The sequence below is a fragment of the Aquisalibacillus elongatus genome, from assembly GCF_003843875.1.
Taxonomy (GTDB): domain Bacteria; phylum Bacillota; class Bacilli; order Bacillales; family Alkalibacillaceae; genus Aquisalibacillus; species Aquisalibacillus elongatus.
This window is the reverse complement of the sequence record NZ_RKRF01000007.1, coordinates 692058-749728: the sequence shown is the minus strand read 5'-3', so window position 1 is coordinate 749728 and position 57671 is coordinate 692058. Positions and strand designations below refer to the sequence as shown.

Annotated in this window: 61 protein-coding genes and 1 pseudogene (2 of these 62 cut by a window edge); 60 read left to right on the top strand and 2 right to left on the bottom strand. The window is 36.9% G+C overall.

Annotated features, from left to right (window positions below; genetic code table 11):
• Nucleotides 1–1517, top strand: partial view of a DAK2 domain-containing protein gene (locus tag EDC24_RS04540; RefSeq protein ID WP_211342335.1) — the 3' portion only. Its footprint begins 157 nt before the window's first position; only the last 1517 of its 1674 coding nucleotides appear in the window; its start codon lies beyond the left edge, outside the window; the stop codon is at nucleotides 1515–1517.
• 166 nt (nucleotides 1518–1683) lie between these two features.
• Here the strand turns inward: EDC24_RS04540 and EDC24_RS04535 are convergent, their stop codons facing one another.
• Nucleotides 1684–2949: an NCS2 family permease gene (locus EDC24_RS04535; RefSeq protein WP_124220106.1), complete on the bottom strand. Its 1266-nt coding sequence runs from the start codon at nucleotides 2947–2949 to the stop codon at nucleotides 1684–1686.
• Between the two features lie 167 nt (nucleotides 2950–3116).
• Between EDC24_RS04535 and sdaAB the strand changes: the two genes are divergently transcribed.
• The 9 genes from sdaAB (at nucleotide 3117) to rnc (ending at nucleotide 11106) form a co-directional block, all read left to right on the top strand.
• Nucleotides 3117–3779 (top strand): L-serine ammonia-lyase, iron-sulfur-dependent subunit beta, encoded by a 663-nt coding sequence (gene sdaAB / locus EDC24_RS04530; protein WP_124220104.1) that lies wholly within the window; start codon nucleotides 3117–3119, stop codon nucleotides 3777–3779.
• Between the two features lie 16 nt (nucleotides 3780–3795).
• Complete coding sequence (gene sdaAA, locus EDC24_RS04525) at nucleotides 3796–4674, top strand: L-serine ammonia-lyase, iron-sulfur-dependent, subunit alpha (protein WP_124220103.1); 879 nt, start codon at nucleotides 3796–3798, stop codon at nucleotides 4672–4674.
• A gap of 33 nt (nucleotides 4675–4707) precedes the next feature.
• Nucleotides 4708–6744, top strand: coding sequence for an ATP-dependent DNA helicase RecG (recG, locus tag EDC24_RS04520; protein WP_124220101.1), 2037 nt, complete (start codon nucleotides 4708–4710; stop codon nucleotides 6742–6744).
• A 73-nt stretch (nucleotides 6745–6817) separates the two neighbouring features.
• The gene (gene fapR, locus EDC24_RS04515) at nucleotides 6818–7384 is read left to right on the top strand and encodes a transcription factor FapR (protein ID WP_124220100.1); all 567 of its coding nucleotides are present in this window, start codon (nucleotides 6818–6820) and stop codon (nucleotides 7382–7384) included.
• A gap of 2 nt (nucleotides 7385–7386) precedes the next feature.
• Nucleotides 7387–8385 carry a phosphate acyltransferase PlsX gene (gene plsX, locus EDC24_RS04510; protein WP_124220098.1) on the top strand — a complete coding sequence of 333 codons (999 nt, stop codon included), beginning with the start codon at nucleotides 7387–7389 and terminating at the stop codon, nucleotides 8383–8385.
• Between the two features lie 2 nt (nucleotides 8386–8387).
• Nucleotides 8388–9329 carry an ACP S-malonyltransferase gene (gene fabD, locus EDC24_RS04505; protein ID WP_124220096.1) on the top strand — a complete coding sequence of 314 codons (942 nt, stop codon included), beginning with the start codon at nucleotides 8388–8390 and terminating at the stop codon, nucleotides 9327–9329.
• 1 nt (nucleotide 9330) lies between these two features.
• On the top strand, nucleotides 9331–10071 hold the full coding sequence (fabG, locus tag EDC24_RS04500) for a 3-oxoacyl-[acyl-carrier-protein] reductase (RefSeq protein WP_124220095.1): 741 nt from the start codon (nucleotides 9331–9333) through the stop codon (nucleotides 10069–10071).
• 40 nt (nucleotides 10072–10111) lie between these two features.
• Complete coding sequence (gene acpP / locus EDC24_RS04495; RefSeq protein ID WP_124220093.1) at nucleotides 10112–10345, top strand: acyl carrier protein; 234 nt, start codon at nucleotides 10112–10114, stop codon at nucleotides 10343–10345.
• 83 nt (nucleotides 10346–10428) lie between these two features.
• Entirely contained in the window at nucleotides 10429–11106 is a 678-nt protein-coding gene (rnc, locus tag EDC24_RS04490) for a ribonuclease III (protein WP_124220092.1), read from the top strand.
• Nucleotides 11107–11357: 251 nt separating this feature from the next.
• Here the strand turns inward: rnc and EDC24_RS04485 are convergent, their stop codons facing one another.
• Complete coding sequence (locus tag EDC24_RS04485; protein WP_124220090.1) at nucleotides 11358–11582, bottom strand: DUF1128 domain-containing protein; 225 nt, start codon at nucleotides 11580–11582, stop codon at nucleotides 11358–11360.
• Nucleotides 11583–11693: 111 nt separating this feature from the next.
• On the opposite strand from EDC24_RS04485, the gene smc reads away from it, so the two are divergent.
• The 50 genes and pseudogenes from smc to EDC24_RS04235 form a co-directional block, all read left to right on the top strand.
• Nucleotides 11694–15263 (top strand): chromosome segregation protein SMC, encoded by a 3570-nt coding sequence (gene smc, locus EDC24_RS04480; RefSeq protein ID WP_124220089.1) that lies wholly within the window; start codon nucleotides 11694–11696, stop codon nucleotides 15261–15263.
• A 16-nt stretch (nucleotides 15264–15279) separates the two neighbouring features.
• The gene (gene ftsY, locus EDC24_RS04475; RefSeq protein ID WP_124220087.1) at nucleotides 15280–16278 is read left to right on the top strand and encodes a signal recognition particle-docking protein FtsY; all 999 of its coding nucleotides are present in this window, start codon (nucleotides 15280–15282) and stop codon (nucleotides 16276–16278) included.
• Between the two features lie 29 nt (nucleotides 16279–16307).
• On the top strand, nucleotides 16308–16634 hold the full coding sequence (locus EDC24_RS04470) for a putative DNA-binding protein (protein ID WP_124220086.1): 327 nt from the start codon (nucleotides 16308–16310) through the stop codon (nucleotides 16632–16634).
• A gap of 12 nt (nucleotides 16635–16646) precedes the next feature.
• The gene (gene ffh / locus EDC24_RS04465; protein ID WP_124220084.1) at nucleotides 16647–17990 is read left to right on the top strand and encodes a signal recognition particle protein; all 1344 of its coding nucleotides are present in this window, start codon (nucleotides 16647–16649) and stop codon (nucleotides 17988–17990) included.
• Between the two features lie 78 nt (nucleotides 17991–18068).
• A complete protein-coding gene (rpsP, locus tag EDC24_RS04460) occupies nucleotides 18069–18338 on the top strand; it encodes a 30S ribosomal protein S16 (protein WP_124220082.1) in 270 nt (89 codons plus the stop codon).
• A 17-nt stretch (nucleotides 18339–18355) separates the two neighbouring features.
• Complete coding sequence (locus EDC24_RS04455; protein WP_124220080.1) at nucleotides 18356–18583, top strand: KH domain-containing protein; 228 nt, start codon at nucleotides 18356–18358, stop codon at nucleotides 18581–18583.
• A 70-nt stretch (nucleotides 18584–18653) separates the two neighbouring features.
• Nucleotides 18654–19040 (top strand): YlqD family protein, encoded by a 387-nt coding sequence (locus tag EDC24_RS04450; protein ID WP_124220079.1) that lies wholly within the window; start codon nucleotides 18654–18656, stop codon nucleotides 19038–19040.
• Between the two features lie 9 nt (nucleotides 19041–19049).
• A complete protein-coding gene (rimM, locus tag EDC24_RS04445; RefSeq protein WP_245997963.1) occupies nucleotides 19050–19571 on the top strand; it encodes a ribosome maturation factor RimM in 522 nt (173 codons plus the stop codon).
• A complete protein-coding gene (gene trmD, locus EDC24_RS04440) occupies nucleotides 19571–20320 on the top strand; it encodes a tRNA (guanosine(37)-N1)-methyltransferase TrmD (RefSeq protein ID WP_124220075.1) in 750 nt (249 codons plus the stop codon). The genes rimM and trmD overlap by 1 nt, the downstream gene beginning before the upstream one ends.
• A 99-nt stretch (nucleotides 20321–20419) precedes the next feature.
• Nucleotides 20420–20764 carry a 50S ribosomal protein L19 gene (gene rplS, locus EDC24_RS04435; protein WP_124220073.1) on the top strand — a complete coding sequence of 115 codons (345 nt, stop codon included), beginning with the start codon at nucleotides 20420–20422 and terminating at the stop codon, nucleotides 20762–20764.
• Between the two features lie 262 nt (nucleotides 20765–21026).
• Complete coding sequence (gene ylqF / locus EDC24_RS04430; RefSeq protein ID WP_124220071.1) at nucleotides 21027–21872, top strand: ribosome biogenesis GTPase YlqF; 846 nt, start codon at nucleotides 21027–21029, stop codon at nucleotides 21870–21872.
• A gap of 44 nt (nucleotides 21873–21916) precedes the next feature.
• A complete protein-coding gene (locus tag EDC24_RS04425; protein ID WP_124220069.1) occupies nucleotides 21917–22687 on the top strand; it encodes a ribonuclease HII in 771 nt (256 codons plus the stop codon).
• Nucleotides 22688–22702: 15 nt separating this feature from the next.
• A complete protein-coding gene (locus EDC24_RS04420) occupies nucleotides 22703–24532 on the top strand; it encodes a hypothetical protein (protein ID WP_124220068.1) in 1830 nt (609 codons plus the stop codon).
• Entirely contained in the window at nucleotides 24529–24804 is a 276-nt protein-coding gene (locus tag EDC24_RS04415) for an EscU/YscU/HrcU family type III secretion system export apparatus switch protein (protein WP_124220066.1), read from the top strand. The genes EDC24_RS04420 and EDC24_RS04415 overlap by 4 nt, the downstream gene beginning before the upstream one ends.
• 125 nt (nucleotides 24805–24929) lie before the next feature.
• Nucleotides 24930–26090 carry an ADP-forming succinate--CoA ligase subunit beta gene (gene sucC / locus EDC24_RS04410; protein WP_124220065.1) on the top strand — a complete coding sequence of 387 codons (1161 nt, stop codon included), beginning with the start codon at nucleotides 24930–24932 and terminating at the stop codon, nucleotides 26088–26090.
• 16 nt (nucleotides 26091–26106) lie between these two features.
• On the top strand, nucleotides 26107–27009 hold the full coding sequence (gene sucD, locus EDC24_RS04405) for a succinate--CoA ligase subunit alpha (RefSeq protein WP_124220063.1): 903 nt from the start codon (nucleotides 26107–26109) through the stop codon (nucleotides 27007–27009).
• A 70-nt stretch (nucleotides 27010–27079) separates the two neighbouring features.
• On the top strand, nucleotides 27080–28006 hold the full coding sequence (gene dprA, locus EDC24_RS04400; RefSeq protein ID WP_170158460.1) for a DNA-processing protein DprA: 927 nt from the start codon (nucleotides 27080–27082) through the stop codon (nucleotides 28004–28006).
• A gap of 80 nt (nucleotides 28007–28086) precedes the next feature.
• Nucleotides 28087–30207, top strand: a complete 2121-nt coding sequence (topA, locus tag EDC24_RS04395) for a type I DNA topoisomerase (RefSeq protein ID WP_124220059.1) — start codon at nucleotides 28087–28089, stop codon at nucleotides 30205–30207.
• 307 nt (nucleotides 30208–30514) lie between these two features.
• Nucleotides 30515–31414 carry a tyrosine recombinase XerC gene (xerC, locus tag EDC24_RS04390; RefSeq protein ID WP_124220057.1) on the top strand — a complete coding sequence of 300 codons (900 nt, stop codon included), beginning with the start codon at nucleotides 30515–30517 and terminating at the stop codon, nucleotides 31412–31414.
• A gap of 17 nt (nucleotides 31415–31431) precedes the next feature.
• Entirely contained in the window at nucleotides 31432–31989 is a 558-nt protein-coding gene (gene hslV, locus EDC24_RS04385) for an ATP-dependent protease subunit HslV (RefSeq protein WP_124220055.1), read from the top strand.
• Between the two features lie 2 nt (nucleotides 31990–31991).
• Nucleotides 31992–33386 carry an ATP-dependent protease ATPase subunit HslU gene (gene hslU, locus EDC24_RS04380; protein WP_124220053.1) on the top strand — a complete coding sequence of 465 codons (1395 nt, stop codon included), beginning with the start codon at nucleotides 31992–31994 and terminating at the stop codon, nucleotides 33384–33386.
• Nucleotides 33387–33418: 32 nt separating this feature from the next.
• Nucleotides 33419–34198, top strand: coding sequence for a GTP-sensing pleiotropic transcriptional regulator CodY (gene codY, locus EDC24_RS04375; protein ID WP_124220051.1), 780 nt, complete (start codon nucleotides 33419–33421; stop codon nucleotides 34196–34198).
• A gap of 253 nt (nucleotides 34199–34451) precedes the next feature.
• On the top strand, nucleotides 34452–34841 hold the full coding sequence (flgB, locus tag EDC24_RS04370; protein WP_124220049.1) for a flagellar basal body rod protein FlgB: 390 nt from the start codon (nucleotides 34452–34454) through the stop codon (nucleotides 34839–34841).
• 2 nt (nucleotides 34842–34843) lie between these two features.
• Nucleotides 34844–35299 (top strand): flagellar basal body rod protein FlgC, encoded by a 456-nt coding sequence (flgC, locus tag EDC24_RS04365; protein WP_124220047.1) that lies wholly within the window; start codon nucleotides 34844–34846, stop codon nucleotides 35297–35299.
• A gap of 11 nt (nucleotides 35300–35310) precedes the next feature.
• Entirely contained in the window at nucleotides 35311–35622 is a 312-nt protein-coding gene (gene fliE, locus EDC24_RS04360) for a flagellar hook-basal body complex protein FliE (RefSeq protein ID WP_124220046.1), read from the top strand.
• Nucleotides 35623–35655: 33 nt separating this feature from the next.
• Nucleotides 35656–37254, top strand: a complete 1599-nt coding sequence (gene fliF, locus EDC24_RS04355) for a flagellar basal-body MS-ring/collar protein FliF (RefSeq protein WP_124220044.1) — start codon at nucleotides 35656–35658, stop codon at nucleotides 37252–37254.
• Nucleotides 37255–37266: 12 nt separating this feature from the next.
• Entirely contained in the window at nucleotides 37267–38280 is a 1014-nt protein-coding gene (gene fliG / locus EDC24_RS04350) for a flagellar motor switch protein FliG (RefSeq protein WP_124220042.1), read from the top strand.
• Complete coding sequence (gene fliH / locus EDC24_RS04345; protein WP_170158459.1) at nucleotides 38273–39031, top strand: flagellar assembly protein FliH; 759 nt, start codon at nucleotides 38273–38275, stop codon at nucleotides 39029–39031. Before fliG ends, fliH begins: the two co-directional genes overlap by 8 nt.
• A 3-nt stretch (nucleotides 39032–39034) precedes the next feature.
• On the top strand, nucleotides 39035–40348 hold the full coding sequence (gene fliI, locus EDC24_RS04340; RefSeq protein WP_124220039.1) for a flagellar protein export ATPase FliI: 1314 nt from the start codon (nucleotides 39035–39037) through the stop codon (nucleotides 40346–40348).
• The gene (gene fliJ / locus EDC24_RS04335; protein ID WP_124220037.1) at nucleotides 40345–40788 is read left to right on the top strand and encodes a flagellar export protein FliJ; all 444 of its coding nucleotides are present in this window, start codon (nucleotides 40345–40347) and stop codon (nucleotides 40786–40788) included. The genes fliI and fliJ overlap by 4 nt, the downstream gene beginning before the upstream one ends.
• Nucleotides 40781–41365, top strand: coding sequence for a MotE family protein (locus EDC24_RS04330; RefSeq protein ID WP_170158458.1), 585 nt, complete (start codon nucleotides 40781–40783; stop codon nucleotides 41363–41365). Before fliJ ends, EDC24_RS04330 begins: the two co-directional genes overlap by 8 nt.
• Before the next feature lie 33 nt (nucleotides 41366–41398).
• A complete protein-coding gene (locus EDC24_RS04325) occupies nucleotides 41399–42715 on the top strand; it encodes a flagellar hook-length control protein FliK (protein ID WP_124220034.1) in 1317 nt (438 codons plus the stop codon).
• A gap of 2 nt (nucleotides 42716–42717) precedes the next feature.
• Nucleotides 42718–43173: a flagellar hook assembly protein FlgD gene (gene flgD, locus EDC24_RS04320; protein ID WP_245997980.1), complete on the top strand. Its 456-nt coding sequence runs from the start codon at nucleotides 42718–42720 to the stop codon at nucleotides 43171–43173.
• Nucleotides 43163–43537 (top strand): TIGR02530 family flagellar biosynthesis protein, encoded by a 375-nt coding sequence (locus EDC24_RS04315; protein ID WP_124220030.1) that lies wholly within the window; start codon nucleotides 43163–43165, stop codon nucleotides 43535–43537. Before flgD ends, EDC24_RS04315 begins: the two co-directional genes overlap by 11 nt.
• Nucleotides 43538–43612: 75 nt before the next feature.
• Nucleotides 43613–44527: a flagellar basal body rod protein FlgG gene (gene flgG, locus EDC24_RS04310; RefSeq protein ID WP_124220029.1), complete on the top strand. Its 915-nt coding sequence runs from the start codon at nucleotides 43613–43615 to the stop codon at nucleotides 44525–44527.
• A gap of 44 nt (nucleotides 44528–44571) precedes the next feature.
• Complete coding sequence (locus EDC24_RS04305) at nucleotides 44572–44799, top strand: flagellar FlbD family protein (RefSeq protein WP_124220027.1); 228 nt, start codon at nucleotides 44572–44574, stop codon at nucleotides 44797–44799.
• Nucleotides 44783–45205 carry a flagellar basal body-associated FliL family protein gene (locus tag EDC24_RS04300; RefSeq protein ID WP_124220026.1) on the top strand — a complete coding sequence of 141 codons (423 nt, stop codon included), beginning with the start codon at nucleotides 44783–44785 and terminating at the stop codon, nucleotides 45203–45205. Before EDC24_RS04305 ends, EDC24_RS04300 begins: the two co-directional genes overlap by 17 nt.
• A gap of 31 nt (nucleotides 45206–45236) precedes the next feature.
• Nucleotides 45237–46229, top strand: a pseudogene (fliM, locus tag EDC24_RS04295) (flagellar motor switch protein FliM).
• Nucleotides 46222–47394, top strand: a complete 1173-nt coding sequence (gene fliY / locus EDC24_RS04290) for a flagellar motor switch phosphatase FliY (RefSeq protein ID WP_124220024.1) — start codon at nucleotides 46222–46224, stop codon at nucleotides 47392–47394. The pseudogene fliM and the gene fliY overlap by 8 nt, the downstream one beginning before the upstream one ends.
• A 16-nt stretch (nucleotides 47395–47410) precedes the next feature.
• Nucleotides 47411–47773 carry a response regulator gene (locus EDC24_RS04285; RefSeq protein WP_124220022.1) on the top strand — a complete coding sequence of 121 codons (363 nt, stop codon included), beginning with the start codon at nucleotides 47411–47413 and terminating at the stop codon, nucleotides 47771–47773.
• A 22-nt stretch (nucleotides 47774–47795) separates the two neighbouring features.
• Nucleotides 47796–48449, top strand: coding sequence for a flagellar biosynthetic protein FliO (locus tag EDC24_RS04280; protein WP_124220021.1), 654 nt, complete (start codon nucleotides 47796–47798; stop codon nucleotides 48447–48449).
• Entirely contained in the window at nucleotides 48442–49110 is a 669-nt protein-coding gene (gene fliP / locus EDC24_RS04275) for a flagellar type III secretion system pore protein FliP (RefSeq protein WP_124220019.1), read from the top strand. The genes EDC24_RS04280 and fliP overlap by 8 nt, the downstream gene beginning before the upstream one ends.
• 15 nt (nucleotides 49111–49125) lie before the next feature.
• Nucleotides 49126–49395, top strand: a complete 270-nt coding sequence (gene fliQ / locus EDC24_RS04270) for a flagellar biosynthesis protein FliQ (protein ID WP_124220018.1) — start codon at nucleotides 49126–49128, stop codon at nucleotides 49393–49395.
• 1 nt (nucleotide 49396) lies between these two features.
• Nucleotides 49397–50176, top strand: coding sequence for a flagellar biosynthetic protein FliR (gene fliR, locus EDC24_RS04265; RefSeq protein WP_124220016.1), 780 nt, complete (start codon nucleotides 49397–49399; stop codon nucleotides 50174–50176).
• Nucleotide 50177: 1 nt separating this feature from the next.
• Nucleotides 50178–51260: a flagellar biosynthesis protein FlhB gene (flhB, locus tag EDC24_RS04260; protein WP_124220014.1), complete on the top strand. Its 1083-nt coding sequence runs from the start codon at nucleotides 50178–50180 to the stop codon at nucleotides 51258–51260.
• A 24-nt stretch (nucleotides 51261–51284) separates the two neighbouring features.
• Complete coding sequence (flhA, locus tag EDC24_RS04255) at nucleotides 51285–53321, top strand: flagellar biosynthesis protein FlhA (protein WP_124220013.1); 2037 nt, start codon at nucleotides 51285–51287, stop codon at nucleotides 53319–53321.
• Nucleotides 53318–54454, top strand: coding sequence for a flagellar biosynthesis GTPase FlhF (gene flhF / locus EDC24_RS04250; protein WP_124220011.1), 1137 nt, complete (start codon nucleotides 53318–53320; stop codon nucleotides 54452–54454). The genes flhA and flhF overlap by 4 nt, the downstream gene beginning before the upstream one ends.
• Nucleotides 54448–55332, top strand: a complete 885-nt coding sequence (locus EDC24_RS04245) for a MinD/ParA family protein (protein WP_124220009.1) — start codon at nucleotides 54448–54450, stop codon at nucleotides 55330–55332. The genes flhF and EDC24_RS04245 overlap by 7 nt, the downstream gene beginning before the upstream one ends.
• A gap of 2 nt (nucleotides 55333–55334) precedes the next feature.
• Nucleotides 55335–56372, top strand: coding sequence for a protein-glutamate methylesterase/protein-glutamine glutaminase (locus EDC24_RS04240; protein ID WP_124220008.1), 1038 nt, complete (start codon nucleotides 55335–55337; stop codon nucleotides 56370–56372).
• Between the two features lie 13 nt (nucleotides 56373–56385).
• Nucleotides 56386–57671: the 5' portion of a chemotaxis protein CheA gene (locus tag EDC24_RS04235; protein ID WP_124220006.1), read on the top strand. It continues 736 nt past the right edge of the window; only the first 1286 of its 2022 coding nucleotides appear in the window; its start codon is at nucleotides 56386–56388; the stop codon falls past the right edge of the window.

The window sequence follows — 57671 nt, the reverse complement described above, 5'->3', positions numbered from 1 at the left end:
GTGCAGAAGAAGTAAAAAAAGTAAAAGCCAATCATGTAGGTGAAGTTTCTAACGCTTTAGCTAAAGGATTGTTAATGGGTGCTAGAGGTAACTCAGGGGTTATCTTATCGCAATTATTCCGTGGTTTTTCTAAAAATGTCCAAGAGAAAGAATCTCTAGAAATTAATGATTTGGCTGAAGCATTACAATCAGGTGTTGATACAGCTTATAAGGCGGTTATGAAGCCTGTTGAAGGAACTATTTTGACAGTAGCTAAAGATGCAGCAAAAGCTGGGGAGCAAGCTGCAAAGCAAACTGAATCTGTTACTGAGTTTTTTGAAATCGTTCTTGAAGAGGCTAAGAAGTCATTAGATCATACGCCAGAACTACTTCCGGTTCTTAAAGAAGTAGGTGTTGTTGATAGTGGTGGACAAGGCCTTGTGACAGTATATGAAGGTTTTATTGCTTCTTTAAAGGGTGAAGAATTACCTGAACAAAGTGCACAACCATCTTTAGATGAAATGGTTAATGCTGAGCATCATAAAATGCACCAAGATTTCATGAAGACAGAAGATATTGAGTTTGGTTATTGTACAGAATTTATGGTGAAGTTTGAAAATGAAAAGACGAACGAAAACCCATTTGATGAAGATCAGTATCGTGAAGAGCTAAGTGAACATGGGGATTCATTATTAGTCGTTTCTGACGATGAAGTCGTAAAAGTCCATATTCATACCGAGTACCCAGGTGAAGTTATGACCATTGGGCAGAGGTATGGTAGTTTAATAAACATAAAAATTGAAAACATGCGTGAGCAGCATTCTGCGATTGTTGATGAGGACCGCCCAGCGGCTGAGCCTAAGCAAGAAAAGAAACGTTCTCATATGGCTGTTGTGACCGTTGCGATGGGTGAAGGGATTAAAACGATGTTTGAAAGCCTAAATGCAGATATTGTTATTGAAGGCGGTCAGACGATGAATCCAAGTACTCAAGATATTGTTGAGGCAGTTAATCAAGCGAATGCAGATCATGTGTTAGTGCTACCAAATAACAAAAATATCATTATGGCAGCAGAGCAGGCAGAAGACTTAGTCGACTGTGAGTTAAAAGTTGTACCAACAAAAACTGTGCCACAAGGTATGACAGCTATGTTGTCTTATAATCCAGAAGTTGATTTGTCAGAGAACCATCAACTAATGACAGAATCACTAGACCTTGTTAAAACTGGTCAAGTGACGTATGCGGTAAGAGATACACAAATTGATGGTAAGACGATCGAAGAAGGTAACTTTATGGGTATTCTTGATGGCAGCATTCAGTCAGTTGATACTGATAAAATGAAAACCATCTTTGAATTATTGAAGCAAATGATTGATGATGAAGAGGATGAGATCTTAACGATTTTACAAGGTGAAGATGGAACAAGTGAAGAAGTTGAGCAAATTGAAGCATTTGTAGAAGAAAATTTTGACGAGCTTGAAGTAGAAGTCATAGAAGGAAAACAACCGATCTATTCATTCATTTTCTCAGTGGAATAATATATATCTAATACACTAAAAAAAGTTCAGTTTAGAGCCTTTTCGCTTTAAACTGAACTTTTTTATTAATGACTCTATATGTTCCGTTGTTGTTATTGTGATTCACTTTCGGTGGACGCTTTCCGCGGGCACGGCGCGAGCTTCTCAAAGCTTCATCAATACCAACTTATATCAATGCTTTTATGAAAAATTCCATTAAGAATAAGCTTGAAATAATGATTAATATTGGTGAAAGTTGATCTTTTTGATGGGTTGCAATTTTGATGATTGGATAAGCAATAAATCCAAATGCCATTCCATCAGCAATGCTATAAGTGAACGGAATCATAAACATGATTAAAAACGTTGGGAATGCTTCCGTTAGGTCATCAATTTTAATATATTTAATGTTCTGCATCATGAGAACACCAACAATAATTAGAATTGGGCTAATGGCCATCGATGGAATCATCGATATATACGGAATAAAGAAAAATGTTAGCAAAAACAAAATACCTGCTACAATACTCGCTATTCCTGTTCGGGCATTTGAAGCAACCACTGCAGCTGTCTCTGCTGCTGGAACTGTTGGTGATGTTCCGAAAAAACCACTTAATAATGCAGAAGTAGCACTACTGCGGTTAGTTTTCTTAAAAGCATCGGATTTATTGAGCATATTTAACTGTCCATGAATTAACCCCATACTTTCAAAAATTAGTACAATTGATAGAGGTAAGACAGCTATCCAAAATGCTAACTGACCAATATGGCCAAACTCAGGTAAGACGAATAAATCCGTAATACCATCAACCGTTAAAGTAGCTCCTCTTTCCGTATTTAATACACCGAATAAAGAAGCGAACCAAGTTCCTAGAATCATTGTTATTAAGAAATTAGCTGGAACATTTTTAACAAATAGTAAGATTCCAACCGTTAACGATAACAAACTGACAATCACATTGGGTGAAGAAAAATCGCCAAGCGTGATAATCGAATAATCACCACTTACAATCAATCCGCCATTTTCTAAACCGATTAGGACTAAAAATAACCCTAATCCAATTGTAATTCCGTGTTTTAACGAATCGGGCACTGCCTGTTTAAAGCTTTCACCTAAAGGTGTTATAGCAGTTATTAGGAAAATAATGCTCGATACAACAACCACTCCTAGCCCTTCGGCGTAAGAGAAATTATACTGTTGAACGATTGAAAAAGTAAAAAGAACGTTTACCCCCATACCGGGAATAATAATGATCGGCACCTTCGCCCAAACACCTACAAGTACACTTCCGATAAAGCTAGCTAGAATTGTCGCAATCATCGCTTGTTCACGGTCAATACCTGCCTCAGCTAGGATAGAGCTGTTAACAGCGACAATATAAACGGTTGTTAAATACCCAATGATTCCCGCTATAACCTCGGTTGGCCATTGTTGGTTATTTAATTGTTTCATTTAAACTCCTTCTTCTGTTGTTAGCCCTCGCCCGCCCGGGTAGTTACCCAAAGCATATTATAACGGTAAATACAAACGAAGTTCAAATAAGTTTTGCTAATACTTGTTGGCTTTTAGTCTAATTCCATTTAAAATAGTAGTAGAATGTTAATAAGGTGGTGTATTAGATGAAATTCAGATCGGTCTTTGATATTATCGGTCCCGTTATGATTGGTCCATCTAGTTCGCACACAGCTGGAGCTGCTAGAATAGGGAAAATGGCTAGGCAGTTGTTTGGACGCCAACCGGAATGGGCTAAGATATATTTATATGGTTCGTTTGCTAAGACGTATAAAGGCCATGGGACGGATGTTGCTATCATTGGTGGATTATTAGATTATGATACATTTGATGATCGAATAAAAGATGCATTTCGTTATGCTGAAGAATGCGGAATGAAAGTAGAATTTATAGAAGAAGAAGGTTCCTCAGAACATCCGAATACAGCTCGTATTCATATAGGAGATCAAGAGGGTGAATTTGAGCTCGTAGGTATATCAATCGGTGGAGGAAAAGCTGAAATTACGGAGCTAAATGGTTTCGAATTACGTTTATCAGGTGGGTCACCTGCGATTTTAGTCATGCACAATGATCGTTATGGTGCAATTGCATCGGTTACTAAAGTATTAGCAGAAAAAGAGATTAATATTGGTCATATGGAAGTTGTCCGAAAAGAACAAGGCAAAGATGCCATGATGGTCATTGAAACCGATCAGCCGATCCCGGATGAAGTCATGCAGCAACTTGGGACATGTGATCATATTTTACAAGTGGTCACAATAGCTGATTAAGAAGGGAAGTGGGAATGTGTTTCGTAGTGTTAGTGACTTAATTAAAATAACTGAAGAGAGAAATATACCGATTTCAGAAGTAATGATTGAGCAAGAAATTGAAGAAAGCGGAAAGACTCGAGAACAGATATTTGCCGAGATGGAACGAAACTTAGATGTTATGGAAGATGCCGTTGAAGAAGGCTTACAAGGTGTGAAATCTAAGTCTGGATTAACGGGTGGCGATGCTGTATTAATCCAAAAATATCGCGAAGAAAAGCAACCGCTTTCAGGTGATTTAATGTTAGAAGTTGTTAGTAAAGCTGTTTCAACAAATGAAGTGAACGCTGCGATGGGGACAATTTGTGCGACACCTACAGCTGGAAGTGCTGGTTGTGTTCCTGGTGTTTTATTCGGTATAAAAGATCGCCTTAACCCTACTCGTGAACAAATGGTACGCTTTCTTTTTACTGCAGGCGCGTTTGGTCAGGTTATTGCGAATAACGCTTCAATCTCAGGTGCTGCTGGTGGTTGCCAGGCTGAAGTTGGCTCTGCAGCAGGAATGGCGAGTGCAGCGGCTGTTGAGATGGCTGGAGGAACACCTGAGCAATCGGCACAAGCCATGGCGATTACGCTTAAGAATATGTTAGGTCTAGTTTGCGACCCAGTAGCAGGACTCGTTGAAGTTCCGTGTGTTAAACGTAATGCGATGGGTTCATCACAAGCAATTGTGTCTGCTGATTTAGCATTAGCGGGTGTTACAAGCCGTATTCCTTGCGATGAAGTTATTGGTGCAATGTATCAAATTGGTGAGAAAATGTCATCAACCTTAAAAGAAACAGCAGAAGGTGGTTTAGCTGCAACACCTACTGGAAAAGCATTGGCGGCCAAAATCTTTGGCTCTGCCGCAGAGTAATATCCGAAAAAAGAATGAAAATGAGTGATTGTTTTGATAAAAGAACCAGTCGATCATATTCCAAGTGTCGGGGAGAAAACGAAAGAACAACTAGAGATGTTAGGGATTACGAAAGTGGGAGATTTGCTCTTCCACTTTCCTTTTCGTTATGACTTTTTTGAAGTAAAACCGCTAACTGAACTAAACCATGAAGAAATAGCAACCATACAAGGTGAAATTGTTTCCGAACCTAATTTAAGTTTCTTCGGACGTAAAAAGTCTCGATTAACGGTTACAATCCAAGTAGGCGTTGTAGCAATAAAAGCCGTATTTTTTAATCAATCGTTTTTAAAGGATCAATTAATACGCGGAGAAACGGTTACCCTAACTGGTAAATGGGACATGCATCGTTTGCAAATAACAGTTCAAAAATTTCACCCTAAATCGTTCAGCGAAGAACAAACGATTCAGCCTGTCTATCATACAAAGGGAAACTTGACGACAAATCAAATTAAAAAGCTCGTATCTTACGCTCTTAAATCATCGGTGGATGAGATTGAAGAGATGTTGGCTGATAAGTATTTAACAGAATATAAATTACCAAATAGACCACAGGCCGTTAGAGAATTACATCAACCGACATCCAAAACAACTTTAAAACACGCTAGACGTCGATTTATATTTGAAGAACTTTTTATTTTTCAGCTTAAAATGCAATGGATTAAAGAACATCATAAAAAGCAAACGCAAGGTATGCCCAAAACATTTGATGAATCTAAAATCGATGAGTTTATCAAAGGTTTATCTTTCGAATTAACCGATAGTCAGAATCGAGTCTTAAATGAAATTCTTAGCGATTTAAAAAGCGTAAACCGTATGAACCGATTGCTACAAGGGGATGTTGGGTCAGGAAAAACTGTTGTTGCTGCGATAGCCTTGTATGTCGCTTGCTTATCAGGTCAACAGGGGGCTCTAATGGTGCCTACTGAAATTTTGGCCGAGCAGCACGAAGAATCATTAAAAGAAATATTTGATGGCATTTTAAACATTGAATTACTAACCGGTTCAATAAAAGGTAAGAAACGTGAAGAACGTTTGGAGCGAATCAAAAAAGGTGATGTTGACCTTGTAGTCGGCACACACGCCCTAATACAAGATGATACAGTTTTTAATCGACTTGGGTTAGTCATCGTGGATGAACAGCACCGTTTTGGCGTTAATCAACGAAAAGCATTGCGCGATAAAGGGTTAAATCCAGATGTGTTATTTATGACTGCTACACCAATTCCAAGAACGCTATCTATTACAGCGTTTGGAGATATGGATGTATCTGTTATTGATGAAATGCCTAAAGGAAGGCAGCCAGTTGAGACATACTGGGTTAAGGAAAACATGATTGAGAGAGTTCATCAATTCATCATTAAAGAAGTTCAAGCAGGTCATCAAGCATATATCATTTGTCCTTTAATTGAAGAATCAGACGAGCTTGATATCCAAAACGCGGTTGATGTATATGAAGAATTACAAGATGTGTTGCCAAACGATATTCAAGTTGGTTTGATGCACGGAAGATTAAGTACTGATGAAAAAGATGACGTCATGCGTGAATTTGCGTCTAACGACATTCAAGTCCTCGTCTCAACAACTGTTGTTGAAGTTGGCGTAAATGTACCAAATGCGACGCTTATGGTGATCTATGATGCGGAGCGTTTTGGTTTAGCTCAATTACACCAGTTGAGAGGTCGAGTGGGGCGCGGTAGTGATCAAAGCTATTGTATTTTATTAGCTGACCCTAAAGGTGATACAGGAAAAGAACGGATGCGAGTCATGACTGAGACAACTGATGGCTTTACGTTATCTGAACACGATTTGCAAATTCGGGGTCCAGGAGACTTTTTTGGTAAAAAACAAAGTGGTTTACCTGAATTTAAAGTAGCAAATATCGTTGATGATTACCGAGCTTTAGAAGTCGCGCGGCGTGATGCCGTAGAGGTCATAAAGCAAGATTTATTAAATCAAGATTCTGAATACGCGAAGCTAAAAGAATTAATTGAATCAGACCCAAAAATTCAAGATCGAATTTTTGATTAAAGGCATTGCAAGAATGCGTAACGTATTATATATTACTATTAGGACCTAGTCATAATAGTGGACGGTGTAAAGTATGAAGTTAAAAAAGAAAGAACGACAAGAAAAATTAAAAGAAATGATTGAAGAAACGCCATTTATTACGGATGAGGAATTAGCTAAAACATTTGATGTTAGTATTCAAACGATCCGTTTAGATCGGTTAGAACTTTCCATTCCTGAACTCCGTGAGCGAATTAAACATGTTGCAAATAATAATTGGAATGAAACCTTAAAAGCATTACCTATCGATGAGGTAATCGGTGAGGTCGTTAATTTAGAGTTAGATAACCTAGCGATTTCGATTCTAGATATTAAAGAAGAGCACGTGTTTTCTCGTAATATGATTGCACGTGGACACCATTTATTTGCACAAGCGAACTCATTGGCTGTTGCCGTCATCAACGATGAATTAGCTTTAACAGCAAATGCCGAAATTTATTTTACACGTCCAGTTAAAGCGGGTGAACGTGTAATTGCTAAGGCCTCAGTGGTCGGTCACGATAAGAAGCGTACCGTTGTTGAAGTCAAGAGTTATGTGAATAGTGAAGTCGTTTTTGAAGGTAAGTTTCACATGTACCGTACGACAGAAAGGAAGTCATAACGATGAAAATAGCAATAGACGCAATGGGGGGCGATCATGCTCCAGAGGCAGCCGTTAAAGGAGCCAAAATGGCAGTTGATCATTATGAAGATCTAGAAATTACGTTATATGGAAATGAAGAGCTGATTCAGCCTTATTTAGAAAAACATCCTCGAATTAAGGTTTATCATACGACTGAAAAAGTCGAAAATACAGATGAACCGGCAAGAGTTGTGCGAAAGAAGAAGAATGCTTCTATGGTATTAATGGCTGAATCTGTTAAAAACGGTGAATCAGATGCCTGTATATCAGCTGGTAATACAGGAGCCTTAATGAGTACCGGTTTATTTAAAGTAGGTCGTATTAAAGGAATCGACCGACCAGCTTTAAGCCCGACACTTCCTACTGTTGACGGCACCGGTTTTTTACTTCTAGATGTAGGTGCCAATGTCGAAACTAAAGCGCATCACTTAATGCAATATGGGATTATGGGTTCCATTTATGTAGAGAATGTTAGAGGAATTAAGAATCCTCGTGTTGGTCTTTTAAATGTGGGTACTGAAGAACAAAAGGGGTCAGAATTAGTAAAAGAAGCTTTTCAATTATTACAACAAGCGCCTGTTAACTTTATTGGTAATGTTGAGGCTCGTGATTTATTAGAAGGAGCAGCTGATGTTGTTGTCACTGATGGTTTTTCAGGCAACATCGCACTTAAATCGATTGAAGGTACGGCTTTAACAATGTTTTCCATGATTAAAGATACGTTTATGAAAAACATGAAAACAAAAGTAGCTGCCGCAATGGTTAAGTCCGATTTAAAAGGTATAAAAGATCAACTCGATTATTCAGAGTATGGTGGTGCAGGTTTATTTGGCTTAAGTGCACCTGTGATTAAAGCGCATGGTTCTTCAAATGATCGGGCTATATTTAATGCGATTAAGCAAACTTACCATCTAGTTGAGGCAGATGTTGTGACTTTAATTGAAAAAGAAGTCAAAGCTATGAATGAGCGGGAGGCTTAAAAATGGAAAAACTAGCATTTCTTTTCCCTGGTCAAGGGTCTCAAAATGTAGGAATGGGGCAAGACTTTTACGAACAGTATGAATCCGTTAAAGCTTTATATCATCAAGCTGATGATGTGCTGGGCTATAAGTTAAGTGATTTAATGCTTAATGGCCCAAGTGACGAGTTAACAAAGACTGAGAATGCCCAACCTGCACTTTTATTAAATAGTGTTGCGATTTTAAACTTATTAAAAGATCAAGGTATTGAGCCTAATGTTGTAGCGGGCCATAGTTTAGGTGAGTATACAGCGCTATATGCAGCCGGTTCACTTACTTTTGAAGATGCAATTAAACTGGTACATAAACGTGGTCAATTTATGGAGAAGGCTGTACCTACAGGACAAGGTACGATGGCAGCTGTTTTAGGTGTTGAACGAGATACAATTGATGCCGTGACAAAAGAAGTTACGAATAATGGTGATCCTGTTAATGTCGCTAACTATAATTCTCCTGGGCAAATTGTCATTTCAGGTACTATAGATGGTGTGAATAAAGCGTCTGATCAATTAAAAGAACAAGGTGCAAAACGAGTGATTCCTCTAAATGTAAGCGGACCTTTTCATTCCGAATTAATGAAGCCGGCGAGTGAGGATTTTAAACAAGAATTAGATCAAGTAACCATTCATGATGCAACTGTCCCTGTTTATGCCAATGTGACAGCAAAACCAGTTCAAAAGTCTGAAGAAATTAAACAATTATTAATTGAACAGTTATATTCTCCAGTGCAATTTACACAAACAATCGAAAACATGCTTAATGACAACGTCGATGGTTTTGTTGAGATTGGAAGTGGAAAAGTATTGACAGGTTTAGTTAAGAAAATTCATCGTAGAGCTAAAACATTTACGTTAAATGAAGTCGAGTCATTAGATGCTTTTTATGAAAAGCTAAAGGAGGAATAACATGCTAAATGGTAAAGTAGCAATTGTTACAGGAGCATCCAGAGGTATAGGTCGTGCGATTGCATTAGAATTAGCTAAAAACGGTGCAAATGTGGTTGTTAACTATGCAGGTAGCAAAGATAAAGCCGATGCAGTTGTAAAGGAAATTGAAGAGATGGGACAGCAGGCAATCGCTGTACAGGCAAATGTTTCTGATGCTAATGACGTAAAAGCGTTAGTTAAAGAAGCAACAGAAAATTTCGGAGTTATTGATATACTAGTGAATAACGCCGGCATAACACGTGATAACCTGTTAATGCGTATGAAAGAAGACGAATTTGACGAAGTTATTGATACGAACCTAAAAGGTGTCTTTAATTGCGTTAAGGCTGTGACTCGTCCTATGATGAAACAACGTGGTGGTAAAATTATTAATTTAGCATCAGTTGTAGGTGTCTCCGGAAATCCAGGTCAGACTAACTACGTTGCAGCTAAAGCTGGCGTTATTGGCATGACAAAATCAGTCGCAAAAGAATTAGCTGCCAGGAACATTAATGTCAATGCAGTGGCTCCTGGGTTTGTCACAACTGATATGACGGATGAGTTATCAGATGAAGCCAAAGAAGGTATGCATGATATGATTCCGTTAAACCGATTAGGAGAGCCTGAAGATGTGGCTCGTGTTGTACGCTTTTTAGCATCCAGTGATGCTGATTACATTACAGGTCAAACCATTCATGTCGATGGCGGAATGGTCATGTAATATACCCTGTTTTTTAATTTTTTGAAGGGAGGTGAAAGGAATGGCAGATGTATTCAATCGTGTAAAAGAAATTATCGTAGAACGTTTAGATGTAGATGAGGCAAAGGTGACAAAAGAAGCTTCATTCAAAGATGATCTTGAAGCGGACTCATTAGATGTTGTTGAATTAGTAATGGAATTAGAAGATGAGTTTGATATGGAAATCTCAGATGAAGATGCCGAGAAAATTCAAACAGTTGGGGATGCTGTTGATTACATAAACAGCGACCAATAACATTTGATATCACAAAATATAAGGGGATGGTACGATTACCATCCCTATTACCATTTATAAAGACAATAGAACAGGTGAATTATATGGATTTTAATCAATTACAAAACCAGTTAAATCTTTCATTTAACCAGATTGATTTATTAAAACAAGCATTTATGCATACATCGTATGTGAATGAGCATCGCGATCAAAACCTAGAAGATAATGAACGATTAGAGTTTTTAGGTGACGCTGTATTAGAATTGGCCGTCTCTCAATACCTTTACCGTGAGTATAAAAACATGTCAGAAGGTGAACTAACTAAATTCAGAGCTAACATTGTGTGTGAACCTTCTTTAGAGCAATTTGCCAAAGAATTAGAACTCTATGATTATTTATTATTAGGTAAAGGTGAAGAGAAATCCGGTGGGAGAGAGAGGCCATCTTTATTAGCAGATGCCTTTGAAGCATTAATTGGTGCGATTTATCTAGATCAAGGTTTTGATTCCGTGATTCAATTTTTAAAAGAATTTATCTTTCCAAAGATTGAACCTGGTGCTTTTTCACATGCGATGGATTATAAAACACAGCTTCAAGAAAAAGTTCAGCAACAAGGTGAACAAGTGATGTATGAGATTGTCGATGAAATCGGCCCAGCACACAACCGCAAATTTATAGCCAAAGTATTTGTTGGCGAGAACGAAAAAGGCGAAGGACAAGGACGAACCAAAAAAGAAGCCGAACAAGAAGCAGCACAAAAAGCATTGAAGCTTTTTGACTAAGATTTATAGTAAAGAGCTAGACAAATGGTGAACTATAAGTATAATAGACGTACATTGTGTTGAGATGTCACTCAGCGTAGTCAAAATACGTAGACTCCTTTGGGAACAGCACGAACCGAAAATCACGCAAAACGAACGGTAGTGAGTTTTGGGAAGTTGAGTTCGTGCCCAAGGAAAGCGGAGTATTTTGACGAAGCGTGTAAAAAATCCGTACTATGATTAATCATTGTACGGATTTTTATAAATTTCGTTTATTCTTTACGATATTTTTTCAACTCATCAATGATAGCATGAATCTCTGGAACACTAATTTGATCCTTTTGTTTAACCATATCATAAATCTGTTTAAGTTCATGATAATTATCCAGGTCATAGTTGTCAGAATCCATGATGGAAGGGTTTAGCATTTGTAGTTGTTTTGAAATTTCTTCGATAATATATTTCAAGTTTTCCTCAGTTGCTTCGTTTAAATTCATAAATTTCACTCCTATATTATATTCGTAACCTTCTTCAGCTACTGATTTTATGATAAAATAAAAAAGTTCAGATGTTAAGTTTAGAACGGAAATTGAGTAGGTGTTTTACATATGTTTTTGAAAAAATTAGAATCTGTTGGGTTCAAATCATTTGCTGAGCGCATTACGGTTGACTTTGTACCAGGCGTTACAGCTGTTGTAGGACCGAACGGAAGTGGAAAATCAAATGTCACAGATGCCATCCGTTGGGTATTAGGTGAACAATCAGCCAAATCACTTCGTGGCGCGAAAATGGAAGATGTCATTTTTTCAGGAAGTGATTCAAGACGTGCGTTAAACGTCGCTGAAGTAACCTTAACATTAGATAACAAAGACCAGCAGCTACCAATCGATTACGAAGAGGTGGCTGTGACAAGACGCGTATACCGTTCGGGTGAAAGTGAGTACTTAATTAATAAACAACCTTGCCGTTTAAAAGATATAGTTGAACTATTTATGGATTCAGGCTTAGGAAAAGAAGCCTTTTCAATTATTAGTCAAGGTAAAGTTGAAGAGATCCTAAGTTCAAAATCAGAAGAACGTCGTGCTATTTTTGAAGAAGCAGCTGGCGTATTGAAATATAAACAACGAAAGCAAAAAGCCGTTAAAAAGCTAGGCGAAACAGATGATAACTTAAGCCGTGTTGAAGATATTATTCATGAAATTGAAGATCAACTTGAACCATTAAAAGAACAAGCGGCTGTTGCCAAAGAATATTTAGAGAAAAAAGAAGAGCTCGAGCAACATGAAGTATCCCTTATTGTAACAGAAATAGAACAAATTCATGCCGAATGGGGCCAATTGCTTCAAGAGATTGACCAAATTAAAGAGCAATTAATGGAGGAGAAAACGTCCATCCAAGCTGATGAATCAAAAGTAGAAGATATCGGTTATCAAATTCAATCATTAGATGAGACCATTGAACAACTTCAAGATAAAAAGCTTCATTTTACCCAACAAATTGAACAGCTAGAAGGGCAAAAGAACGTTCTAGTCGAACGGTTGAAGCATTACGATGAAAGTAAAGATAAACTGACAAGCGATATTAAAGAAAGTCAGGATCAAGTTGAGCAATACGAATGGGATTATGAGGATCAAGCTAAGAAATTAAAGCTATTAGAAGACACTCGTGATGAAACGAAACAAACGATTCAAGAAATCAAAAAAGAAATTGAACATACAGGCGAAGATATCGAAGACAAAATTGAATCGATGAAGGCTGAGTATATTGATTTACTAAACGATCAAGCGGCCAACCGAAATCAAAAAGCTTCAATTGAAAAACAGATAGAACAAACTAAGGCTAGAAAGCAACGTTTAGACGAACGGTTTGAACAGTTGATTGTAGAACGAAAATCTCTCGAAGAAGACCAAAGTGCCCAAGCAAAAGAAAAAGTACAATTAGACGAACAATTGCAGCAATTAACGAATCAGATACAAGACATGCAACAACAGTATCAAGAATTATCTCAGACGATTCGTGAAGATGAAGAAAGGTTACAAAAAGGCTATCGAATCATTGAACAACTAAAATCTAAAAAAGAAATGCTAGAAGACATGAAAGATTCTTATAGTGGCTTCTTTTATGGGGTTAAATCCATTTTACAAGCAAAAGAAAATGGGAATGTCTCAGGGATTCATGGTGCCGTAGCGCAATTAATTCAAATACCAAAAGACTATGTTACAGCTATGGAAACTGCTTTAGGTGGACAATCGCAACACATTGTCGTTGAACACGAAGAGCATGCTAGAGAATCGATTCAATGGCTAAAGAAGACGAATAATGGTCGTGCAACATTTCTACCTTTAACAACTATTAAACCTAGAAAAATGGATCAGCAAATTTTATCTCGTGTTAATCAATATGATGGCTTTATTGGTGTCGGTTCAGAGCTAGTTGATTTTGATACAACTTATCAAGCCATTGTTCAAAACTTACTTGGAACCGTCATTATCGCAAAAACGTTAAAAGATGCAAACGAACTCGCTAAGGTTTCTAATCATCGATTCCGAATCGTAACTCTAGATGGGGATATTGTTAACCCAGGTGGTTCTATGAGTGGTGGTGCTAAGAAACGCTCTAACCAAACATCTTTATTCACGCGTGACCAGGAGTTAGAAGAGATACAAGAGAAACTTCAAGATTATCAAAGTAAAAGTGAGAACTTTGAACGAAAGCTTAAGGAAAAGAAAGACCAAAGCGCTCAAATTCAAGAGTCCTTACAACAGTATCAAACCGAAAAAGATGAGATCTATGACAAACATCAAATGGTTAAAGAAAGTTATCAATCGTTACAAGCACGTTTAGCTAATATTAACGACCAGCTTTCGGTTTATGATCAGGAAAACTCGCAGCATCAAGATGAAATGAAGCAACTTGATAATGAACTACAAGAGATTACGAAACAATTGGAAGAGCAAAACAACCAATCAGAAACTCTCAAAGAAGAGATTGATGAATTATCAAATAATCAATCAGACTACAAAGAAAATGTTGAAAAACAAAAAGAAAAGCTAAATAACATGCAAATACGTTTGGCTGAACAGGAAAGTGAAGTACGAAATCAAAAGGAACGACTGGATCAAATTCAAGAGAATTTAGATGAAGAGCGTCAAGCGAAGGCACAATATGAAGAGGAACTTCAAAAATTAGAAGAATCTCATCAAAATGCCCAAACCGTTGACCATTTATCAGATTCGATTACTGAAGCGCGTACTGAGCTTGTTCAAATTAATGATCAACTCGATCAATCTAGAGAAGAACGACAACAGCTATCACAAACTCGTGAAGATTTAGAACGGGAATTAAAAGAGCGAAATCGTCAGTATCAACAGAAGAATAGCCATATGCAACAGCTTGAAGTAAAAGCGAATCGATTAGATGTTGATCTAGAGAACCGTTTAAATCATTTACGTGAAGAGTACATGTTAACCTTTGAAAAAGCAAAGCGAGACTACGGCGTAACTGAAGAAGTTGAGGAAACACGTGAGAAGGTTAAATTAATCAAACGTTCTATTGATGAATTAGGAACAGTTAACTTAGGTTCAATCGATGAGTACGAACGTATCCAAGAGCGTTATGACTTTCTAACAGCACAACAAAATGATTTATTAGAAGCAAAAGAAACTCTTCACTCTGTCATTCAAGAAATGGATGAAGAGATGATTCGAAAATTCGGAGAGACGTTTGAGCAAATTCAAGAGCAATTTGCGATTGTCTTTAAAGAATTATTCGGCGGAGGTAGAGCTGAACTTAAGCTAACCAACCCGGAAGATTTATTAGAAACGGGTGTCGATATAGTAGCTCAACCACCAGGCAAGAAACTACAAAATTTAAGCTTACTATCAGGTGGCGAGCGTGCCTTGACCGCTATTGCTTTACTTTTCTCAATACTAAAAGTTAGACCAGTACCTTTCTGTGTATTAGATGAAGTAGAAGCGGCCTTAGACGAAGCGAATGTCATGCGTTTTGGCCATTATTTAAAAGAGTTCTCAGCTCAAACGCAGTTTATCGTTATTACACACCGAAAAGGTACAATGGAAAATGCCGATGTTTTATATGGTATTACGATGCAAGAGTCAGGTGTGTCCAAACTCGTTTCAGTTAAATTGGAAGAATCTGAAGAAATGATTTTGAATTAGTGAAAGGAAGACTTATATGAGCTTTTTTAAAAAGTTAAAAGATAAGATCAGTCAACAAACCGATCAAGTAACAGATAAATTTAAAGACGGCATGACGAAAACACGTGATTCGTTTACGAGTAAGGTGAATGACTTAGTCGCGCGTTACCGTAAAGTCGATGAAGAGTTCTTCGAAGAGTTAGAAGAGATTTTAATTTCTGCAGACGTTGGCGTTGTAACAGTTATGACGTTAATTGAAGAGCTGGAATTGGAAGTGAAACGCCGTAATATTCAAGATACAGAAGCGGTTAAAGAAGTTATCTCGGAAAAGCTCGTTGAGATTTATTACGACGGTGACGAAGAAGAACCAGAAGAACTACAATTAAATGAAGACGGGTTATCTGTTATTTTAACGGTCGGTGTTAATGGTGTTGGAAAAACGACGACGATTGGCAAGCTTGCTCACCGATTAAAAGCTGAAGGAAAATCCGTCCTTTTAGCAGCTGGTGATACATTTAGAGCTGGTGCTATCGATCAATTAGAGGTATGGGGTGAGCGTGCAGGCGTTGACGTTATTAAACACAGTGAAGGAAGTGATCCTGCAGCTGTGATTTATGACGGTATTCAAGCAGCTAAATCTCGCGGTGTTGATGTACTCATCTGTGATACAGCAGGCCGTCTTCAAAATAAGGTTAACTTAATGAATGAGCTTGCAAAAGTAAAAAAGGTCATTTCCCGAGAAGTTGATGGAGCTCCTCACGAGACGCTGCTCGTCTTAGATGCCACAACTGGGCAAAATGCTTTAAGCCAGGCTAAAACATTTAAAGAAGCAACGGATGTCTCAGGTATTGTGTTAACGAAACTTGATGGAACTGCACGTGGTGGAATTGTGTTAGCTATTAAAAATGAGATGGACATACCTGTGAAATTTGTCGGTTTAGGTGAACGCATGGAAGATTTACAACCTTTTGATGCTCACCAATTTGTTTATGGTCTTTTTGGTGATCTTACAACAGAAGATACCCAAGAAGAGTAGTTAGGGGAAGAGCAGTTAGGGGGTTGCTTGTGTTAGAAAAAACGACGCGTATTAATTATTTATTTGATTTTTATCATGATCTATTAACACCTAAACAAAAAAATTACATGGATCTTTATTATTTGGAAGATTATTCTCTAGGTGAGATTTCTGAGACTTATGATGTTAGTAGACAGGCAGTTTATGATAATATTAGACGTACAGAGGCTATGTTAGAAGAATACGAAGAGAAATTAGGCCTTTACAGACGTTTTGAGAAGCGAAATCATATTATTAAAGATATGAAGCAAGCACTAGAACGTGGACAATTAGATGAAATGAATTCTCTAATAGATCAATTGGAAAACCTAGATTAGGAGGACGGTCAGATGGCATTTGAAGGGTTAGCCGACCGATTACAAGGGACGATTAAAAAAATCACCGGCAAAGGTAAAGTAACGGAACAAGATGTAAAAGAAATGACCCGTGAAGTTAGATTAGCTTTACTTGAAGCCGATGTTAACTTTAAAGTCGTAAAAGATTTAATTAAACGAATTAAAGAACGCGCCGTTGGGCAGGACGTTTTACAAGGCTTAAACCCTGGTCAACAAGTGATAAAAGTTGTTAAAGAAGAGCTAGCCGAGCTCATGGGCGGAGAACAAAGTAAATTAGAAGTTGCGAATAAACCGCCAACGGTTGTCATGATGGTTGGTTTACAAGGTGCAGGTAAAACAACGACTTCCGGAAAACTAGCGAACCATTTAAGAAAACAGAAAAATCGTAACCCGATGTTGGTAGCTGCTGACGTCTACCGTCCAGCAGCGATTAATCAGTTAGAAACGCTTGGTAAACAGCTTGAAATGCCGGTTTATTCAGAAGGTACCGATGCTAATCCAGTTGAGATTGCTAAGCATGCTGTAAACAAAGCGAAAGAAGAACATTATGATTACGTTCTCATTGATACAGCCGGACGTCTTCATGTGGACGAAGGGTTAATGGATGAACTTCAAAACATTAAAGAAGCTGTAAACCCTGATGAAATTTTACTCGTAGTCGATTCAATGACGGGTCAAGATGCCGTTAACGTCGCAGAAAGCTTCGATGAACAATTAGATGTCTCAGGTGTCGTTTTAACGAAGCTAGATGGTGATACGCGGGGTGGTGCAGCACTTTCGATTAAAGCTGTAACAGGTAAGCCAATTAAATTCGCCGCTATGGGTGAGAAGTTAGATCAACTAGAAGCATTCCATCCAGACCGAATGGCGTCAAGAATCTTAGGCATGGGCGATGTTTTAAGCTTAATCGAAAAAGCAGAGACCGATGTTGATGAGAAGAAAGCCAAAGAAATGGAACAGAAAATGAAGGATGCGTCCTTTACGCTAGATGATTTTCTAGACCAAATGGGACAGGTCCGAAATATGGGGTCATTAGATGAGATCATGAACATGATGCCTGGAGCAGGTAAAATGAAGGGTCTTAAAAACATGCAACTCGATGAAAAACAAATTGACTATGTTGAGGCAATTATTCGTTCCATGACTCTTAAAGAGCGTACAGACCCAAGTGTGATTAATGCCAGCCGTAAAAAACGTATCGCTCAAGGCTCTGGTACATCCGTTGCACAAGTAAACCGCTTATTGAAACAATTCAACGAAATGAAGAAAATGATGAAGCAGATGATGGGCGGCAAAAAAGGCAAGAAAAAAGGCGGAATGAATTTTCCTTTTATGTAATGGAAAAATACTTTACACACTTTTGAGACTCTGATACAATTTTATCTTGTGAGAAGGAATTTTGATGGAGGTGTAATTATGTCAGTAAAAATTCGCATGAAAAGAATGGGTTCTAAAAGAAATCCTTACTATCGTTTAGTTGTTGCTGATTCACGTTCTCCACGTGATGGACGTATTATTGAGCAGATCGGCACATATAATCCTTTAAGTGAAACTCTAGAAGTTTCAATTGATGAAGATAAAGCTTTAGATTGGTTATCTAAAGGCGCTAAGCCAAGCGACACTGTTCGCAACCTATTCTCAAACGAAGGCATCATGAAGAAGTTTCACGAATCAAAAGCTAAATAGAAAAGGTTAGTGATATCATGAAAGCCTTAATTGAAACGATTGTACAACCTCTCGTTGATTATCCGGAAGAAGTAGAAGTCTCTGTAGAAGAGACTGACGAAAAGATTCGTTATCATCTGACGGTTAATGAGAACGATGTTGGAAAAGTCATTGGAAAGAACGGCCGAATTGCAAAAGCGATTCGTACAGTTGTTCATGCAGCAGGTTCCGATGTACAGAAGAAAATTTTCGTAGATATTATGTAACAAGTGGGAGAGGGCTAACCTTTCCCATTTTTAATAGGTTTGATATGTCTGATTCAAATAGGTGAGAGTGATGAAAATATTCCGAAAAACGACGGTAAAACAAGTTATTACGGAAGAAAGTCGGGAATCGCTTAAGAGACAGTTTCAACGCAAAATTGGACAATCCAAAAAAGAACTAGAACAACTCCAGTTCGAAAAAAAGAAACTCATACATCAACAGCGTTTTAATCAAACTAAGATTGAAGAACGCTTTACTAGAGAAGAACATAAACGAAATAAACGAATTGAATGGTTGAGTAATCAGTTAGAAAGACTGGATCAGGTTCCAATTGGTAGTGAGATCATCGAAGGGGAAGTCGATGAACTAGTCGATGTTGAAATTGGTGATGATTGGGATCAAGTAGCTGGCAAACGCTCTATAACCATTAAAGACGGAAAAATAATCGATATAAATTAAGGTGGAAGAATGATGGAACAATTTTTTAACGTAGGAAAGATCGTCAATACACACGGGGTTAAAGGCGAAGTTAGAGTGATTCCGATTACAGATTTTGAAGAACGATTTGAACCAGGAAGTACTTTATATTTGTTTCAGCATGATCAAGACCAAGAACCTCGAAAGCTTGTTGTAAGCTCACACCGAAAACATAAGCAATTCGAACTTTTAACGTTTGAAGGGTTGGAGAACATTAATGATGTAGAATCTTTTAAGGGAAGTGTTTTAAAAATTCCTGAATCTGACCTTTTTGAACTTTATGAAAGCGAATTTTATTTCCATGAGATAATTGGTTGTGATGTTTATAATACAGATGGTGACTCTATTGGGAAGATTAAAGAGATCTTGCAGCCAGGAGCTAATGATGTGTGGGTCATCGAGCGTAAAGGAAAAAAAGATGCGCTAGTTCCTTATATTGAATCCGTCGTAAAAGACGTGGACATTGAAGGTGGAAAAGTCATCATAGAGGAAATGGAAGGATTGCTAGACTAATGAAGATAGATGTATTAACACTATTTCCGGATATGTTTAAAGGTGTGTTTGAGTCGTCGATCTTAAAGCGTGCACAAGAAATAGGCGCATTTCAATACCGTCTAATCGATTTTCGGCATTATACGGATGATAAGCATAACAAGGTTGATGATTATCCATACGGTGGTGGAGCCGGAATGGTACTCAAGCCACAACCTATTTTTGATGCCGTCGATGATGTTAAAAGTCAGACTGAATCAACTCCAAGAGTGGTTTTGTTATGCCCACAAGGTGAGACGTTCACCCAGCAAAAGGCAGAAGAGCTAGCGGAAGAAGATCATCTTATTTTAATTTGTGGCCACTATGAAGGCTATGATGAACGAATTCGGGAGCAATTGGTCACGGATGAAATTTCAATTGGCGATTATGTATTAACGGGTGGCGAACTAGGTGCGATGGTTATTACAGATAGCGTCGTACGATTGCAGCCTCAAGTATTAGGCAACCAAGAATCAGCGACAAAAGACTCGTTTTCAACACGTTTACTCGAACACCCGCATTACACAAGACCTAATGATTTTAGGGGATTAAAAGTCCCTGAAGTCTTAACATCAGGAAATCATCAAAAGATTGAAGAGTGGCGAATCTATGAGTCGTTAAAAAGAACTTATGAAAGACGACCTGATTTACTGGAATCTGCAAATTTAAGTGAACAAGAATCAAAGATGTTGGAAGAAATCAAGGCTAATCATGTTGAAACTCATGGGTGATTATGGTATATTAATTTAGTGCTTAAGTGTAGGTTAAGCTGAATACGATGTTCCGCTGCGGTTAAAGGCAAGAGCATTAGTAAGAAGGAGTGAAGAAGAATGCAAGAACTTCTAAACAAAGTTGCAGAAGATCAATTACGTACAGACCTTCCGGAATTCCGCGCTGGTGATACGGTAAAAGTTCACGTTAAAGTTGTTGAAGGTAACCGTGAGCGTATCCAGGTATTCCAAGGTGTTGTAATCAAGCGTCGCGGTGGCGGCATCAGTGAAACATTTACTGTACGTAAAGTATCTTACGGTGTAGGTATCGAGCGTACATTCCCTGTACACTCTCCACGTATTGATAAGATTGAAGTTGCTCGCCGTGGTCGTGTACGTCGTGCGAAACTTTACTACTTACGTAACCTACGTGGTAAAGCTGCAAGAATTAAAGAAATTCGATAATGACAAGTTGAAAGAACAACCCTTTGACGGAAGGGTTGTTCTTTTTTTATGAAAAAGTGCGCATAAACCACCTCAAAAGGGCGCATAAATTTGAAAAAAGGTACCGTTCGACAAAATTCGAAGCGCATAAAATGAAAAATATTGCGCATAAATGACAGTTCCTGGCGCATAAAAAGCACATAGTATCCACTAAACATGATTGGTCAGGCTTTAGTTTATGTTCTATAATGAAGAGTAGATTATCATAAAGAAGGTGTAACAGATGACGATTCAGTGGTTTCCAGGACATATGGCGAAAGCGAAGCGGGAAGTGGAGGAAAAACTAAAGCTCGTTGATTTCGTGATTGAACTTGTCGATGCAAGAGCACCTTATTCTTCGCAAAACCCAATGCTTCAGGAAGTTTTAGGTGATAAACAGAAGTTAATTGTCTTGATGAAAAAAGACTTAGCCGATCCTGAAGTAACAAAGCAATGGGTTGAACAATTTCAATCAGAGGGACACGAAGCTTTAGCAGTTGATGTGAACCAAAAGCAGGACATACAATCGTTAATCAAAAAGGCGAAAATGATTGGAAAAGGCATTAACGATAAACGAAAAGAAAAAGGAATTAACCCGAGGTCATTAAGAGCCATGATTATTGGTATACCGAATGTTGGAAAGTCGACGTTAATTAACCGGTTAGCCAATAAAAAACGCGCGCAGACAGGTGACAAGCCTGGTGTGACCAAGCAACAACAATGGATAAAAGTACAAGGTGAATTTGAATTATTAGATACTCCTGGGATTTTATGGCCAAAGTTTGAAGAAGAGGAAGTTGGTTATAAATTGGCTGCCATCGGTTCTATTAAAGATCAAATTATTCATTTGGACGATATTGCTGTTTACGCTTTACGTTACTTAAGTCATCATTATCCAGATCAACTTATTGATCGATATCAAATTGAACCGGATGAAGAAGATGTCGTCGTCTGGTTTGATACGATTGGTAAGAAACGAGGATGCATTGTCTCTGGAGGAGAAATTGATTATGAAAAGACCGCAGAGGTTATTATTCAAGATCTAAGAGATGGAAAATTAGGTCGTATAACTTTTGATTTAGTCCATTAATTTATACAAAACAATCCGATATTAAACATAAGTAGGGGAATATGATGAGCCAAAAAGAAACAGTTACAGTCATAAAAGAAAGATTACAAAAGGGTGAATTCACAAACGGTTGGTTTGAACAACTTAAACAAGATTCTCGTAAAGGTGTTCAACAATTAATCAATCGATTTGAGAAACAAAAGCAAAAAGAACAAGAGGTACACGACGATTTTTTAAGAATGAGTCAGATTGAACAGCAATTATATAATAATGGGTATCAATATATTGCAGGTGTGGATGAAGTCGGAAGAGGTCCTCTTGCTGGTCCTGTGGTGACAGCATCTGTCATTCTACCAAAAGACATTTATCTACCTGGTTTAAATGATTCTAAAAAACTATCGCTTGAACAGCGAGAATATTTCTATAACCGGATCAAAGAAAACGCAATTGCTATTGGGGTTGGGCAAGCAGATGCTCAGGAAATAGACTATTTGAATATCTATCAAGCGACAAAACTTGCGATGAAGCGTTCGATTGATGGTATGGCTAAACAGCCAGATTATTTATTAATAGATGCGATGCGTTTAGATCAAGTAGATGTTGAACAACAATCGATTGTTAAAGGCGATTCTAAAAGCATTTCGATTGCGGCTGCTAGTGTGGTTGCAAAGGTTGAAAGGGACCGGTTAATGGAGGAGATTGCGAAGGATTATCCGATGTATCAATTTGAGAGTAATGTTGGGTATGGGACTAAGGCGCATTTAGATTCATTAAAGGAATATGGTCCAACCCCTTATCATAGGCGATCCTTTCAGCCCGTCCGTCAATATACATAAGAAGGTGAATGTTGGATGAAACAAATCGGTCGAATGGTTCCAACAACGAAACAAAACACAACTCAATCAAATGTACTAACGCTACGGGAAGGCCAATTAGTAACTGGTCGTGTCGCAAAATTTTTCCCTGGAGATAAAGCGGCGATTAATTTATCTGGTCATCAAGTGGTCGCTCAGTTAGATACTTCCTTACAATCTAATCAAAACTATTTAATGCAGGTGAAAGGGTCTAATCCCATTCAACTTCAAGTTGTTAATGAACAGTCGGTTAGTTCTTATTTGGATGCAGCCCAAAGATTAATTTCGATGGCTGGAGCAAAGGCGAATCAATCTGAGCAATTGCTTTTAGCGCGTATGTTGGAACAGCAATTACCGATTAAACTGAATCAAGTCAGTTCTTTAATACAACTAGCAAAACAAAACCATGTTCCGAACCAATCGTCGATTTTAACCGAAATGGTTCAAAGACAATTGCCGCTCAACCAAGACGTCTTTAATGCCATCCATCAACGTGTGAACCAACCGTTGTCTTTCTCGAATGTGATCAATGACGTAAAAGGACTATTAAATCAAGTTCAGACGGTTGATTCCATTCAATTAGGGCAGCGTTTAAATATGTTGTCTCAAGGGACTGTTAATCAAAATGAAGTATTACAAACGTTTGCTCTACAAACATTAAAAGAAGTTGGACAAGGGTCTCAGACGACTTTTAACCTTTTTCAAAAGGCTGGACTCATTTCGAGTCAAACGACCTTTCAGGAATGGTCAAATGCTTGGCGAAGTTGGGCATCGCAACATCAAGTTCAATTTCAGTCAACTAATCAAAGTTCATCACTTCCGCCTTTGCCATTTAATATAACAGCAGACCAGATCACAAATACTGTCCAACAACTGAGTCAAAATCAGATTGAGCCGAAATCAAATGAGTTACCATTACTCAGAACGATGGCTCAATATTTAAACCAACTGGCTTCAGGTCAATCACTTAATCAACAACAGCAGCAGTTACTACAAAGAGGTATATCTTCCGGGGTATGGCAAAATGTGCAAACTGAAGGGCATCAACAGCTTACTCAAGCTATTTCGAATCAAAACTGGCAACAAGCTCAAACACTTCTGCAAAGTAACAATGGCCAATCCTTGCTCAATCAATTAACTGCCTTGATCGATCAACAAGTGACACAAGGTGAGCAACGAGCTTTATCTTTTTGGCAGACGATGGCTTCATTAAATGCATCGAATGAGAGTCAGTCATTTCAACATATAAAAAACTTGATGCAGCTCATCCAGGTGGAAACGTCCGTTCAGCGTGAATATCCATCTATGATGACGTTAATTCAAAGTGTACAATCGCAATCTAACCAAACGGGTCTCAATGAAGCGCTACAACAAATGAATCAAATCGTTCAATCCATGCATTTATCGCAAAACGAATCGAGCATGAGAGATTGGATGTCTTTCACATTACAGATTCCTAAAGATGACCTAGGATTAAATCAAGATTTATTTATGGAGTTTGAGGGTAATCAACAAGAGGATGGACAACTGAATCCATATCAATGTCGCGTGATTTTTTATCTCGATCTACCTCAGTTAAATGAAACGATTATTGATATGCATGTTCAAAATCAAGTTACGAGTATTTCGATTTATCATGAGAATCCGGACAAGTTAAAACAAGTGGCTGAACCGTTAATCCCTCATTTAAAAGAAAATTTAAGTGACAAAGGTTATTCAGCTGTACAAGTCACCTTTAAGTCTATTTATGAACGTCATCAAACAGAAACTAAAAAAGTTCAAGCTTATACAAAAGACTGGAGTCAGGGGGTTGACTTTAGGGTATGAAAAAGTATCGTCCTAATCGAAAAAGCGCCATTGCTTTAAATTATGATGAAGAACAAGATCAAGCGCCTCATGTTGTTGCTAAAGGAGAAGGGTTAATTGCTGAAGAAATTATTAACCGAGCTTCTGAAGCAGAGGTTCCTGTATATGAAGATGAAACGTTAGTTCAGTTGATGAATGAATTAAATATTAACGAATCTATTCCAGAAGATTTATACCAAGCTGTAGCTGAAGTCTTTGCTTTTATTTACCAATCAGATCAAAAATACATTTAATTCCGAGTTTATTAGCGCACTTTCTTTTATATACGACAATTTTTATGTATAATAAAATAGTGTGGTTTGAAATATGAGCCAATATATTTTTATTTTGTAGTTACAGATTGATGGGAGGATGTAACATGAACATTCATGAGTACCAAGCGAAAGAAATATTCCGCAAGTACAACGTGGCTGTCCCTAATAGTAAGGTAGCTTTTTCAGTTGATGAAGCTGTTCAAGCGGCTGAAGAATTAGGTTCAGATGTATCCGTTGTGAAAGCACAAATCCACGCAGGTGGTCGTGGTAAAGCTGGCGGTGTAAAAGTCGCTAAAAATCTAGATGAAGTTCGTGAATATGCGGATGATATTTTAGGTAAAACATTAGTGACGCATCAAACTGGCCCTGAGGGGAAAGAAGTTAAACGCTTATTAGTTGAAGAAGGGTGCGACATCCAAAAAGAATATTACATTGGTGTTGTATTAGACCGTGCAACTTCTCGTGTTGTAATGATGGGTTCTGAAGAAGGTGGAACTGAGATCGAAGAAGTAGCGGCAGAAACACCTGAAAAGATCTTTAAAGAAGTCATTGATCCTGTAACAGGATTAACGCCATTCCAAGCTAGACGATTAGCATTTAACATCAATATTCCTGACGAACTACTAGGAAAAGCAGTTAAATTCATGCTTAGCCTATATGAAGTGTTTGTTGAAAAAGATTGTTCTATTGCTGAGATCAACCCGTTAGTTACAACTGGCGATGGTGAAGTACTAGCATTAGATGCGAAACTAAACTTCGACGATAACGCTTTATTCCGTCAAAAAGATATTACTGAGTATCGCGACCTAGATGAAGAAGATGGAAAAGAAATCGAAGCATCGAAATATGACCTAAGTTACATAGCATTAGATGGTAACATCGGATGTATGGTTAACGGTGCTGGGTTAGCGATGTCAACGATGGACATCATCAAATATTACGGTGGCGAACCGGCTAACTTCCTTGATGTTGGCGGCGGTGCGACAGCTGAGAAAGTTACAGAAGCATTTAAGATTATCTTATCTGATGAAAATGTTAAAGGTATCCTAGTTAACATCTTTGGCGGTATCATGAAGTGTGATGTTATTGCAGAAGGTGTTGTTGAAGCATCTAAACAAATCGGCTTAGAGATTCCATTAGTTGTTCGTTTAGAAGGTACTAACGTTGAATTAGGTAAGAAAATATTAGATGAGTCTGGATTAAACATTACATCAGCAGATTCGATGGCTGATGGCGCTGAAAAAATCGTATCACTAGTAAAATAAGAAAGGACGGGCAAATATGAGCGTTTTTATTAATAAAGATACTAAAGTTTTAGTTCAAGGAATCACTGGCGGCACAGCTAAATTCCATACTCAACAAATGCTTGAATATGGAACGAATATTGTGGCTGGTGTTACTCCTAAAAAAGCGGGTACTGATGTAGAAGGAGTACCTGTATTTAACACAGTTCAAGATGCAGTTGACGAAACAGGCGCTAACGCTTCCGTTATTTATGTACCTGCTCCTTTTGCAGCAGATGCGATCATGGAAGCAGTAGATGCTGAATTAGACCTTGTCATCTGTATTACAGAACATATTCCTGTTTTAGACATGGTTAAAGTTAAGCGTTATATGGAAGGTAAGAAAACTCGCTTAGTTGGACCTAACTGCCCTGGTGTCATTACACCTGACGAATGTAAGATTGGTATTATGCCAGGATACATTCATAAGAAAGGCCACATCGGCGTTGTATCACGTTCTGGTACTTTAACTTACGAAGCGGTTCATCAGTTGTCTGAAGAAGGCTTCGGTCAATCAACGGCAGTTGGTATTGGTGGAGACCCAGTCAACGGTACGAACTTCATCGATGTCTTAAAAGCATTTAATGAAGATCCTGAAACACATGCCATTATGATGATTGGTGAAATCGGCGGTACAGCAGAAGAAGAAGCTGCTGAGTGGATTAAAGAAAATATGACGAAACCAGTTGTAGGATTCATCGGTGGTGCAACAGCGCCTCCAGGAAAACGTATGGGTCACGCTGGTGCGATTATCTCTGGTGGTAAAGGTACAGCAGAAGAAAAGCAACGCATTATGAGAGAATGCGGTATTAACGTTGCTGAAACACCAGCTGTTATGGGTCAAACCATGATCGAAACATTAAAAGAGAATGATCTATTAGAAAAAAGTAAAACTCATTAATAACAGTCATCCCCTGAAGTTAGATCTTCTCTAATTTCAGGGGATTATTTTATGAAGGGGGAATATTATATTGAAAGAATCTAAAGCATTTAAATTATTCTATATTTGTCAATTTAAAAAAATAAAGCGAAGTTTGATTAGACGTTATTTATCTTATGACCCTGAATTAAATCAACTAAGTCATCTTACCCCGAAAGAACTTCAGACGTTATTCCAATTACGTTATGACCAAGCAAAAGCTTTTGTTTACTTCATTCATAATCATCACTCAATCCAACAATACTATGAAGAATTTTGTCGATTATCCCCTATTACGATATATGATCATGATTATCCTGAAGAACTTAAGTATATCCCCGACCCACCACTCACTTTATATTGGAAAGGTCAAAAATCCCTGTTAAAAACGAATAAAATTTCTGTAATTGGCTCTAGAAAACCTTCCCCATCTGCCAAAGATAAAATCAATTTATTTTTAAAACCCGTCGTTGAATCCAATACAACTATTGTTAGTGGCTTGGCTTATGGAATAGATAGTTTCTCACACGAATACGCCATAAAGCATAATGGTCAAACTATTGCTGTATTAGGTTTTGGCTATCATCAAATCTATCCTGTTAAACATAAACCATTAATGGAACAAATTTTTAAAGAAGGTTTAGTCATATCAGAATACCCTCCTAATGAAAAACCTCAAAAATGGTATTTCCCAGAACGAAACCGAATTATAAGTGGTTTATCTTCTGCTACTCTCATTATCGAAGCAGCTGAACGAAGTGGAACAATGATTACAGCAGATCAAGCTTTAGAGCAAGGAAAAGAAGTTTTTGTCGTTCCAGATTCAATTTTTCTACCCCAAGCACAAGGATGTTTGAAATTACTTCAAGAAGGGTCTACACCGCTCATTAACCGATCTGATTTAGAGAATTGGTTGTCAACGAATAGGCATCAATTATCGATGCAAAATAGTCTGAATCCCAGCATTGTCGAAAATTGATGTTTGACAAATCACAGTATTTTATTTAATAATGAAACAGATTTATTTAAAGTAAAATACCTCGTAGGAGGATTATGTCAATGTCAGATTATTTAGTCATAGTTGAATCACCAGCTAAAGCTAAAACAATTGAACGATACTTAGGGAAAAATTACACTGTTAAAGCATCAATGGGACATGTGATTGACTTACCGAAAAGTCAAATAGCCGTTGATGTAGAAAATAATTTCGAACCCAAATATATTACGATACGAGGAAAAGGGCCTGTATTGAATGATTTGAAAAAATCAGCTAAGAAGGCTAAAAAAGTCTATCTAGCAGCCGACCCTGACCGCGAAGGGGAAGCTATTGCTTGGCACCTCGCTCATTCTCTTGATGTAAATGAAAATGAACCGTGTCGTGTTGTTTTTAACGAAATTACGAAAGAGGCTGTGAAATCATCTTTTAAAAATCCTAGAACAATCAATATGGACCTTGTTAATGCACAACAGGCTAGACGTGTACTTGACCGTTTAGTGGGGTATAACATAAGCCCATTATTATGGAAGAAAATTAAAAAAGGTTTAAGTGCAGGTCGTGTTCAATCTGTTGCGGTTAAAATGATTATCGATCGCGAAAATGAAATTAAAAACTTTGTACCAGAAGAATACTGGTCTATTACAGGCCAATTTAATAAAGATAAGAAAGACTTTGAAGCTAAGTTTTACGGTATTAATGGTAAGAAAACGTCATTAAATACTGAAGAGGAAGTCAAACACACTTTAGAGCAATTAAATGGTAATCAGACAATCAATATGTCTGATGAAGAAGCTGCCATGCGAAATGTTAAGTTTGAAGTTAAAGAAGTAAATAAAAAAGAACGCAAAAGAAATCCTGCATTACCATTTACCACTTCTTCGTTACAACAAGAAGCATTTCGTAAGTTAAATTTTAGAGCTAAGAAAACGATGATGGTAGCACAGCAACTCTATGAAGGTATTAATTTAGGTGGAAGAGAAGGAACATCTGGTTTAATTACTTACATGCGTACTGATTCAACACGAATATCAGATACCGCTAAAAAAGAAGCTAGCGACTACATCTTAGATCAATACGGTCGTGAGTTTATAGGAAGTAATCGGAAAGCTAAAAATAGTGAAGGCGCTCAAGATGCACACGAAGCGATTCGCCCTACATCACCGAAAAGAGCCCCGCTATCGATCAAAGATAAGCTATCGAGAGATCAATATCGTTTATATAAATTGATCTGGGAACGTTTTATGGCAAGTCAAATGGCACCTGCTGTATTAGATACCGTAACAGCTCATCTTTACAACGAAAACATTGAGTTTCGTGCGTCAGGTTCTCAAATTAAATTCAAAGGCTTTATGAAGCTTTATGTTGAAGGTACAGATGATAATAAAAAGGAAGAAAATAAAACGTTACCACCTTTAAAAGAGGGAGATGTTGTAGAGGCTAAAACGATTAAACCTGATCAACACTTCACTCAGCCGCCTCCGCGATATACAGAGGCAAGGTTAGTTAAAACACTAGAGGAAAAAGGCATTGGCCGTCCATCAACATACGCGCCAACGTTAGATACGATTCAAAGAAGAGGATATGTTTCACTAGATAATAAACGATTTGTTCCAACTGAACTCGGAGAAATTGTTATTGATTTGTTAAAAGAATATTTTCCTGAGATTATAAACGTTGAATTTACAGTCAACATGGAAAGTGATTTAGACCACGTTGAAGATGGGCAAAAGAATTGGCGCGAGATTATTGGTGATTTTTATGAAGACTTCGAAAAACGTTTAGAAAAAGCCGAAGAAGAAATTGAAAAAGTCGAAGTCAGGGATGAGCCAGCGGGTATTGCATGCGAGAAATGCGGTCACGAAATGGTTTATAAAATGGGCCGTTATGGTAAGTTTCTTGCTTGTTCTAACTTCCCCGATTGCCGTAATACAAAGCCGATACTTAAAGAAATCGGTGTTAAATGTCCGAAATGTAAAGAAGGTAATGTTGTCGAGCGTAAAAGTAAAAAACGCCGTACATTTTATGGATGTGATCAGTACCCTGATTGTGACTTCATTAGCTGGGATAAACCAATTGATCGCCCTTGTCCGAAATGTGAATCACTGCTAGTTGAAAAGAAAAAGAAAAAAGCTACTCAAATTGTGTGCACAGAATGTGATTATAAAGAAAATGAACAACAATAGCTTTTGTTGGAAGGATAGTGTCTTCAGTTGACACTATCCTTTTTTCTTCAAGAATAAGAATTAAGCGTTATGTTTAAAAAGTGATATTAAATTTTTTCGATGAATTTTGAAATAAATTGAATATTTTGTATCTATATTGTGAAAGATGTGTGTAGTTGAGTGATTTAAATTGACTAACAATTTTCATTCATATAAAATTATCGATTGTTGGATTAAATAAAAAAGCGTTTCTGACAAAGATGTGAAAGTTGTTGAAATAATTTGAAAAGTTTGATAAAATTTAATCGTTTTGAAAGGAGCACTACCATTGGCTTATCCATCAAGCGTTGATGCGTTTTATCATTTCTTAACGATTGAAAAAAATGCTTCACCTTTAACGATTGATCAATATATACAAGATATTCAACAATTCCATGATTTTTTGAATAAGGAGCAGATTCATGAAGTTTCAGATGTCCATCACACGAATATTCGTGTGTTTTTAACTGAACTTTACCAAATGAATTTATCACGACGATCGGTATCAAGGAAAATATCTAGTTTAAGGTCTTATTTTAATTTTATGGAGCGAGAAGAGCTAATCTCTTATAATCCGTTTCAATATGTAACGATGCCAAAGGTTAACCATAAAATACCAGAGTTCTTTTATGAAGATGAGCTTGTGAAATTGTTTGAATCAGAAGACCTTACGACTCCTTTAGGTCAACGTAACCAAGCGTTATTGGAGTTGCTGTATGCGACTGGAATTCGTGTTAGTGAATTAATAAAGCTAAATAGTGCTGATATTGATTTCACTGTGAATACGATCCTAGTCCATGGTAAAGGTAACAAAGAACGATATGTTCCTTTTGGTTCATTCGCCCAACACGCGCTTGAGACCTATTTAAAGGATGGACGAGAGCAATTATCGAGACAGAATGAGGACTACATAGATGATGTTTTTTTGAATCATAGAGGTCAACCTCTTACAGACCGAGGTGTTCGATACATATTGAACCAAATGTTAAAACGTGCCTCTCTGACATCATCCATTCATCCCCATAAATTACGACATACGTTCGCAACGCACTTATTAAATGAAGGTGCAGATATGAGAACGGTTCAAGAATTACTTGGGCATGAGAGCTTATCATCAACACAAGTTTATACACATGTCACGAAAGATTATCTTCAAAAGGTTTACAATAATGCACACCCTAGATCATAGATAGGAGAGGATATGACGTGGGAGAACAATTTCACGCAACGACTATATTTGCTTGTTTGCATAAAGGTCAGGCTGCCATGAGCGGTGATGGCCAAGTGACATTAGGAAATCAAGTTGTTATGAAGCACAAGGCAAGAAAAGTCAGAAAGCTATTTAACGGAAAAGTATTAGCTGGGTTTGCGGGCTCGGTTGCTGATGCTTTTACATTATTTGAGAAATTTGAGTCTTATCTTGAAAAATATAGTGGTAATCTACAACGAGCTGCAGTTGAGTTAGCTAAGGAATGGCGTAGCGACAAAGTATTACGCAAATTAGAAGCGATGCTAATTGTAATGAACCAAGAAACAGTGCTACTTGTGTCTGGAACTGGAGAAGTTATTGAACCAGACGATGAAATTTTAGCTATTGGTTCAGGAGGTAATTATGCTCTAAGTGCTGGGCGTGCTCTAAAGCGTTATAGCTCAGACCAGTCAGCCGAAGACATTTCAAAAGCAGCATTAGAAATTGCTAGTGAGATTTGTGTATTTACAAATGATCAAATTGTTACAGAAACTTTAGGTGAAAAAGGAGAATAAGGATGAGCACAAAAGCAACTCCTCGTCAATTGGTTGAGAAGCTTGATGAGTACGTCATTGGGCAGCGAGATGCAAAAAAAGCATTGGCTGTCGCATTAAGAAATAGATACCGACGAATGCAAATGTCAGAAGAAATTAGAGATGAGATCGTACCTAAAAACATATTGATGATGGGACCAACTGGTGTAGGTAAAACAGAGCTTGCACGTAGATTAGCAAAGTTAGTGGGAGCTCCTTTCGTTAAAGTTGAAGCCACTAAGTTTACTGAGGTTGGGTATGTCGGGCGTGATGTCGAATCGATGGTAAGAGATTTAGTCGATACTAGCGTTCGTATGGTTAAAGAAGAAAAAATGTTAGAAATTCAAGATGAAGCAAGACTTCATGCTAATAAACGACTAGTGAAATTATTAGTACCATCAAAAAAGAAATCTTCTAATCAAATGAAAAATCCTTTTGAGATGCTTTTCAATAATCCTGAACAAGAAACAACACAACAGGATGATCAGGACGAAGTTGAGGTTAAAAATGAAAGGCAACAAATTAAACAGCAGTTAGAGAATGGCGAATTAGAGGATCGAATGGTAACGATTGAAGTTGAAGAACAGCAATCATCAATGTTTGACATGCTTCAAGGTTCGGGTATAGAGCAAATGGGCATGAACATGCAAGATGCCTTTAATCAATTAATGCCTAAAAAGAAAAAGAAGAGACGTTTACCTGTTCGTGAGGCAAGAGAGGTCCTAACACAAATCGAAGCTGAAAAGTTAATTGATATGGATGACATTCATCAAGTTGCCATTGAACAAGCCGAACAATCAGGAATCATCTTTATTGATGAAATCGATAAAGTGTGTGGGAAAGATGAAGGACATGCCAATGTATCTCGAGAAGGGGTGCAACGTGATATCCTTCCAATAATAGAAGGTTCTACAATCATGACCAAATACGGAGCTGTTAAAACGGATTATATGCTATTTATTGCAGCTGGCGCTTTTCACATGGCAAAGCCTTCAGATCTTATTCCTGAACTTCAAGGACGATTCCCAATCAGAGTGGAGCTTGATAAATTAATGATTGAGGACTTTGTGAATATTTTAACAGAGCCATCGAATGCCATTATTAAACAATACTCTGCACTATTGGAAGCTGAGGGAATACAGTTAGACTTTAATGACGAAGCTATTAGAAGAATCGCTGAGATTGCATTCGAAGTGAATCAAGAAACGGATAATATAGGTGCTAGAAGACTTCATACAATTATGGAAAAATTACTTGAGGATTTATCATTTGAAGCACCAGATATAAACTTAGAAACTGTAGAAATCACTCAGCAGTATGTTAATGAGAAGTTATCGGATATTGTTAAAAACAGAGATTTATCTCAGTTTATTTTATAAAATTAAATAATCGACTATAGGAGGATTTAAAAATGAATTTATTAGAGAAAACAAGAACAATCAATGCTATGCTACAAAAAACGAAAGGAAATGCTGTTAATTTCAATGATATGTCAGCAACGATGCGTGACGTTATTACAGCGAATGTGTTTGTGTTAAGTCGTAAAGGTAAATTGCTTGGTTTTGCGATTAATCAAGAGATTGAAAACGAGCGTATGAAACAAATGCTAGAGGATCGTCGTTTTCCAGAGGAGTACACTCAACAATTATTTAGTATTAATGAAACGACTCCAAATATTGATATTAATAGTTCTTATACGGCATTCCCTGTAGAAAACAAAGATCTATTCAAAAGCGGTTTAACAACACTAGTACCTATTATTGGTGGCGGTGAGCGTTTAGGGACGTTAATTTTAAGCCGTCTAAAAGAATCATTTGAAGAAGATGATCTTTTATTAGCTGAATACGCTGCAACAGTTGTAGGTATGGAAATTTTACACCAGAAATCAGAAGAAATTGAAGAAGAAGCAAGAAGCAAAGCAGTTGTACAAATGGCGATTAATTCCCTTTCATATAGTGAATTAGAAGCGATTGAGCATATCTTTGAAGAGTTAGAAGGAAATGAAGGATTACTTGTAGCAAGTAAAATTGCCGACCGTGTTGGTATAACGAGGTCAGTTATTGTCAATGCACTTCGTAAGTTAGAGAGTGCTGGAGTTATTGAATCACGCTCATTAGGTATGAAAGGAACTTATATCAAAGTATTAAATTCTAAATTCCTTTATGAGTTAGAAAAACACAGTATAAAATAATTATTAGGATTCAAAAGGCTAGTTGAAAAACTAGCCTTTTTTTATGGTTTTTGGATAAAAATGACAAGGATAAATACTATAAAACACCCAAAAAACTGAATGATAATTCGACAAATTTCTATTTTATACCTATCATTAAGACCAGATTTATGTAATAATAAACACATAAAAATGTAATGAAGATGTAAATTGTGTTGAAATTTATAGAATTTTCGGATATTTTATATATAAATCAGGTTGTAGAGGTGACTTTATGAAGTTATTTAGTGATACAATCACAAACCTTGAACAAGGTTTAAACTATTCATCTATTAAGAATAAAACGATCGCTCAAAATTTATCGAATGCTGACACACCGAATTATAAGGCTAAAGATGTTCAATTTAAGAACCACCTTAATCAAGCTCAGCATAATATTGAAGCTAAACGGACTCACTCTAAACACATACCATTTGGTTCTGAGGGACAGAATTATCAAATTACAGCGAGAAATGATGTTACATATAATCATAACGGAAACAGTGTTGACTTAGATAAAGAAATGACGGAATTAGCAGAAAACCAAATATATTACCAAGCTCTGGTTGAGCGTATTAATGGAAAGTTCAATTCCTTAAAAGAAGTGTTGAGAGGAGGTAACTAAGAATGAGTATTTTTGACGGTATGAATATTAGTGGAAGTGCATTGACGGCTAACCGTTTTAAAATGGATACGATCTCTTCGAACTTAGCCAATGCTGATACAACACGTGCAAGGCAAAATGAAGATGGAGAGTGGGAGCCATACCGTAGGAGGGTCGTTACACAAGAACCTCGTGGTGGCGATTTTAATTCATTTTTACAAAAGGCAATGAAACAACCTGATTCAGCAGGTGAAGGGGTTAGGATTTCAGGTGTCCAGGAGGATCAATCTCCTTTTAAACAGGTCTATAATCCTGATCATCCTGATGCCGATGAAGAGGGTTATGTTGCAATGCCAAATGTTGATCCATTAAAAGAGATGATAAATATGATGAGCACAACAAGGACGTATGAAGCAAATGTAACATCACTGAATGCTTCAAAAGGGATGTTGATGAAGGCTTTAGAAATTGGGCGCTAGGAGGATGAGCGATGGATCCAATTAATTCATTATTCTTAAACTCAGATGTTAAGGCAATACAACAAAATAAATCTTTAAATCAAGTAACCCCGAGTCAAACGCATGAGCAATTTTCAAATGTGTTAAAAGACGCTATAAACAAAGTGAATGAAACACAACAAGTTTCAGATCAAAAGACAAATGCATTAGTGAATGGTGAAATAAACGATTTGCATGAAGTTATGATTGCTTCACAAAAGGCGAGCGTCTCTTTACAAACAGCAACTCAAATTCAAAGTAAAGCCATTGATGCTTACAAGGAAGTTATGAGAATGCAATTATAATCAATGAAGTGAGTTAGAAAATGGAGGACTACGATGAATGAAACCGTACAACAATATAAAAATAAAATCGTAGATAGTTGGAAAGAAAGAACTAAGCCTCAGAAGATTGGTATCATTGGTGGGACTCTAGGGATTATATTCGTCCTGATTCTAATCACGGTTTTATTATCTTCAAGCAACATGGTACCTATTTATAATGATCTATCACCTGAAGAGGCTGGACAACTAACGGAAGAATTAGACAATCAAGGTGTTAATTATGAACTAGAGAACGGTGGTACAACTGTTCTAGTTCCAGAGCAAGAAGCAGATCGTTTAGTCGTAGAGCTTGCTGCTCAAGGTATTCCTAATAGTGGAGACATTGATTTTTCGTTTTTTAGTGCAAATGTCTCTTGGGGGATGACTGATGAGGAGAGACAGATTATAGAACGAGATGCCCTTCAAACCGAATTATCTCAATTAATAACAACTATAGACGGTGTGGAAGGTGCGAAAGTGTTGATTAATCAACCGACAGAGTCCGTTTTTGTAGGTGATCAACCTGAAGAATCCTCTGCTTCTATTGTTTTAAACACAAGTTATAATCAAAGTTTTGAGCAAGGTGAGATACAAAGCCTTTATCATTTAGTATCTAAGGCAGTTGATAATTTACCGACTGAAAATATCGTAATTATGAACCAATACTCAGAGTATTACGATTTAGAACAGGCAAATTCAAGCGGTAGTGGTAATACATACGCAGAACATCAACAAATTAAACGAGACATAGAACGTGACTTACAACGTCGTGTACAACGATTGTTAGGTTCCATGATTGGTCAACAAAAAGTTGTTGTATCTGTAACAGCTAATGTAGATACAACTTCTGAAAATCGAGTAGAAGAACTAGTGGAACCAGTCGATTTGGAAAATATGGAAGGATTGCCGGTTAGCATTGACCGAGTAACTGAAACTTACACAGGTTATGATGGAAGCGACGTTACACAAGGAGAAGTAGATGTTCCACAATATTTAGCCGAAGAAAACCCTAATGAATTATCAGAGTATGAAAATGTAAAAGAAACAATTAATAACGAGTTTAATCGAATTCGACGAGAGATCGTTGAAAGCCCTTATGAAATACGAGACCTTGGAATCCAAGTAGCAGTTGATAATTCAGTTGAAGAAACTGATGGTGAAGAAGTGACGTTATCAGATAACGAACAATTAGCTGTAGAAGAGGATATTCAGTCAATTCTTTCATCCATGATTGAAACATCTGTATCCTCAGATGTCGTTAATAATAATGAAGCTTTTAACCCTGAAGACAAAATATCAATTGCTTTTCAACCGTTTAATAATGAACCAGTAACAACTCAAAGCGAACCTGCTATTCCAACCTGGGTTTACATCGTAGGAGCTGTACTGATTCTATTAATCATTCTATTAATCTATTTAATGTTAAGAAAGAAACCTGCGACAGAAGAGGTTTCGACTGAGGCAACTCAAATGATTGATGAGGTTATAGATGACCTACCTACAGAAGAGGAACAATCAGAATCAGCAGTTAGACGCAAACAACTCGAAAAGATGGCAAAAGAAAATCCAGAGGAATTCGCGAAATTATTAAGAACATGGATCTCAGAGGATTAGGAGGCATTGTAAATGGCCACGAAACGTACAGAATTAACAGGTAAACAAAAGGCAGCTGTATTATTAATTTCCTTAGGTCCTGATGTCTCTGCGCAAGTTTATAAACATTTAACAGAAGAGGAAATTGAACAATTAACTTTAGAAATATCCTCTGTAAAAAAAGTAAATGGCACACAAAAAGAAGAAATATTAGAGCAATTCCATCAGATTGCTTTAGCACAAGATTATATTTCTCAAGGCGGAATCGATTATGCCAAAACAGTTCTTGAAAAAGCACTAGGCGAAAATCAAGCTAATCAAATTATTGGGCGATTGACTTCATCATTACAAGTCCGCCCATTTGATTTTGCTAGACAATCGGATCCAGGACAAATCTATAATTTTATACAAAATGAACATCCACAAACTATTGCATTAGTTTTGTCTTATTTAGATTCAGAGCAGTCAGCGCAAATCTTATCTGAATTACCAGAAGAAACTCAATCTGATATAGCTAGACGAATTGCAGTTATGGATTCTGCTTCACCAGAAGTAGTAAGTGAAGTTGAAACATTACTAGAGAAAAAATTATCTACTACGGTTACACAAGATTATACCCAAACGGGCGGTGTTGAATCGATTGTTCAAATTTTAAACGGTGTGGACCGATCTACTGAACGTACGATTTTAGATGATTTGGAAGCAAAAGACCCAGAGCTAGCAGAAGAAATTAAGAAACGCATGTTTGTATTTGAAGATATCGTGACACTCGATAATCGAGCAATCCAACGTGTGATACGAGATGTAGAGAACGAGGATTTAATACTTGCGCTTAAAGTAGCAAGCGAAGAAGTCCAAGAAGTGTTATATCAAAACATGTCTAATCGTATGGCAGAAACTATTAAAGATGAAATTGAATTTATGGGACCTGTCCGCCTTAAAGATGTTGAAGAGTCACAAACTCGAATTGTTGCTACAATCCGCAAGCTCGAAGAAATGGGCGAAATTGTTATAGCCCGTGGCGGAGGTGACGATATCATTGTCTAATATTTACCGTTTAAACGATGACGTTAGACCAGGTAAGGTTATTCAAGTTAAACCCGTAAAAACTGTCAAAGAAGAACCTCAACCCGATGTGGAAGCTCACGATGAAGAGGAACAAGCTGAACTTTACCTTCAGCAAGCCAAAGAAGAGCTGAATCAGGCACGAGAACAGATTCAACAAATGAAAGAAGATGCTCAGCAAGAAATTGATTCAAACTATCAACAACTTGAACATGACAAGCAAGAAGCTTTGAATTCTGCCAGAGAAGAAGGATACAAAGTAGGTTATGACCAAGGACAAAAAGAAGCAGAACAATCATATGAACATTTGATAGAGAGTGCTCAACAACTGGTTGCTCAGATGCAAAGTGACTATCGCGAAAAACTTTCACAAGCAGAACAAGATATTTTAGAGATTGCAATAAAGTCATCCGAAAAAATCTTAAATAAAACGATCTTCGAGCAGCCAGAAGCTTTTATACATATAGTCAAACAAACATTGGAAGAAGTCATTGATCAACCTGAGGTTACGATTCGTGTAAACCCAAATGAATACGGATTATTAACCGATTATCGTGAGGATTTAGAAGCAACTTTTCCAAATAAAACACAAATTACTATTTATCCGGATACCAAAATAACCACTCATAGTTGTGTGGTTGAGTCACCATACGGCATCATTGACTCCAGTATAGACACTCAATTACATGAACTTAAACAATGCCTTGGTGAGTTAACTATTGGAGATGAGTAATATATGAATACTCAAGCCGTTTTTGAATCTATAGAAAGCTTTAACTTAAAAAAAAGATACGGAAAAGTTTACCGTAATGTCGGCCTATTACTTGAATCAAAAGGTCCTGAAGTTAATATCGGAGACGTCTGTTTCATTCAACACGGTAAAAATACCAAAAAGATTAAAGCTGAAGTAGTTGGCTTTCAAAACGAACACGTCTTGTTAATGCCTTATGAAAAAACGAATCAAATTGGTCCCGGTTCTTTAGTTGAATCTACAAACCAAGCGTTAACAGTCAAAGTTGGTGAAGGACTAATCGGAAAAGTTGTCGATGGCTTAGGAGAACCGATTAATAATCAAACTTTATCATCCAATTTAACGACTTATGATACTGACCAAGAACCGCCAAACCCTTTAAATAGACCCCCTATTAAAAAACAACTTTCTACAGGTATTAAGGCTATTGATAGTTGTATGACAGTCGGAAGAGGACAACGAATGGGGATTTTTGCAGGTAGTGGTGTTGGTAAAAGTACGTTATTAGGAATGCTTGCTCGTAATAGCGATGCTGACATTAATGTCTTTGCTTTATTGGGTGAGCGTGGGCGAGAAGTCAGGGAATTTATCGAACACGAATTAGGAGATGAAGGTTTAGCTAAATCAGTCGTTGTTGTAGCGACCTCGGATCAACCTGCACTCCAGAGAATAAAAGGAGCTTATACGGCAACAGCCATTAGTGAATATTTTAGAGATCAAGGCTATAATGTGAATCTAATGATGGACTCATTAACTCGAATTGCGATGGCTCAACGTGAAGTTGGTTTAGCTAGTGGGGAACCTCCCACTACTAAAGGGTACACACCAAGTGTATTTGCCATGTTGCCTCAATTACTTGAGAGAACAGGGTCTAATGAAACAGGAAGTATTACGGCATTTTATACCGTGTTAGTTGATGGAGATGATATGGATGAGCCTATTGCCGATGCTGTAAGAGGATTATTAGATGGCCACCTAGTACTCGATCGCTCATTGGCCGAGAAAGGGCAATATCCAGCAATCAATATTTTAAAATCTGTCAGTCGGCTAATGCCGAAAATAGTCTCGCAAGAACATATGCAAGCTCATAACCGGCTTAGGAACCTCCTATCCGTTTACGAAGATAATAAAGAACTTATTCAAATTGGAGCTTATAAAAAAGGTTCCTCATCGAGCATTGATGAAGCAATCTATTATCAGCCAAGGATTATGGAGTTTCTCTATCAATCTATGAATGAATTTTCTCAAATAGAAACTTCCGTAGAATCTTTAATTGATTTGGTTGGTGAGCAAAGATGAGTCATATTCAATCATTAGAAAAATTATTAGAGATTAGAGAATCAGACTTTAACAGGGCTCATGGGCAGTATAATCGTGCTGCAGATTACTTCAGTGAAGTTGGTCAACAGTTATATGACTTACTTGTACAAAAGGAAAAGATTGAAGAGAAGTTGAGGTTACCAGAAAAACATCGAGTTAAAGCTAGTGACCTAACTTACTATAATCAGCAATTACAAGCTTTAAAGTCAAAAGAGGAATCATTACAGATGACGGTTCATCAAGCTAGATTAAATTTGCAAGAAAAAGAAAAAAGTTTAACTGAAGCTCACCAGGAGTTTAAAAAACTAGAGAAGATTATTTCTAAAAAACAACATGAGTATTATAAAGCTGTTCAGAAAAAAGAAGCTCAAATGCTAGATGAAGTCTCTGTCCAACAATTTTTAAGATCAAATGGGTGATGGTATGGCCAATATCAATCAAGAAACGAATAAACCTAACAAGCTACAGTGGATCTTCTTTACGGTAATTGTCCCTATTATTTTTGCCGTAACATTAGCCATGGTCATTGCAACCGTAATGGGTGTGAATCCTTTTCAGAAAGCTGCGGAAATAGGCAATCAAGTCCCAATTGTATCTAGTTTTATAGACGAAGACTCTGAAGAAGGTGAAAGTCAAGAGCAAGAGGTAGATCAAGAAGCTTTATTAAAAGATCAGGAAGCAGAAATAAGTAGTTTAGAATCTGAGTTGTCTAAAAAAGATGAGACTATATCAGATCTAGAAGATGAAATTGATAGGCTTCAAAGCCAGATGGAACAACAACAAGAATCTAATCATGAAGAGTCATTAACTAAGTTGACTAAGTCTTATTCGGAGATGGCACCAGAGGCGGCTTCAGATATCATTATTGAAATGGAAAGAGAGTTAGCTTTAGATTTACTCATCAATTTACCAGATGACGTACGAGGTAATATTTTAAGTCAAATGGATTCTGATACAGCTGCTGTCTTTTCCAATGCATTAATGAATCGCAGGTAAAACTAAATCAGACCTTTGAAAGGGGGTGAAAACATGAGTATGGCGCTGAATCCTTTAATGTTTATGACGAAGAATCAAATGCCTAATATGAATACAGGTAAAGCACAATCATCTAATTCGTCAAATGCATTCCAACAAGTTATTGGTGAAGTGTTAGGTCAGTCAAGTCAATCAGAGGTAGATGAGGGCTTGATCAAACAAATCTCAGAAGAATTAACCCAGCTATTGAGTTCTCTTAAGCAAGGTGATTTAGAAGGTTTGCCTGACGATTTTTTGCAATCCATTTTGTCAGATTTGTCTCAGTTGACTGAGGAATTGAACGTTGACCGTCAACAGGCATTGATGGAAGTTATGCAATCAATCAACTTTGATGATCTTGAACTTCAAGGGCAACAAGAAGGCTTACAATTATTTGGAACTTATCTATTAAATGGCTTAACTGAGCAACCATCTAATAACCAACAACCATTATCTAATTTGCAAATGTTGAATTCTAATCATCATCAAGGTAAACAAATGTTAGCAAAAATATTACAAACTTTGATGAAGGAACAAACATCTAAAACTACAACTACCAATACGGCTTTGGACCAGTTCAAATTAAGCTCAGAAGACCAACGATTACCGAAAGAGTGGGTACAAAAATGGAATAGCCTATTAACAAAGCTTGGAGAAGGTTCTGTTAACAAAGGAAATGGCCAACAACTGAATTCCAATTTTGTTAATGCCATTAAGCAAATGGTCTTTAACACGAATCAGCCGTTACAGGAGTTTAGAGTGACGTTGCCTAAACAAACTGACCAACAACCAAATCGATTAAATATGAATATGACTGGAAATCATTCTGATCTGAATCATCAAAACCAGCAAATGTCACGACAAGAACAGCTAGTTGTTCACATGACAAGGCCTAACCAATCGACATCACAGACCTCTAATCAGCAACAAATGATTGAGCAGTTACAAAAAATTATTCAATCGACTAGGTTTGCTCAGTCAGGTGGTACGAAACAATTGTCCATTCAGCTTAAACCTGCAAATCTAGGTGAGATGCAGATGAAATTTTTGCAAATGGATGGTCAAATGACCGTTAAGATCACAGTTGCATCACAAGCAGCAAAAGAAATGTTAGAAGGGAACTTACAACAATTAAGACATATGTTCTCGCCTAACCAAGTCTCTATTGAGCGACAGGTTGAACAGCCGGATTCCGATTATACCCAGCAGTTCATGGATGATGATTCTGGTGATGAACAGACTTCTGAGCAAGACGGACAGTCTGACCAATCAGATCAACAAGATCAACCTGATAAAAGCTTTAAAGACTATCTCTTTGAGGAGGAGGTGTAGTGATGAAAGTAGATTCTTCCCTTTATTTGAATAATCAAAACCAAGTTCGAGAAGGTAGTCAAGATCTTGGTAAAGATGATTTTTTAAAGATCTTAATGACACAGTTAACGAATCAAGACCCAATGGACCCGATGAAAGACCAGGATTTTGTAGCTCAGATGGCGACGTTTTCACAGCTAGAACAAACGACGAATATGGCACAAAATTTTGAAAAACTATTTAATGAACAGAGTCACTCAACATTCCTTCAATATTCTAATTTAATTGGAAATCAGGTTAGTTATTCCATAGAAAACGATGGCACAACGGAAGAAAAGCAAGCTAATGTCCAATCCGTTAAGAAAGAAGGTCAAGATATTTTCGTTACATTAGAAAACGGAGATGTTGTAAGTGCTGATAACATTTTTCAATTAGAAGTAGCACCTAACGAAGAAGAGGTGACAAACGGTGAATCATAAAATAAATCCGTTGCATCATCAGCAATTACCATTAACACCAACTAAAAAAGCACCTAAACAAAACGATGTAAAAACATCTTTTAAAAGCGTACTAGATCAAGCAACACAAGATGTCAAAGTCAGTAAACACGCGCAAAAGAGATTAAATGAGCGCAACATCGTCATTAATGATCAGATGTGGAATGAAATTAGTGAAAAAATGAATGAAGCAAAGCAAAAAGGTGTGACAGATTCCGCGATTATCTTAAAAGATGCGGTGTTAGTGGCTAATACAAAAAACAACACTGTTGTAACAGCGATGGATCGACAAAATAGTCAATTAATCACTAACGTAAATGGAACAATTATTTTACAAAATGAGTAGGCTGGACCGAAAGGAAGCCTAAGTACTGTTGACCGACCGATACAGTACACAAATAGGAAAGGAGCAAGATTAATTATGTTACGTTCAATGTATACCGGAATTTCCGGAATGAAAGGTTTTCAATCAAAATTAGACGTTGTTTCAAATAATATCGCAAACGTAAATACCTTTGGTTACAAAAAAGGACGGTTAACGTTCTCAGATTTAATGAGTCAAACGATGCAAGGCGCAACTGGACCAATTGAAGATGGGGACGGCCCTGTAACAGGTGGTCAGAACCCAATGCAAGTTGGATTAGGTACTACAGCTGGAAGCATCGACAACATTCATACACAAGGTAACCGCCAAACGACTAACAGACCACTCGATTTAGCTATTGAGGGAGATGGGATGTTTACAGTAGCAGAGAAAACAAACACTGAAGGGGATACAGATTTTATAAGTTTAGAAACGGATGATGTAAGTTTTACAAGAGCCGGAAACTTTTATTTAGATGATGATGGTTACATCGTCAACTCTAGCGGACAATACCTCGTTGGTTCAATTGATCATGATAATAATCCTGATACAGATTCTGTTACTGGCAGAGTACAAATACCAGAAGATGCTCAAAGTTTTAGTGTCGGCGGAGACGGTAGTGTTAACTATGTTAGTTCTGATGGACAAGCCGAAATTGCAGGACAAATACAACTTGCTAAATTCTCAAATGCTGAAGGGTTGGAGAAAGCAGGTTCAAACCTTTACAAAATGACGGATAACGCAGGGGTCGTCACTGATGCTGATGGGTTTAACGATATTGATGATTTATATACCCCTGGACAAGAAGCTGGAGTTGGCAGTTTATTTGCAGGGTCATTAGAAATGTCAAACGTTGACTTATCAGAAGAGTTTACTGAAATGATTACATCCCAGCGTGGTTTTCAGGCAAACACTCGTGTGATTACGACGTCTGATGAAATTCTACAAGAACTAGTCAATCTAAAACGATAGTTAAGGGGGAATAGGAGCTGCAATATAGCAGCTCCTACCAATCTATGATTAATGTAACGAGGCTTAATGATCAAGAATTTGTCGTCAATGCGTTATATATCGAAAAGGTTGAATCTTTGCCTGATACAACAATTACATTGACAAATGGAAAAAAGCATTTTGTAAAAGAATCAATGGAAGAAGTCATTGAGATGACACAAGACTTCTATAAAGAAATTGGTCTTGGACATTTAGTTAGGAAAGAAGTGATGGACCATGAGCAAACCGATTAAGTTAATGGTGACAACGTTAATTGCCTTAACATTAGTTGGAGTTATTGCTGTTATTGTTTTACTTTATATGGATACACCAGCAAGCGGTGACAGTGAACCAACAATTGATGAGCAAGTTGAAAATTCTTTTGAAACAGAAGAGATCACAACGGACTTATCGGATGATAAATTTATTCGTATTAGATTTAGAATTATAACGGATAATGAATCCACTAAAGAACGCCTGCAAAAAGGTGAAAATTTTCAACTGAATAATGCGATCATCAAAACAATTACGGTTAAAGAATCAAATGATTTTCGTTCAGGATTGGACAACATAGAAGAAGCCGTTCGCTTAAAATTAAATAATTTACTAGATGATGGCTTAGTGACAAAAGTATTAGTTACAGATAAGGTACTACAATAGATTTCGGCTCTCCGAAACGGGGGTGGGTAAAATGTCAGAAGAAGTTCTCTCACAAGGTGAAATAGATGCTCTACTATCAGCTATTTCAAGTGGAGAAATGGATGCAGATGAATTAAAAGAGGAAGAAACAGAAAAAAAGGTTAAAGAATATGATTTTAAGAGAGCTTTACGATTTTCTAAAGATCAAATTAGAGGGCTGAGTCGAATTCATGAAAACTTCGCTCGGCTACTAACGACTTATTTATCAGGTCAATTGAGGTCATATGTCAATATATCTTTAGTTTCTGTTGAACAAATCCCATATGAAGAATTTATTCGTTCTGTTCCTAAGCGTACGATTTTAAATGTGTTCTCAGTTGAACCACTTGAAGGAAGATTACTAGTAGAAGTGAACCCAAATATTGCTTATGCGATTTTGGACCGAACCTTAGGTGGATAGGGAACAGGAATTAATAAGGTTGAAAACTTAACAGAAATTGAGACACGAATTATGAGTCGTGCATTTGAACAGTCCATGACCACATTAGAAGAAGCCTGGTCATCGATGGTTGAAATTGATACAACGTTAGAAGAATTAGAGGTCAACCCTCAATTCGTACAACTCGTTTCACCAAATGAAACCGTTGTGGTCATTACGTTAAACACATCAATCGGTGATGCTACTGGAATGATTAACATTTGTATTCCGCACATCGTATTAGAACCGATAATTTCAAAATTATCAATGCATTACTGGATGCAAACCCAAACATCTGAAATAAACCCAGAGCATTATCAAAATTTAAGTCAAAACCTAAAAGGTGTTGACGTTGATGCGAAGGTCCTTTTAGGTGAATCAACCATTTCGATTGAAGAGTTTCTAAATTTAGCTCAAAATGATGTCATTTCTTTAGACCAACAAATCGATGAACCGCTTATTATGATGACAAATGATGAACCTAAGTTTTACGTGCAGCCAGGTAAGAAAAAACAAAATCTAGCTGTTCAAATAATAGAAGAGTTTAGGGGGGAAGACGATGAGTAAAGACGATATGCTGTCTCAAGAAGAGATTGATGCTCTTCTAAATGGACAAAATGAAGAATCTAAACCAACAACAAGTGAAAATACGAGTCCCCCATTGGAAGATATTTTATCCTCAATGGAAGTGGATGCAATCGGCGAATTAGGAAACATTTCCTTTGGTAGTTCTGCAACAACTCTATCGACTATTCTTAATCAAAAAGTAGAAATTACGACACCAACAGTTGGAATTGTTAGTAATCAACAGTTAGTAGACGAATTTCCAACACCTCATGTGGCGGTAGTCGTAGAGTATACACAAGGTTTTGAAGGGTTAAATTTATTTATTATTAAAAGTTATGATGCGGCCGTCATTGCAGATCTAATGTTAGGCGGTGACGGAACGAATCCTAATGAGGAGTTAGGAGAAATCCAATTAAGTGCTGTTCAAGAAGCGATGAACCAAATGATGGGCTCAGCTGCGACGAGTATGTCATCTGTCTTTGATAAGAAAATTGATATTTCACCACCGGAGACGTTAGTGATTGATGTTAAGACAGGTGAAGGCATGGAATATGTTCCGAACGAGGACTCTTTTGTTAAAGCGTCATTTCAACTTAAAGTTGGTAATTTAATCGATTCCGCTATCATGCAATTAATGCCGGTTGATTTTGCGAAGGATTACGTTGATCAATTATTAAACTCAGGTTCCAAAACGAGTGAAGTTCAACCAAATGAAGAAGTTCAACAAGCGTCTCAACCAAGCTCTGAACCCGCTGTTGATCATCATGATAATAGTGATACACAAGAATCAACAAAAGAGTCTCAATCACTGGGACATAACAGCCAGAATAAACAACTCATTAATTCTGTTGAATCTGCACAGTTTTCAAGTTTTGATGATTCACCGAAAATTTCATCCAAAGAAAATCATAATTTAGATTTATTAATGGATATTCCATTAAATGTATCCGTTGAACTAGGGCGAACCCGTAAATCTATTAAGGAAATACTAGAGTTAAACACCGGTTCAATCTTAGAGTTAGATAAATTAGCTGGTGAACCTGTTGATATTTTAATTAATAATCAGCTCATCGCTAAAGGCGAAGTAGTCGTCATCGATGAAAACTTTGGTGTGAGAGTTACAGATATCCTTAATAAATCTGATAGACTAAAAAAATTAAGATAAAATAGGGGGATTCATTATGGGAGATAAGGTTTTAATTGTAGATGATGCTGCGTTTATGAGAATGATGATTAAGGACATTTTGGAGAAAAACGGATTTGAAATCGTAGGTGAAGCTGAGGATGGAAATCAAGCAGTTGAGCAGTATAAAGAGCTAAAACCAGACTTAGTGACATTGGATATTACGATGCCAGAAAAAGATGGTCTAACAGCGTTAAAAGAAATTGTAGGAGACGACCCAGGCGCAAAAGTTGTAATGTGTTCTGCAATGGGACAACAGGCAATGGTTATTGACGCTATTCAAGCAGGAGCAAAGGACTTTATTGTTAAACCATTCCAATCAGACCGCGTGCTAGAAGCAATCAATAAAGTACTTAACTAACGAAGAAAAAAGGTAGGTTCGCATGAAAATAATGGTTAAAAGCTTGCTGTCTACGATGGTCTTAGCTCTATGTTTAGTTGTATCACCGATACATGCTGACGAATCTGAGCCAGTAAGCGAAAAGTTTAATGAACAACCAAATGAACAAGAAGAATCTAATAATAACGAAGAAAACACTCAAGCAAATGAACAGGAAGAAGTCAGTTTACAAAACGATCAATCCTTGTTTTGGGACTTTGTGAAAATGGTTTTGGCGTTAGTCTTTGTACTGGGTTTAATTTATGTCTTACTTAAATTCATTCAAAAAAGAAGTCGAATTTATCAACAGAGTCGTTCTCTCGTTAATATTGGTGGATTATCATTAGGGGCTAACAAATCAGTTCAAATCATTAAAGTAGGCGAGCAATATTTTCTTGTTGGAGTTGGAGAAGACGTTCAGTTATTAACTGAAATTAAAGATTCTGAAACAATCGAAAAACTCATGAATCAAGAGGATTCAGATCAGAAAATGAGTTCATTTCAAAACATATTGGACACATTTCAACGCAAAAAACAGAATCCTTATCAACAACAAGAAACGAAGCGGCAATTTCAAGCGGAATTAGAGTCTATGAAAAATACACGTGAGCGTTTAACGAAACGTTATCACAATAGAGATGATGATCCAAATGGCTGATTTTGTAAATATTTTCTCAGATCAAGATCCAAATAGTATATCCACAGCACTGCAATTGCTGCTTTTATTAACAGTATTAACGTTAGCGCCTAGTATTTTAATCTTATTAACAAGTTTTACTCGTATCGTTATCGTACTTGGTTTTGTCAGAACTTCATTAGCGACTCAACAAATGCCACCTAACCAGGTACTGATTGCCTTAGCACTATTTCTAACCTTTTTCATTATGGCACCAACCTTTAATGAGGTTTACGACGAAGCTTTAGATCCATTATTTAATGAAGAAATTACGTTGGATGAAGCCTACGAACGAGCGAGCTTACCTTTTAAAGAATTTATGTCTGATCATACAAGGCAAAAAGATCTTAATTTGTTTCTTAATTACTCTGGAGCTGAGCAACCAGAATCAATTGAGGATATACCAATGACAGCATTAATCCCTGCATTTGCCATAAGTGAACTTAAAACAGCCTTTCAGATGGGTTTTATGATATTCATTCCATTTCTGGTGATTGATATGGCTGTTGCAAGTGTCTTAATGTCCATGGGAATGATGATGTTGCCACCAGTTATGATTTCATTGCCATTTAAGATTTTATTATTTGTCATTGTTGACGGTTGGTATCTCATCACTCACTCATTACTCGAAAGTTTTGGATAGAGAGTAGGTTAAATTATGAGTCCAGATCAAGTTATATCATTAGCAGAAAGAGGCGTATATACGATATTAATTGTTGTTGGCCCATTATTAATACTTGCTCTCGCTGTTGGTTTGTTAGTTAGTATTTTTCAGGCCACAACCCAAATTCAAGAACAAACATTAGCCTTTATTCCTAAAATTATTGCTGTTTTTATTGGAATTGTTTTTTTTGGACCATGGATGTTGCAGCGAATGATAGAGTTTACGATTAGTATTTTTAATAATATTAGCCGAGTAGTGGGTTGACATGATTGAAACAATAGATTTAGCAAGACTTCCAGGAATTCTATTAATCTTTGCTCGTTTAGCTGGTTTTTTTATGATGGTTCCATTTTTCTCTCATCGCTCGATTCCGATGAGTCACAGAATCACATTTGTCGTCGTCCTGACTTGGGTTATGTTTTTCGCAGTGGAAATTCCAGTACTAGTCTTTGACGGCTTTTTTATCATCCTGTTAATAAAAGAAGTCACGATTGGACTTTTTTTAGGGTTATTAGCTTATCTAATCATTGCCGCAGTCCAAATTGCAGGTGGGTTTATCGATTTTCAGATGGGATTTGCAATTGCTAATATCGTGGATCCACAAACAGGTGTTCAAAGTCCAATCATTGGACAATACTTTTATATATTCACCTTGCTGCTGTTAGTCACAACAAATGCACATCATTTGTTATTAGATGGGATCTATTACAGCTATGAATTTATCGGAATGGCTGATTTAATCAATATATCCAGCGAGGCGTTCCCAGAATTTATCATTAATACGTTTGCGCAAATGTTTGTTATTGCCTTTCAAATGTCTATTCCGATCGTCGGGATGTTGTTTTTAGTTGATATTGCCCTAGGGATGATCGCTAGAACCGTACCTCAAGTAAACGTGTTTGTAGTCGGTCTTCCGTTAAAAATAGGCGTAAGTTTTGCTGTCATTCTTATATTTTTTAGCTTTTTCATTATGCTTTTAACGAACTTATTTGAGTTCATGATTATTTCAATGAGAGATTTAATGCGAATTCTAGGAGGGGCGTAATATGGAGCTATTACGCTTAGATATACAATTTTTTAATCAGGAAAAAACTGAAAAAGCAACACCGAAAAAGAAGCAAGATTCCCGGAAAAAAGGTCAAGTTGCTAAAAGTCAAGATATCAATACATCTATCATGCTATTTTTTATCTTTATATTCTTTATAGTCTTTGGTTCAACCATGGGAAAAGTTTTGACTGGCATGTATACATATAGTTTTACAGAATTTATTCATTGGGATCTAACAGCAGCTAATATTGAATCAATCTTTTTTCAATCAACTATTGAGGCAGTAAAAGTTGTTTTACCGATAATGGTTGTTGCTATGGTATCTGCTTTTTTAGCAAATTATATTCAAATTGGTTTTTTATTCGCTCCAGAAGCGATTAAATTTGACTTAAAGAAAGTAGACCCTATAAAGGGGTTTAAACGAATCTTCTCAGCTAGAGCATTAGTTGAATTTGTTAAATCTATGTTAAAAATATTATCCATCGGAGCCATTTGTTTCGCTGTTATATGGATTAATAAAGACGCTATGATGCTACTATCAATGAAATCAGTCAACGAATCGATTCAGTTTTTTGGCCAATTAACAATTTGGATGGGTATTGCTTCGTCATTAGTATTGATGTTTCTAGCTATTCCTGATTTTATTTACCAACGCTATGATTATGAAAAAAACATTAAGATGTCCAAGCAAGATGTTAAAGATGAAAATAAAAACATCGAAGGTGACCCATTAATTAAATCTCGTATTAAAGAACGACAGCGTCAAATGTCGCAACAACGTATGATGAGTGAAGTTCCAGAAGCGGATGTTGTCATTACAAACCCGACGCATTATTCAATAGCCGTTAAGTATGACGAAAATAGGTCAGATGCTCCTATCGTCGTGGCTAAGGGCGTTGATTATGTAGCTTTTAGAATACGGGAAGTAGCTAAAGCAAACGACGTGATGCTGGTAGAGAATAGATGGTTAGCGAGAAATCTTTATCAGGTAGTAGATTTGAATGAAGAAATTCCAGAAGATTTTTTCCAAGCTGTTGCAGAAGTATTAGCCTATGTTTATAACATGCAACGTAAAGCTTAAAGATGTATAAGTGAGGGTAATCGTATGTCAGCAAGAGACTTATCTGTTTTATTAGGAGTCATATTAATCGTTATTATGTTAGTTATTCCACTTCCGGGTGGTTTACTGAGCTTCTTAATCCTGACTAATATAACGATTGCGCTTATTGTTATTTTAGTAACAATGAATACGCAGGAGCCATTAGATTTTGCTATCTTTCCATCGTTATTATTATTACTAACGTTATTTAGGTTAGGATTAAACGTTTCGACAACACGTTCTATTTTATCTGAAGCTGATGCCGGTGGTGTGATCGATACATTCGGTAACTTTGTAACGGGTGGAAACACATTCGTTGGTTTCGTCATCTTTTTAATTTTAGTTATTATTCAATTTATTGTCATTACAAAAGGTGCAGAGCGTGTGTCAGAAGTAGCAGCGCGTTTTACATTAGATGCAATGCCTGGTAAACAGATGAGTATTGATGCTGACTTAAATGCCGGATTAATTACTGAACAGCAAGCCAAAGAACGGCGTGAAAAGATTGAAAACGAAGCTGACTTTTATGGCGCAATGGACGGTGCGAGTAAGTTCGTAAAAGGTGATGCCATTGCTGGTCTTGTAATTGTTTTAATTAACATAATCTTTGGGTTTATTATTGGTATGACTCAAATGGGTCTCTCGTTAAATGAAACAGTACATGTTTTTATGAGACTTACAGTAGGTGACGGTCTAGTTTCACAAATACCTGCATTATTAATCGCAACAGCTACAGGTATTATTGTTACACGTGTTGCAGCTGAAGGAAATCTATCATATGACGTCACAGCACAACTATTCCGCTATCCTAAACTATTATATGTTGCAGCTGGAGCTATATTTTTACTAGGCTTAACACCAATAAATTTTGGATTGACAACATTTATTGCGGCAATCTTAGGTGTAGGCGGGTTCTATCTTGATTCTTCTAAACAACAACAAACCGATATTGAGGAATTTGTAGATGAAGAAGAAGAGACATCTCAGGAAATGTCTTCACCTGAAAGTGTTGTACAATTACTCAACAATGACCCGATAGAATTTGAATTCGGTTATGCGTTAATCCCAATTGCTGATGCTAATCAAGGTGGTGATTTACTCGACCGTATAGTTATGATCAGAAGGCAATTAGCCTTAGAGTTAGGTATCGTTATTCCAGTTGTAAGAATTAGAGATAATATACAATTAAATCCCAATGAGTATCAATTAAAAATTAAAGGTAATGAAGTTGCTAAAGGAGAATTATATTTAAATCATTATTTAGCGATGAGCCCAGATATAGAAGATGATTCTATTGAAGGCATTGATACGAAGGAACCAGCTTTTGGGATGCCGGCGAAGTGGATTAATGAAGAAATGAAAGACGAAGCAGAACTATCAGGCTATACTGTTGTAGACCCACCATCTGTTGTGTCAACGCATATTACTGAAGTCATAAAGAAATATGCTAGTGAATTACTCGGACGGGAAGAGACAAAACAATTAATTGATCACTTGAAAGAGAGTCATCCAATCCTAGTTGAAGAGGTAACACCTGACCCATTATCAACTGGAGATATTCAAAGAATTTTAGGAAGATTACTAGATGAGCAAGTGGCTGTTCGTAATTTACCAGTAATTTTCGAGACATTAGCTGACTTTGGGAAAATGACAACGGACACTGATTTACTAACAGAGTATTGTAGGCAAGCCCTATCAGTACAAATAACGAAGCAATATATGAATGAAGACGGCGTGATTAAAGTGGTTACCTTATCACCAAATATTGAAAAGTCCATTATTGATCATGTACAACAAACTGAACATGGTAATTTCTTAAATATAGAACCTGAACAACAACAATCGATCATAGAGGCAGTCAATCAGGAAGTTAATCGAGCTTTTATTCAAGACTCTGTTACGATTGTATTATGTTCACCAGCGATAAGAATGTATGTTAAACAACTCATTTCAAGATATTTACCAGAAGTTGTGGTTTTATCGTATAACGAATTAGAACCAGATGCAGATGTCGAAAGTGCTGGGGTGGTGAATCTGACATGAAGGTAAAAAAATATACGGCACCAACAATGCCTGAGGCTATGAAAATTGTAAGAGGAGATTTAGGGCAGTCAGCTGTGATTTTAAACTCCAGAGAAGCCAGAACAAAAGGCTTTTTGGGCCTATTCAGAAAAAAGTATATTGAGGTATTCGCAGCTGTTGACCCAAACCCAGTAAGGGAGCAAAAACCAAAACGTCAATACTCTCAAATCGTCAACCTTAAACGTGAAGAAACAACTAGTTCTAATACGCAGCAAACTGAAGCTCATGAAGACATTCGCAAGGAATTAAATGAATTACGAAAGCAATTACAACAAACATCAACTAATCAGCAAGACCAAATATTACCTGATCCAGTGCAAAATGTATGTAAGGATCTTCAACAACAAGAATTACATAATAGTCTCATAGACGAGCTCATTCCGAAACTTTTAGAAACCTATTACACTAACCAATCTCAAGATGAAGAGACTCTTAAACAATATCTTAAACAATATTTTATAGATCAATTAATTGATTCAGAAGCTTGTCAACCGCATGATGATACGAAATATATTTATTTGCTAGGACCAACAGGTGTTGGCAAAACAACCACAATCGCGAAGCTAGCAGCCTTTAACTCGATTACAGACGGTAAAAAAATAGCCTTTATAACGCTTGATACCTACCGAATTGCGGCGATTGATCAATTGAAAACTTACGCCAAAATATTAAACGTTCCAATCGAGGTAGCTTATAACAAGGAAGATTTCGAGGCGGCAAAAGATAAATTTAAAGACTATGACCTCGTATTTATTGATACAGCTGGACGAAATTATCGTAAGGACGAATATATCAATCAAGTAAAAGAGATTATTTCATTTAATAAGGACGAAGAGATTTATTGTGTTTTATCTTTAAACTCAAAATATAAAGATTTAGAAGACATCTTTAATCGTTTTTCAACTTTAGGTATAAATCGAGTGATCTTCACTAAAGCAGATGAAACAACACAATTTGGACCTATTTATAACTTGTGGAACGATCATCGATTTAAAATATCTTATTTAACTTATGGACAAAGTGTACCAGATGACATCAAAGAAGCATCACCTGAGCTAATCGTTAAAATGTTAGTAGGTGAGAAGCAATGGTAGAGGATCAAGCTTATGAGTTAAGAAAAAAAGTGAATCAGGATCAATCTGATTCCAAACAAGCACACACTATCGCTGTTTTTAGTGGAAAGGGTGGCGTTGGTAAGTCAAGTTTTGCTTTGAATTTTAGTATTTGCTTAAGCAAACAAGGCAAAAAAGTTTTAATTTTTGATTTGGATATTGGAATGGGCAATATTGATATTCTGTTAGGGATGTATCCGAAATACAACATAAATGACATGCTCAATCAGCAACTAGACATAAAAGAAATCATTGAAACTGGCCCAACTAATTTATCATATATTGCAGCGGGCTCAGGACTATCTGATTTTTTTCACTTAGATGCAGAACGATTCAATTATTTTCTAACTCAATTAGAAAGTGTGACAACCGAATATGATTATATCATTTTTGATCTTGGCGCAGGCATGTCAGAGGAGCATATGGCATTTATATCTGCAGTTGAAGAATGTTTTGTTGTGACCACAACAGAACCCACTTCAGTTACGGATGCCTATGCTGCCATTAAACATATTGTGCTAGAACGGCCTGAGGTCAACATTTCATTAATGGTGAATCGCGTGAATGGACCGAATGAGTCTTTAATTGTATTCAATCGATTACAAGCTGCGGTCCAAAATTTTTTATCTTATCAATTAAACTTACTAGGGAGTCTTCCGGATGACCCCATTGTTATAAAAGGAGTTAAAGAACAAACGCCTTATTATATATTAAATAGTAAAGCTCGCGTTAGTAAAAATATGGCTAAACTAGTTTTGGACTTCTTAAAAGCTAATCAAGCATTACCAATAAATTCAGAATTAAATGAAAAGGTATTTGTTAGCAAACTTAAATCGATTTTCAAAAGAAAGGTAGATTAAACTTGAAGAACATACGGGTGTTAGTCGTCGACGATTCAGCCTTCATGAGAAAAATGATATCCGATATGATTAACCAATCAGATCATATGGAAACAGTAGATACGGCACGTAATGGACTTGACGCCTTAGAAAAAGTCAAACGCTTTAACCCGGATGTTGTTACATTGGATGTAGAAATGCCAAAAATGGATGGTCTTTCAGCGTTAAAAAGACTAATGAAAGAATACCCAGTTCCCGTTATTATGTTGTCTAGTTTAACTGGCGAAGGTACTGATAGCACCATTCAAGCGATTGAGTATGGTGCTGTTGACTTTATTACGAAACCTTCAGGAGCTATTTCTTTAAATATAGAGGAGGTTAAAGACCAGCTAATTCATAAAATAACAGCTGCAGCTACAGCTAATGTCAAACAGGAAAGTCGACACAATTCAGTGCAAACTCATCGTCACCAAGAGTTATTATACGAGCATTCCATTGTTTCAATTGGTGTTTCAACAGGTGGTCCTAAAGCATTGCAAACTTTAATGCAACAATTACCTCAAGATTTTTCGGCACCAATTTTAATTGTTCAACATATGCCACCAAGGTTTACACAATCTTTGGCTAGACGACTAGATCAAATATCACATATACCTGTAAAAGAAGCTGAAAATGGAGAAGTATTGAAAAAGGGTAATGCCTACGTGGCCCCAGGTGGATTACAATTTGAAGTCAAGCCTATGGCGAGATCTTTAGTAGCCAACATTTCAGAACCTACTATTCAACATGGCCATATTCCTTCTGTGAATCAGTTGTTCCAATCGCTAGCAAATATAGATCATTATAATTTAATAAATGTAGTTCTAACTGGAATGGGAACTGATGGCAGCATAGGCGCTCAAACTATAGAAAGACATTCAAACTCTTATTTTTTTATTGCTGAGTCAGAGGATACTGCCGTTATTGATGGAATGCCTAAATCACTCAAACAAACCGTACAAGTTAATGCGGTATTACCAATAGATCGAATTGCACAAATGTTATCAAAGTTAGTTCAATGAGGGGGACCTAATAATGGAGACGAACCAGTATTTAGAAGTCTTTATTGATGAAAGTCAAGAAAACTTACAAGTAATGAATGACCGATTATTAGCATTAGAGAATAACCCGAACGATTTAACGATTGTTAATGATATTTTTAGAGCGGCACATACTTTAAAAGGTATGTCTGCAACAATGGGGTTTGAGGATTTAGCCGATTTAACTCATAAGCTTGAAAATGTCTTTGATGCGATTAGAAATGAACACGTGCCAGTGACATCAGATGTTAATGATGTCCTGTTCGATTCTATCGAGGCGTTAGAAGAGATTGTAGCGGATGTCTCAAATGGTGGAGAAGGGAAAAAAGATGTTTCTGCAATTGTCGAGAAACTTAAGGCAATAGAATCAGGAGAGACTTTTGCAGAAACTGATAATCACACTCCTAAAAATACAAATTTAAAACTAGATCAATTTGAACAAACCGTCATTGAACAGGCTCAAACACAAGGGCAAAACGTATATCACATTACAGTGACATTATCTGAAGACTGTTTATTAAAAGCTGCGCGAGTATATATGGTATTTGAGGTATTAGAAAAAGCAGGCGAAGTGATTAAATCCTTACCACCTGTTGAACAACTTGAGGAAGAAGATTTTGAAGAATCGTTCCAGTTGTTACTTGTTACAGAAGATTCTCATGATGATTTAACTTCTAAGATATTCAAAGTATCCGAAGTTCAAGATGTGCATATTGAACAATTTAATATTCAAGCACATCAACAAGAAAGTGCAGCTAAAGAAGAAGTCACAGCAAGTACTGAAGTTAAGGAGAAACCGCAGCCATCTAAGGAAACTGAAGCTTCAAATGATTCATCTGATCAACCATCGAAAAAACAAGTCGGAAACAAGACCATCCGTGTTAATATTGATCGATTAGATGCATTGATGAATTTATTTGAAGAGTTAATTATTGATCGAGGCCGTTTAGAACAACTTGCACAGACGTTAGAACATCAGGATTTCCGCGAAACGGTTGAACGAATGTCGAGAACTTCTAGTGACTTACAAAATGTCATTTTAAATATGCGAATGGTTCCGATTGAACAAGTATTCAATCGTTTTCCAAGAATGGTGCGCTCTTTAGCAAGAGATCTAGGAAAAGACATTGATTTTCAAATAGAAGGTGCTGAAACAGAATTAGACCGAACGGTGATTGATGAAATTGGTGACCCACTTGTTCACTTAATCCGTAATGCCGTTGACCATGGTATTGAAATGCCAGAAGAGCGAAAACAGTTGCAAAAACCACAAACCGGTCA

What these genes read in the sequence shown, in the direction of transcription:
- EDC24_RS04535 (WP_124220106.1), bottom strand. Translation starts at nt 2,949, where the DNA reads ATGAAACAATTAAATAACCAACAATGGCCAACCGAGGTTATAGCGGGA.
- sdaAB (WP_124220104.1), top strand. Translation starts at nt 3,117, where the DNA reads ATGAAATTCAGATCGGTCTTTGATATTATCGGTCCCGTTATGATTGGT.
- fapR (WP_124220100.1), top strand. Translation starts at nt 6,818, where the DNA reads ATGAAGTTAAAAAAGAAAGAACGACAAGAAAAATTAAAAGAAATGATT.
- plsX (WP_124220098.1), top strand. Translation starts at nt 7,387, where the DNA reads ATGAAAATAGCAATAGACGCAATGGGGGGCGATCATGCTCCAGAGGCA.
- fabD (WP_124220096.1), top strand. Translation starts at nt 8,388, where the DNA reads ATGGAAAAACTAGCATTTCTTTTCCCTGGTCAAGGGTCTCAAAATGTA.
- fabG (WP_124220095.1), top strand. Translation starts at nt 9,331, where the DNA reads ATGCTAAATGGTAAAGTAGCAATTGTTACAGGAGCATCCAGAGGTATA.
- acpP (WP_124220093.1), top strand. Translation starts at nt 10,112, where the DNA reads ATGGCAGATGTATTCAATCGTGTAAAAGAAATTATCGTAGAACGTTTA.
- rnc (WP_124220092.1), top strand. Translation starts at nt 10,429, where the DNA reads ATGGATTTTAATCAATTACAAAACCAGTTAAATCTTTCATTTAACCAG.
- EDC24_RS04485 (WP_124220090.1), bottom strand. Translation starts at nt 11,582, where the DNA reads ATGAATTTAAACGAAGCAACTGAGGAAAACTTGAAATATATTATCGAA.
- smc (WP_124220089.1), top strand. Translation starts at nt 11,694, where the DNA reads ATGTTTTTGAAAAAATTAGAATCTGTTGGGTTCAAATCATTTGCTGAG.
- ftsY (WP_124220087.1), top strand. Translation starts at nt 15,280, where the DNA reads ATGAGCTTTTTTAAAAAGTTAAAAGATAAGATCAGTCAACAAACCGAT.
- ffh (WP_124220084.1), top strand. Translation starts at nt 16,647, where the DNA reads ATGGCATTTGAAGGGTTAGCCGACCGATTACAAGGGACGATTAAAAAA.
- rpsP (WP_124220082.1), top strand. Translation starts at nt 18,069, where the DNA reads ATGTCAGTAAAAATTCGCATGAAAAGAATGGGTTCTAAAAGAAATCCT.
- EDC24_RS04455 (WP_124220080.1), top strand. Translation starts at nt 18,356, where the DNA reads ATGAAAGCCTTAATTGAAACGATTGTACAACCTCTCGTTGATTATCCG.
- EDC24_RS04450 (WP_124220079.1), top strand. Translation starts at nt 18,654, where the DNA reads ATGAAAATATTCCGAAAAACGACGGTAAAACAAGTTATTACGGAAGAA.
- rimM (WP_245997963.1), top strand. Translation starts at nt 19,050, where the DNA reads ATGATGGAACAATTTTTTAACGTAGGAAAGATCGTCAATACACACGGG.
- trmD (WP_124220075.1), top strand. Translation starts at nt 19,571, where the DNA reads ATGAAGATAGATGTATTAACACTATTTCCGGATATGTTTAAAGGTGTG.
- rplS (WP_124220073.1), top strand. Translation starts at nt 20,420, where the DNA reads ATGCAAGAACTTCTAAACAAAGTTGCAGAAGATCAATTACGTACAGAC.
- ylqF (WP_124220071.1), top strand. Translation starts at nt 21,027, where the DNA reads ATGACGATTCAGTGGTTTCCAGGACATATGGCGAAAGCGAAGCGGGAA.
- EDC24_RS04425 (WP_124220069.1), top strand. Translation starts at nt 21,917, where the DNA reads ATGAGCCAAAAAGAAACAGTTACAGTCATAAAAGAAAGATTACAAAAG.
- EDC24_RS04420 (WP_124220068.1), top strand. Translation starts at nt 22,703, where the DNA reads ATGAAACAAATCGGTCGAATGGTTCCAACAACGAAACAAAACACAACT.
- EDC24_RS04415 (WP_124220066.1), top strand. Translation starts at nt 24,529, where the DNA reads ATGAAAAAGTATCGTCCTAATCGAAAAAGCGCCATTGCTTTAAATTAT.
- sucC (WP_124220065.1), top strand. Translation starts at nt 24,930, where the DNA reads ATGAACATTCATGAGTACCAAGCGAAAGAAATATTCCGCAAGTACAAC.
- sucD (WP_124220063.1), top strand. Translation starts at nt 26,107, where the DNA reads ATGAGCGTTTTTATTAATAAAGATACTAAAGTTTTAGTTCAAGGAATC.
- topA (WP_124220059.1), top strand. Translation starts at nt 28,087, where the DNA reads ATGTCAGATTATTTAGTCATAGTTGAATCACCAGCTAAAGCTAAAACA.
- hslU (WP_124220053.1), top strand. Translation starts at nt 31,992, where the DNA reads ATGAGCACAAAAGCAACTCCTCGTCAATTGGTTGAGAAGCTTGATGAG.
- codY (WP_124220051.1), top strand. Translation starts at nt 33,419, where the DNA reads ATGAATTTATTAGAGAAAACAAGAACAATCAATGCTATGCTACAAAAA.
- flgB (WP_124220049.1), top strand. Translation starts at nt 34,452, where the DNA reads ATGAAGTTATTTAGTGATACAATCACAAACCTTGAACAAGGTTTAAAC.
- flgC (WP_124220047.1), top strand. Translation starts at nt 34,844, where the DNA reads ATGAGTATTTTTGACGGTATGAATATTAGTGGAAGTGCATTGACGGCT.
- fliE (WP_124220046.1), top strand. Translation starts at nt 35,311, where the DNA reads ATGGATCCAATTAATTCATTATTCTTAAACTCAGATGTTAAGGCAATA.
- fliF (WP_124220044.1), top strand. Translation starts at nt 35,656, where the DNA reads ATGAATGAAACCGTACAACAATATAAAAATAAAATCGTAGATAGTTGG.
- fliG (WP_124220042.1), top strand. Translation starts at nt 37,267, where the DNA reads ATGGCCACGAAACGTACAGAATTAACAGGTAAACAAAAGGCAGCTGTA.
- fliI (WP_124220039.1), top strand. Translation starts at nt 39,035, where the DNA reads ATGAATACTCAAGCCGTTTTTGAATCTATAGAAAGCTTTAACTTAAAA.
- fliJ (WP_124220037.1), top strand. Translation starts at nt 40,345, where the DNA reads ATGAGTCATATTCAATCATTAGAAAAATTATTAGAGATTAGAGAATCA.
- EDC24_RS04330 (WP_170158458.1), top strand. Translation starts at nt 40,781, where the DNA reads ATGGGTGATGGTATGGCCAATATCAATCAAGAAACGAATAAACCTAAC.
- EDC24_RS04325 (WP_124220034.1), top strand. Translation starts at nt 41,399, where the DNA reads ATGAGTATGGCGCTGAATCCTTTAATGTTTATGACGAAGAATCAAATG.
- flgD (WP_245997980.1), top strand. Translation starts at nt 42,718, where the DNA reads ATGAAAGTAGATTCTTCCCTTTATTTGAATAATCAAAACCAAGTTCGA.
- flgG (WP_124220029.1), top strand. Translation starts at nt 43,613, where the DNA reads ATGTTACGTTCAATGTATACCGGAATTTCCGGAATGAAAGGTTTTCAA.
- EDC24_RS04305 (WP_124220027.1), top strand. Translation starts at nt 44,572, where the DNA reads ATGATTAATGTAACGAGGCTTAATGATCAAGAATTTGTCGTCAATGCG.
- EDC24_RS04300 (WP_124220026.1), top strand. Translation starts at nt 44,783, where the DNA reads ATGAGCAAACCGATTAAGTTAATGGTGACAACGTTAATTGCCTTAACA.
- fliY (WP_124220024.1), top strand. Translation starts at nt 46,222, where the DNA reads ATGAGTAAAGACGATATGCTGTCTCAAGAAGAGATTGATGCTCTTCTA.
- EDC24_RS04285 (WP_124220022.1), top strand. Translation starts at nt 47,411, where the DNA reads ATGGGAGATAAGGTTTTAATTGTAGATGATGCTGCGTTTATGAGAATG.
- EDC24_RS04280 (WP_124220021.1), top strand. Translation starts at nt 47,796, where the DNA reads ATGAAAATAATGGTTAAAAGCTTGCTGTCTACGATGGTCTTAGCTCTA.
- fliP (WP_124220019.1), top strand. Translation starts at nt 48,442, where the DNA reads ATGGCTGATTTTGTAAATATTTTCTCAGATCAAGATCCAAATAGTATA.
- fliQ (WP_124220018.1), top strand. Translation starts at nt 49,126, where the DNA reads ATGAGTCCAGATCAAGTTATATCATTAGCAGAAAGAGGCGTATATACG.
- fliR (WP_124220016.1), top strand. Translation starts at nt 49,397, where the DNA reads ATGATTGAAACAATAGATTTAGCAAGACTTCCAGGAATTCTATTAATC.
- flhB (WP_124220014.1), top strand. Translation starts at nt 50,178, where the DNA reads ATGGAGCTATTACGCTTAGATATACAATTTTTTAATCAGGAAAAAACT.
- flhA (WP_124220013.1), top strand. Translation starts at nt 51,285, where the DNA reads ATGTCAGCAAGAGACTTATCTGTTTTATTAGGAGTCATATTAATCGTT.
- flhF (WP_124220011.1), top strand. Translation starts at nt 53,318, where the DNA reads ATGAAGGTAAAAAAATATACGGCACCAACAATGCCTGAGGCTATGAAA.
- EDC24_RS04245 (WP_124220009.1), top strand. Translation starts at nt 54,448, where the DNA reads ATGGTAGAGGATCAAGCTTATGAGTTAAGAAAAAAAGTGAATCAGGAT.